33 protein-coding genes (1 of these 33 running past the window's edge) are annotated in these 44,847 nt (G+C 71.2%); 14 read left to right on the top strand and 19 right to left on the bottom strand.

The window, feature by feature from the left end:
- Positions 1–7: 7 nt before the first annotated feature.
- Complete coding sequence (locus M8I34_RS10275) at positions 8–706, bottom strand: alpha/beta fold hydrolase (protein WP_250049110.1); 699 nt, start codon at positions 704–706, stop codon at positions 8–10.
- Between the two features lie 121 nt (positions 707–827).
- Here M8I34_RS10275 and paaK point away from each other — a divergent pair, with 121 nt between their 5' ends.
- Positions 828–2,144, top strand: coding sequence for a phenylacetate--CoA ligase PaaK (paaK, locus tag M8I34_RS10270; protein ID WP_250049108.1), 1,317 nt, complete (start codon positions 828–830; stop codon positions 2,142–2,144).
- On the opposite strand, the gene M8I34_RS10265 is transcribed toward paaK, so the two are convergent.
- From M8I34_RS10265 to M8I34_RS10255, 3 genes are all read right to left on the bottom strand, one after another.
- On the bottom strand, positions 2,141–2,989 hold the full coding sequence (locus M8I34_RS10265) for an alpha/beta fold hydrolase (RefSeq protein ID WP_250049101.1): 849 nt from the start codon (positions 2,987–2,989) through the stop codon (positions 2,141–2,143). The two genes, paaK and M8I34_RS10265, sit on opposite strands and share 4 nt — an antisense overlap.
- 262 nt (positions 2,990–3,251) lie before the next feature.
- Complete coding sequence (locus M8I34_RS10260; RefSeq protein ID WP_250049094.1) at positions 3,252–4,052, bottom strand: VOC family protein; 801 nt, start codon at positions 4,050–4,052, stop codon at positions 3,252–3,254.
- 108 nt (positions 4,053–4,160) lie between these two features.
- On the bottom strand, positions 4,161–5,726 hold the full coding sequence (locus M8I34_RS10255; RefSeq protein ID WP_250049093.1) for a fatty acyl-CoA synthetase: 1,566 nt from the start codon (positions 5,724–5,726) through the stop codon (positions 4,161–4,163).
- Positions 5,727–5,975: 249 nt separating this feature from the next.
- On the opposite strand from M8I34_RS10255, the gene M8I34_RS41255 reads away from it, so the two are divergent.
- Complete coding sequence (locus M8I34_RS41255; RefSeq protein ID WP_284050146.1) at positions 5,976–6,110, top strand: hypothetical protein; 135 nt, start codon at positions 5,976–5,978, stop codon at positions 6,108–6,110.
- Between the two features lie 79 nt (positions 6,111–6,189).
- Here the strand turns inward: M8I34_RS41255 and M8I34_RS10250 are convergent, their stop codons facing one another.
- The 3 genes from M8I34_RS10250 to M8I34_RS10240 all read right to left on the bottom strand — a co-directional run bounded on the left by M8I34_RS10250 (position 6,190) and on the right by M8I34_RS10240 (position 10,574).
- Entirely contained in the window at positions 6,190–7,749 is a 1,560-nt protein-coding gene (locus tag M8I34_RS10250) for an acyl-CoA synthetase (protein WP_250049091.1), read from the bottom strand.
- A gap of 19 nt (positions 7,750–7,768) precedes the next feature.
- Complete coding sequence (locus M8I34_RS10245; protein WP_250049089.1) at positions 7,769–8,872, bottom strand: nitronate monooxygenase family protein; 1,104 nt, start codon at positions 8,870–8,872, stop codon at positions 7,769–7,771.
- A gap of 130 nt (positions 8,873–9,002) precedes the next feature.
- Positions 9,003–10,574 carry an NAD(P)/FAD-dependent oxidoreductase gene (locus M8I34_RS10240; RefSeq protein WP_250049088.1) on the bottom strand — a complete coding sequence of 524 codons (1,572 nt, stop codon included), beginning with the start codon at positions 10,572–10,574 and terminating at the stop codon, positions 9,003–9,005.
- 179 nt (positions 10,575–10,753) lie between these two features.
- Here M8I34_RS10240 and M8I34_RS10235 point away from each other — a divergent pair, with 179 nt between their 5' ends.
- Entirely contained in the window at positions 10,754–12,061 is a 1,308-nt protein-coding gene (locus tag M8I34_RS10235; protein WP_250049086.1) for a glycoside hydrolase family 27 protein, read from the top strand.
- 151 nt (positions 12,062–12,212) lie between these two features.
- On the opposite strand, the gene M8I34_RS10230 is transcribed toward M8I34_RS10235, so the two are convergent.
- The 6 genes from M8I34_RS10230 to M8I34_RS10205 form a co-directional block, all read right to left on the bottom strand.
- Positions 12,213–14,330, bottom strand: coding sequence for a serine/threonine-protein kinase (locus M8I34_RS10230; RefSeq protein WP_250049141.1), 2,118 nt, complete (start codon positions 14,328–14,330; stop codon positions 12,213–12,215).
- 34 nt (positions 14,331–14,364) lie between these two features.
- Positions 14,365–15,213, bottom strand: coding sequence for an oxygenase MpaB family protein (locus tag M8I34_RS10225; protein ID WP_250049139.1), 849 nt, complete (start codon positions 15,211–15,213; stop codon positions 14,365–14,367).
- A 127-nt stretch (positions 15,214–15,340) separates the two neighbouring features.
- Positions 15,341–16,192, bottom strand: coding sequence for a CDP-glycerol glycerophosphotransferase family protein (locus M8I34_RS10220; protein ID WP_250049085.1), 852 nt, complete (start codon positions 16,190–16,192; stop codon positions 15,341–15,343).
- A 297-nt stretch (positions 16,193–16,489) separates the two neighbouring features.
- Positions 16,490–17,413: a DUF6339 family protein gene (locus tag M8I34_RS10215; RefSeq protein WP_250049084.1), complete on the bottom strand. Its 924-nt coding sequence runs from the start codon at positions 17,411–17,413 to the stop codon at positions 16,490–16,492.
- On the bottom strand, positions 17,410–18,390 hold the full coding sequence (locus M8I34_RS10210; RefSeq protein ID WP_250049082.1) for a hypothetical protein: 981 nt from the start codon (positions 18,388–18,390) through the stop codon (positions 17,410–17,412). Before M8I34_RS10210 ends, M8I34_RS10215 begins: the two co-directional genes overlap by 4 nt.
- Complete coding sequence (locus M8I34_RS10205; RefSeq protein WP_250049137.1) at positions 18,387–20,474, bottom strand: helix-turn-helix transcriptional regulator; 2,088 nt, start codon at positions 20,472–20,474, stop codon at positions 18,387–18,389. Before M8I34_RS10205 ends, M8I34_RS10210 begins: the two co-directional genes overlap by 4 nt.
- Positions 20,475–20,782: 308 nt before the next feature.
- Here M8I34_RS10205 and M8I34_RS10200 point away from each other — a divergent pair, with 308 nt between their 5' ends.
- From M8I34_RS10200 to drmB, 5 genes are all read left to right on the top strand, one after another.
- Positions 20,783–21,151 carry a hypothetical protein gene (locus M8I34_RS10200; protein WP_250049081.1) on the top strand — a complete coding sequence of 123 codons (369 nt, stop codon included), beginning with the start codon at positions 20,783–20,785 and terminating at the stop codon, positions 21,149–21,151.
- Between the two features lie 123 nt (positions 21,152–21,274).
- On the top strand, positions 21,275–26,077 hold the full coding sequence (locus tag M8I34_RS10195; RefSeq protein WP_250049079.1) for a DEAD/DEAH box helicase: 4,803 nt from the start codon (positions 21,275–21,277) through the stop codon (positions 26,075–26,077).
- Positions 26,074–27,987 carry a UvrD-helicase domain-containing protein gene (locus M8I34_RS10190; RefSeq protein ID WP_250049078.1) on the top strand — a complete coding sequence of 638 codons (1,914 nt, stop codon included), beginning with the start codon at positions 26,074–26,076 and terminating at the stop codon, positions 27,985–27,987. The genes M8I34_RS10195 and M8I34_RS10190 overlap by 4 nt, the downstream gene beginning before the upstream one ends.
- Positions 27,984–31,235, top strand: a complete 3,252-nt coding sequence (locus M8I34_RS10185) for a helicase-related protein (protein ID WP_250049076.1) — start codon at positions 27,984–27,986, stop codon at positions 31,233–31,235. The genes M8I34_RS10190 and M8I34_RS10185 overlap by 4 nt, the downstream gene beginning before the upstream one ends.
- Before the next feature lie 3 nt (positions 31,236–31,238).
- Positions 31,239–33,095 carry a DUF1998 domain-containing protein gene (gene drmB, locus M8I34_RS10180; RefSeq protein WP_250049074.1) on the top strand — a complete coding sequence of 619 codons (1,857 nt, stop codon included), beginning with the start codon at positions 31,239–31,241 and terminating at the stop codon, positions 33,093–33,095.
- Between the two features lie 52 nt (positions 33,096–33,147).
- Here drmB and M8I34_RS10175 read toward each other — a convergent pair whose 3' ends face one another.
- From M8I34_RS10175 to M8I34_RS10150, 6 genes are all read right to left on the bottom strand, one after another.
- Positions 33,148–34,371: an acyl-CoA dehydrogenase family protein gene (locus M8I34_RS10175; RefSeq protein WP_250049072.1), complete on the bottom strand. Its 1,224-nt coding sequence runs from the start codon at positions 34,369–34,371 to the stop codon at positions 33,148–33,150.
- Positions 34,372–34,584: 213 nt separating this feature from the next.
- A complete protein-coding gene (locus M8I34_RS10170; RefSeq protein WP_250049071.1) occupies positions 34,585–35,379 on the bottom strand; it encodes an SDR family oxidoreductase in 795 nt (264 codons plus the stop codon).
- 141 nt (positions 35,380–35,520) lie between these two features.
- Positions 35,521–35,937 carry a hypothetical protein gene (locus M8I34_RS10165; RefSeq protein WP_030986507.1) on the bottom strand — a complete coding sequence of 139 codons (417 nt, stop codon included), beginning with the start codon at positions 35,935–35,937 and terminating at the stop codon, positions 35,521–35,523.
- Between the two features lie 175 nt (positions 35,938–36,112).
- The gene (locus tag M8I34_RS10160) at positions 36,113–36,877 is read right to left on the bottom strand and encodes a VOC family protein (protein ID WP_250049070.1); all 765 of its coding nucleotides are present in this window, start codon (positions 36,875–36,877) and stop codon (positions 36,113–36,115) included.
- Between the two features lie 144 nt (positions 36,878–37,021).
- A complete protein-coding gene (locus tag M8I34_RS10155) occupies positions 37,022–37,603 on the bottom strand; it encodes a TetR/AcrR family transcriptional regulator (RefSeq protein ID WP_250049068.1) in 582 nt (193 codons plus the stop codon).
- 115 nt (positions 37,604–37,718) lie between these two features.
- Positions 37,719–38,864, bottom strand: coding sequence for an NAD(P)/FAD-dependent oxidoreductase (locus M8I34_RS10150; RefSeq protein ID WP_250049066.1), 1,146 nt, complete (start codon positions 38,862–38,864; stop codon positions 37,719–37,721).
- 326 nt (positions 38,865–39,190) lie between these two features.
- Here M8I34_RS10150 and M8I34_RS10145 point away from each other — a divergent pair, with 326 nt between their 5' ends.
- The 6 genes from M8I34_RS10145 to M8I34_RS10120 form a co-directional block, all read left to right on the top strand.
- A complete protein-coding gene (locus M8I34_RS10145; RefSeq protein ID WP_250049136.1) occupies positions 39,191–40,201 on the top strand; it encodes an iron ABC transporter permease in 1,011 nt (336 codons plus the stop codon).
- Entirely contained in the window at positions 40,198–41,268 is a 1,071-nt protein-coding gene (locus M8I34_RS10140) for an iron chelate uptake ABC transporter family permease subunit (protein ID WP_250049064.1), read from the top strand. The genes M8I34_RS10145 and M8I34_RS10140 overlap by 4 nt, the downstream gene beginning before the upstream one ends.
- Positions 41,265–42,077 (top strand): ABC transporter ATP-binding protein, encoded by an 813-nt coding sequence (locus tag M8I34_RS10135; protein WP_250049063.1) that lies wholly within the window; start codon positions 41,265–41,267, stop codon positions 42,075–42,077. Before M8I34_RS10140 ends, M8I34_RS10135 begins: the two co-directional genes overlap by 4 nt.
- Positions 42,078–42,131: 54 nt before the next feature.
- Entirely contained in the window at positions 42,132–43,145 is a 1,014-nt protein-coding gene (locus tag M8I34_RS10130; RefSeq protein ID WP_250049061.1) for an ABC transporter substrate-binding protein, read from the top strand.
- 93 nt (positions 43,146–43,238) lie between these two features.
- Positions 43,239–44,429: an acetyl-CoA carboxylase biotin carboxylase subunit family protein gene (locus M8I34_RS10125; RefSeq protein WP_250049060.1), complete on the top strand. Its 1,191-nt coding sequence runs from the start codon at positions 43,239–43,241 to the stop codon at positions 44,427–44,429.
- A protein-coding gene (locus tag M8I34_RS10120; RefSeq protein WP_250049058.1) for an IucA/IucC family protein crosses the window boundary here: on the top strand, positions 44,426–44,847 show its 5' portion. 1,384 nt of this gene lie beyond the right edge of the window; 422 of the gene's 1,806 nt are visible here — the first part of the coding sequence; the start codon lies at positions 44,426–44,428; its stop codon lies off the right edge, out of view. Before M8I34_RS10125 ends, M8I34_RS10120 begins: the two co-directional genes overlap by 4 nt.

Below are 44,847 nucleotides of genomic sequence, written 5' to 3'. Positions count from 1 at the left end.
CGGCAGGCTACGGGCGCGGCGCGAGGAACGAGTTGACCGCGGCGAGGAACTCCCCGGGGCGCTCCTCGTGGACGAGATGGCCGGCACCCTCCACCGTCACCAGACAGGCGTCCGGGATCCGCTCGACCAGCTCGGCGAGGTGCGCCTGCGGGATATGGCTGGACTCGCCGCCGCCGATGACCAGGGTCGGTGCGGTGATCTTCTCCAGCGCCTCCCACCACACGGGGTCGGGCGCATTGCGCTCCGCCACCACGGCGACCTTGGCCTGCCAGTCGAACGGCTGCGGACCGGCCGGCTGCTCCGGCACCTCCTGCGGCGGATCGGCGGGCCGCGGCGGCGCCACTTCCTCCAGGATGAGCCGGTCCACCAGCTCGGGCCGGTCCGCGGCCAGCAGCAGCGCGGCCACCGCGCCCAGCGAGTGCCCGATGAGGATCACCCGCTCCAGGCCGAGTGCCTGGAGGAAGCCGATCGCATCGTCCCGCCACCGTTCGAAGCCGTACGCACCGGGCCAGTCGCTGTACCCGTGGCCCCGCTGGTCGAGGGCGTAGACACGGTGGGTACCGGCGAGCCTGCCGACCACACCGCGCCAGTCCTCGCCGTCCTCCCCGAGGCAGTGGAGCAGCACGGCCGGGGGCGCGTCCTCCTCTCCCCACACCCGATACGCCAGCTGGACCTCACCGACCTGCACTTTCCGGACGTCACTCATGCGCTGGACGCTACCCGGGAGGTGTCGGCGCCACGCCCCTTGACGTGTTCGCCGCGCGCTGATTACTTGGACCAGCATGCGGCTACCGAATGATCGGTAGGGACACGAGGCGGTGAACTCCATGCCGGAAGCGGCTACGGGCAGTGAGACGTTCGACGATGCGGAACGACTCTCCGCGGAGGCGTTGCACACCCTGCAACTGACACGGCTGCGCGCCTCGTTGCAGCACGCCTATGACCACGTTCCGTTCTACCGGGAGTCCTTCGACCGGGCCGGGGTGCATCCGCGGGACTGCCGCTCGCTCGGCGACCTCGCCCGCTTCCCGTTCACCGTCAAGGACGATCTGCGCGCCCAGTACCCCTTCGGGATGTTCGCCGTCCCCAAGGAACAGGTGCGTCGTCTGCATGCCTCCAGCGGCACCACGGGCCGCCCGACGGTCGTCGGCTACACCGAGCGCGATCTGTCGCACTGGGCGGATGTCGTCGCCCGCTCCCTCCACGCGGCCGGCGGGCGGCCCGGTCACACCGTGCATATCGCCTACGGATACGGGCTGTTCACCGGCGGGCTGGGCGCCCACTACGGCGCGGAGCGGCTCGGCTGCACGGTCGTACCGGCGTCCGGCGGGATGACCAGCCGGCAGGTGCAGATCATCCAGGACTTCCGGCCCGAGATCATCATGGTCACGCCGTCCTACATGCTCACCCTGCTGGACGAGTTCGAGCGGCAGGGCGTCGACCCCCGTACGACCTCGCTCAAGGTGGGCGTCTTCGGCGCCGAGCCCTGGACACAGGAGATGCGCCGCGAGATCGAGGAACGGTTCGCGATCGACGCCGTGGACATCTACGGCCTGTCGGAGGTCATGGGCCCGGGCGTCGCCCAGGAGTGTGTGGAGACCAAGGACGGGCTCCACATCTGGGAGGACCACTTCTATCCGGAGGTGGTCGACCCGATCACCGGCGAGGTACTGCCGGAGGGGGCGCACGGCGAGCTGGTGTTCACCTCCCTCACCAAGGAAGCGATGCCGGTCATCCGCTATCGCACCCGGGATCTGACCCGGCTGCTGCCCGGTACCGCGCGGGCCGCCTTCCGCCGGATGGAGAAGATCACCGGGCGCTGCGACGACATGATCATTCTGCGGGGGGTCAATCTCTTCCCCGCGCAGGTCGAGGAGATCGTGCTGCGGACGGCCGGGGTCGCCCCGCACTTCCAGCTGAAGCTGACCCGGGAGGGCCGGATGGACCGGCTGACCGTGCGCGCCGAGGCCCGGCCGGACGCGAGCCCCGAGGTGCGCACGGTGGCCGCCGGGCTGATCGCGCGCGGCGTCAAGGACGGGATCGGGGTCACGGTCGCGGTGGAGATCGTCGACCCGGAGACCCTGGAGCGCTCGGTCGGCAAGATCAAGCGCATTGTGGACGCCCGGCCGCGGGATTCGGCCTAGGGATCCAGCAGGCCGGTGAGGTCGGCGAAGGCCGCCCGGACGGCTTCGGGGTTCTCGATCCAGGGGAAATGGCCGGCTTCCGCGATCCGGCGGTGCAGGATGCGCGGACCGTGGAAGCCGGGCTCGTCCTGCCAGAGCCGCTGGTCGACGATGTGGTCCTGGCCGCCGCTGACGATCAGGGTCGGCAGGGTCCGTGGTGTCCAGCGGGCCCGGTAGCTGTCGTCGAAGTGGGCGTCGGCCCAGGCCACCGCGTCATGGCAGTACGGGAGGCCCGCAAGGAGCGCCTGGCCGTCGGCGGCCGCTGACGGGCTGAAGTTCCATGGCGCGGCGGCCAGCGTCAGGGCACGCAGGGTCCGGTCGTCCGGCTGCCGGGCATGGCGCTCGGCGGCGGTGTCGACTCCGGGGAGCGGGTGGTCCTGGGCGTAGCGGGCGAAGGCGGGGCGCCAGCCGGCGTGCGGGGCGCTGCTGATCAGCGCCAGGCCCGTGAGCTGTGCCGCGAGTTCCGGGACGGACAGCAGGAACATGCCGCCGGTGGAGTGACCGACCATCACCACGTCGTCCAGCGCCTGCGCGGCCTCCGTCAGGACTCCCGGCCAGTGGGCGTAGGGGTCGGCGGGAATCGCGGGACGGTCGCGGTTGGAGCCGTCGCCGGGCAGATCGACCAGCCAGGCGGCTCCGGGGACCTGGGCCGCCGTCACCAGGCCGTGCAGGGACTCGGAGCCCAGTCCTGGTCCGCCGGGCACGAAGAGCCAGTTTCCGCGGCCGCCACCGGAGGTGACCTGACGGAGCCGGACTCCGGACGCCGTCCACCGCTCCTGCCGCACCTGCCGCACCGTTCCCACCATGGCCGCGCTCTCTCCTTCCGACGGTCCTGCGTTCTCCTGCCCCGGGGACGATAGGCGCCGCGGACCGTTGCGCGCCCGGCATTTGTGCGTGCGGTGCCGGGAGCGCGTCGCCCTGCCGCGCGGCGTCCTGGTCGTACGGTCCGGCGGGCGGGTGCGGCTCCTCGCAGGCGGACGCGGCTCCTCGCAGGCAGGCGCCGTTGGCTCACGGGCGGGCGCCGGTCCCGCGCCGCGTCCGCGGGGCACCGGCCGGGCGGCGGTCGGCTCAGGCCGTCGTCGGGTCCCCGGTGATCAGGGCGAACGGGGCCCCTGCCGGGTCCCTGAGCATGGCCAGCCGGCCGACGCCCGGGGCGTCAGTGGGCGGGATCAGGACCGTGGCGCCGCGGTCGGTGGCCGTGGCGAAGGCGGCATCGCAGTCGGTGACGCCGAAATACGGGTGCCACTCGGAGGTCGAACCGGCCTGGAGGTTCTCCTTCGGCAGCTGCATGATGCCGCCGTGCCCCGAGTCGTCGTCCTTGCCGCCGCCCGGTGCGGAGACGACGGAGTAGACCGTTTCGCCGCCCATCGGCATGTCTTGATGACCCCAGGAGAAGACCGAGCGGTAGAAGTCCTTCGCGGCGGCCGCGTCGGTGGTGTACAGCTCCGTCCAGCACAGGGAGTTCGGCTCCATGACCGTCTCCAGGCCCTGGACGTCGCCCGGCTGCCACACGGCGAAGTCGCCGCCGGCCGGGTCGGTGAAGGCGGCCAGCCGGCCCGCGGTGAAGACGTCCATCGGCGGGACGCGCACCGAGCCGCCGGCCTGCTCCACCGCCTTGACCGTGGCGTCCGCGTCGGGGGTCTGGAAGTACACCGTCCAGGCGGAGCCGGCGCCCTCCTCCATGAGTGGGCCCACGGCAGCGACCGTCCTGCCGTCGAGCTGGAAGAAGCCGTACCCGCCGGCGTCCGGTCCGGCCGACTGGAAGGTCCAGCCGAACACGGCGGCGTAGAAGGAGACGGCGTCGTCGATGTCCGGGGCCCCGAGGTCGAGCCAGTTCGGGGTGCCCGGAACAAAATGGGTCGTCAGCATCGGTGGTCCTCCGTCGCACGGATGGTGTTCACGGCTGTTTCGCGCCGATTCCCAGCATCGCAGGGGGCACTGACAGTCGCCCTTCGCGCACGCCGTGCCGGGCCCGGCTCAGGGCGCGCCGAACCGTGCGCGCAGCTCCCGCTTGAGGACCTTGCCGCTGGCGTTGCGCGGCAGCGCGTCCACGAACACCACCCGTTTGGGCGCCTTGAACGGCGCAAGGCGGGCGCGGGCCGCCGCGATCAGCTCCGCCTCCCCCACTTCCTCCCCGCCGGCCTCGTCCCCGGCACCGCCCGCACCGTCCGTACGCCGTACGACCACCGCGGTCACCGCCTCGATCCAGCGCTCGTCCGGCAGCCCGATGACCGCGACCTCGGCCACCCGCGGATGCTCGTAGAGCACGTCCTCCACCTGACGGGAGGCGACCAGGACGCCGCCGGAGTTGATGACGTCCTTGACCCGGTCGACCACCGTGAAATAGCCCTCCGCGTCACGGACGGCGAGATCGCCGGAGTGGAACCAGCCGTCCCGGAACGCCTCGGCGGTCTCCTCCGGCTTGTCCCAGTAGCCGGTGCACAGTTGGGGGGAGCGGTAGACGACCTCGCCCCGGGTGCCGTCCGGTACCTCACGGCCCTCCTCGTCCACCACCCGGGCCTCGACGAACAGCACCGGGCGCCCGCAGGAGTCCATCCGGCCCTCGTGTTCGCCGGGGCCGAGCACGGTGGCCAGCGGCCCGATCTCGCTCTGCCCGAAGCAGTTGTAGAAGGCGAGTCCCGGCAGCCGGGCGCGGAGCCGCTCCAGGACCGGCACCGGCATGATCGAGGCACCGTAGTAGGCCTTGCGCAGCCCGCTCAGCTCCCGGGTGGTGAAGCCGGGGTGGTGCGACAGCGCGATCCATACGGTCGGCGGCGCGAACAGGCTGTCGGCCCGGCCCGCTTCCACCAGGTCGAAGATCTCTCCCGGGTCGGGTCCGTCCAGGATGGTGTTCTCCGCGCCCACCGCCAGGTAGGGCAGCAGGAACACATGCATCTGCGCGGAGTGGTAGAGCGGGAGCGAGTGAACCGGCCGGTCCCTCTCCTTCAGGTCGAGGGCGACGACGGCGCTGGTGTACTCGTGCACCAGGGCGCGGTGGGTCATCATCGCTCCCTTGGGCAGGGCGGTGGTGCCCGAGGTGTACAGCAGCTGGACGAGGGCGTCGTCGGGCACCTCGGCGTCCGGCCCGGCGGCATCCGGCCCGGCGGTATCCGGCGCGTCGTGGACCGCGAGCCGCTCCAGCAGTCCGTCGGGCGCCCCGTACAGGGGCATGGTGCGGACGGCGTCCGGCAGCCGGTGCGCGAGCGCGGCGTCGGTGAGCACCAGCGCACTGCCCGACTGCTCCAGGAGGTAGCGCAGATCCTCGCCGGTGAGGCTGTGGTTGACCGGCACATGCACCAGTCCGGCGCGGGCGCAGGCCAGAAATCCGATCAGATACGCATCCGAGTTGTGGCCGTAGGAGGCGACCCGGTCGCCGGGCCGCAGACCGTCCGCCCGCAGCACCCGGGCCGCGGCGGTCACCGCGTCGTCCAGCGCGCGATAGGTCCAGGCCCGGTCCGCGTACCGCACCGCCGTGCGTCCGGGCACCCGGCGGGCGCTGCGCCGCAGGACTCCGTCGACCGTATTGCTCCGCGCTTGCGTCATGGCGCGATCCTCGGCGGCCCCTCACGCCGGGTCAAGCCACCCGACCGGAGTGCGGCACGGCAGCCCCCGCGCTCATGCTGCCGCCGGCTCCCCGTCGCCCGCCTCGGGGCACTGCCAGGGTCCCGCCGCCCGCCGCATGTCACTGCCGGCCTCCGCCACCCGCCTCCTGGTGCCGCGGTTCCCCGGATGTGATGACCGACCGCTTGGTACGCTCAACCGCCTTTGCTCTCCCGTCCGTTGGGAGGAATCATGCGCAACCATCTCAGAGCTCTTCTGCTCGCCGGGGTGGCGCCGTACGCGGCCGGCCGGATGGTCCGGGAGCGGTTCCGCGCCAAGGACATCGCCGCCGCGCCCGGTCTGCGGGTGCTGCGCGTGCGCCCCTGACGGGCACGGCAGGCGATGCCGCGGCGGCCGGTCCCCGGAGGGGTGGGACCGGCCGCCGGCGGCTGTCCGGGACGCAGGGCTACACGGCGCGCTCCCGCCCCTCCCAGTACGGGTCGCGCAGCCGCCGCTTGTAGAGCTTGCCGTTGGGGTCGCGCGGCATGACGGTGATGAAGTCGACCGACTTGGGCCGTTTGTAGCCGGCCAGTTGCCGCGCGCAGTGGGCCAGGAGCTCGGCGGCCAGACCGGGCCCCGGCGCTTGTCCCTCGGCGGGCTCCACGACGGCCTTGACCTCCTCGCCCCAGTCGTCGTGCGGGATGCCGAAGGCGGCCGCGTCGGCGACGGCGGGGTGGCCGAGCAGGGCGGATTCGATCTCGGCGGGGTAGATGTTCACCCCGCCCGAGATGATCATATCGATCTTGCGGTCGCGGAGGAAGAGATACCCGTCCGCATCCAGATATCCGAGGTCGCCGACGGTGAAGAAGTCACCGATCCGGTTCTTCTTCGTCTTCCCCTCGTCCTTGTGGTAGCTGAAGCCGCCGGTGTTCATCTTCATGTAGACGGTGCCGAGTTCGCCCGCGGGCAGCCGGTTGCCGTCGTCGTCGAAGACCGCCAGTTCGCTGATCGGCCAGGCCTTGCCGACCGTCCCTGGCCGTTTGAGCCAGTCCTCTGCGGTCGCGAAGGCGCCGCCGCCCTCACTGGCGGCGTAGTACTCCTCGACACAGCCGCCCCACCAGTCGATCATCGCGCGTTTGACGTGGTCGGGGCAGGGCGCGGCGCCGTGAATGGCGTGCCGCATCGAGCTCACGTCGTACGCCGCGCGGGTCTCCTCGGGCAGTGCGAGCAGCCGGTGGAACTGGGTGGGCACCATATGCGTGTGGGTGCAGCGGTGCGTGTCGATCAGGGCCAGCATGCCCTGCGGCGTCCACTTGTCCATCAGGACGAGGCGGTGGCCGAGGTGCAGCGAGGCGCCGGCGAATTGCAGCACGGCCGTGTGGTAGAGCGGCGAGCAGACCAGATGGACATTGCCCTCGAACGGCTTGATGCCGAAGATGCCGAGGAAACCGCCGAGGTAGGCGTCCTCGGGTGCGGTACCGGGCAGCGGGCGGCGGATACCGCGCGGGCGCCCCGTGGTGCCCGAGGTGTAGTTCATGACCCAGCCCAGGGTCCGGTCGGCGGGCGCGGACTCGGGCTGCCCGTCGAGGAGTCGGTCGTACGGCCGGAAGCCGTCGATGTGACCGACGGCGTGGCGGTGCGACCCCGGCAGCTTCGCCTCGTCCGCGGCGTGCCGGGCCGCCTCCGCGAACCGCTCGTGCGCGATCAGCACCTTCGCCCCGGAGTCGGCGACGATCCAGGCGATCTCCGGGCCGACCAGGTGGTGGTTGACGGGGACGAGGTAGAAACCCGCCTGGGACGCGGCGAGGTGGGCGGTGAAGAACTCGACGCCGTTGGGGAGGACCACGGCGAACGCGTCGCCGCGCTCCAGGCCCGCCGCACGCAGCCCGTGGACCAGCCGGTTGCTCGCGGCGTGCAGCCGGCCCGCGGTCCACTCCTCGCCGTCCGGGGCGATCAGGACCGTACGGTCCGGGTCGGCGGCGGCCTGCGCCCAGAAGCCGTTGGGCGGTGGGGAGTCTTGGGTCATTCCGCTGTCCTCCTCGGGATCAGGCACGTCCGGCGATGCGGTTGATGCGGTCGATGGCCCGCTCGAAGCCACGGGTGAGGTCGTCGAAGACGGCCTGTACGCTGCGCTCGCTGTTCATCCGTCCGACGATCTGGCCGACCGGGGTGCCCAGCAGCGGTTCGACCTCGTGCCGCTGGATACGGGAGTTGGCCTCGGCGACCAGCAGGCCCTGCAACGGCATCGGCAGCGGGCCGGGACCGTCCGGATCGTCCCAGGCGTCGGTCCACTCGGTACGCAGCTGGCGGGCGGGTTTGCCGGTCAGGGCGCGGGAGCGGACGGTGTCGCCCGCGCCCGCGGCCAGCAGTTTCGCGGTCAGCCGCCGGGAGTGCAGGTCGGCCTCCTCGGTGGTCAGCCAGAGCGAGCCCAGCCAGACGCCCTGGGCGCCGAGGGCGAGTCCGGCGGCGATCTGCTCGCCGGTGCCGATGCCGCCCGCGGCGAGCACCGGCAGCGGGTCGACGGCGGCCACGACTTCCGGGGTGAGGACCATGGTGGCGATCTCGCCGGTGTGCCCGCCCGCCTCGTACCCCTGGGCGACGACGATGTCGATACCGGCGGCCTTGTGGTGCCGTGCGTGCCGCGGGCTGCCGGCCAGCGCGGCGACGAGGACACCGTGGTCGTGGGCGCGCCGGATGATGTCGGGCGGCGGTGAGCCGAGGGCGTTGGCCAGCAGCTTGATCGGATAGTCGAAGGCCACATCGAGCTGGGAGCGGGCGACCTGCTCCATCCACCCGGTGATCCGCCAGCCGGACGCCTCGCCCGCCGCGAGCTGCGGTACCTGGTGTTTGTCGAGGAGTTCGGTGACGAAGCGGCGGTGCCCCTCCGGGATCATCGCCTCGACCTCGGCCTCGGTGACCCCTTCCACCTTCTTGGCGGGCATGACCACATCGAGCCCGTAGGGCAGCCCGTCGGTGTGCTCCTGCATCCAGTCCAGGTCGCGGGCCAGTTCGTCCGGCGCGGTGTAGCGCACCGCGCCGAGCACGCCGAACCCGCCGGCCCGGGTGATCGCCGCGGCGACCGCGGGAAACGGCGTGAACCCGAAGACGGCGTGCTCGACTCCCAGCGTGTTGCTCAGCTCCGTCTGCATGGGCGAAGGATGCCGCAGCGGGCCGTACGAGGGAAGAGAGTTTCTGATGCAGCGTCAGAAACTTGGTCCCGGCCGCCGGGACGGGCGGCCCGCGGCCGTCCCGGGACGCCGGGTCGGCCGGCCCCGCCCCTCACCCCTCCTCCAATACCGCCATCGCCGCGTTGTGCCCCGGGATGCCGCTCACGCCCCCGCCGCGTACCGCGCCCGCCCCGCACAGGAGGACGTTGGGGTGGGTGGTCGCCACGCCCCAGCGGGCCGGGGCGGACCGGGCGTCGCCGAGGGCCTCGTCCGAGGGATCGGCATACGGGAAGGCCAGGTCCCGGTGGAAGATGTTGCCGCCCGGCAGGCCGAGTTCGCGGTCCAGGTCGAGGGGGGACCGGGCCTCGATGCAGGGGCGGCCGTCGGCGTCATGGGCCAGGCAGTCGGCGAGCGGTTCGGCGAGGTGGGTGTCGAGTTCGGCGAGGGTGGCCGCCAGCAGGCGGTCGCGGGTGGTGTCGTTGTCGGGGGTGAACAGGCTCGCAGGGGCGTGCAGGCCGAACAGGGTGAGCGTCTGGTAGCCCTGGCGGACCAGGTCGGCGCCGAGGATGGAGGGGTCGGTGAGGGAGTGGCAGTAGATCTCGGACGGCGGGGAGGAGGGGAGGGTACCGGACGCGGCCTGTTGGTAGGCGCTCTCCAGTTGGCGGTAGCCCTCGGCGATATGGAACGTGCCGGAGAAGGCCTCCCGTGCGTCCACACGGGTGTCCCGCAGCCGCGGCAGCCGGGTGAGCAGCATGTTGACCTTGAGCTGGGCGCCCTCGGCGGGCGGCGGCGGGGCCTCGCCCAGCAGGCGGGCCAGCTCGCGCGGGGCGGCGTTGACCAGGACCCGGCGGGCGCCGACGGTGCCCTGGTCGCAGGTCACCTCCGCGGTGCGGCCGTCCGTCGCGATCCCGGTGACCTCGCAGTCGGTGACGATCTCCGCCCCGGCCCGGCGGGCGGCGTCGGCCAGCGCGTCGGTGAGGGCCCCCATACCGCCGATGGGCACGTCCCAGTCTCCGGTGCCGCCGCCGATGACGTGGTAGAGGAAACAGCGGTTCTGACGCAGGGACGGATCATGGGCGGTGGCGAAGGTGCCGATGAGGGCGTCGGTGAGGACCACCCCGCGGACCAGGTCGTCGCTGAAGGTCTCCTCGACCACCTCCCCCAGGGGACGTTCGAACAGGGCGTGCCAGGTGGCGTCGTCGTCGACGGTGGCGCGCAGCGTGGCGCGGGTGGGGAGGGGCTCGGTCAGGGTGGGGAAGACGCGTGCGGCGAGGCGCCCGGTGGTGCCGTAGAAGCGCTGCCAGGCGGTGAACTCCCGGTCGGAGCCGGTGAGTTCGGCGAAGGCGGTACGGGTCCGGGCATCGCCGCCGCCGACGAGGAGACCGGTGGGGCGGCCGTCGCGCACGGCGGGGGTGTAGGAGGAGACGGTGCGTTTGCGGACCGCGAAGCGCAGACCGAGCTCCCGCACGATCTTCGGCGGCAGCAGGCTGACGAGGTAGGAGTAACGGGACAGCCGGGCATCGACCCCGGCGAACGCCCGGGTCGACACGGCGGCCCCACCGGTGTGGTCCAGCCGCTCCAGCACCAGCACACTGCGCCCTGCGCGCGCGAGATAGGCGGCGGCGACCAGCCCGTTGTGCCCGCCGCCGACGATGACCGCGTCATACGAAGTCCGTTCCGGCATGCCCCTTGGTAGCACGCGGTGATCTCGGTCGCCAGGTGCAGGCGGCTGAAACCTCTCCCCGGGTCGGTGCGGCTTCTTGACCGGGCAGGGGGCTGCTCCTAGCGTCCGGCCGTGCTCCGCCCCGGCACCGCCCCCGCCACCCTCTCCGCAGGCCGTCCCGCCCACCCGTGAGGTGACCCGTGTCCCACTCCTCGCTACCCCGCCTCGGCCGCACCCTCGCCGGACTGACCGCCGTCGCCGCCTGCTCCGCCGGGCTGCTCGCGGCCCCCGCGCCCGCCTCCGCCGCCGACGGTCCGGCCCGTGCGGCCGGCGCCCGGCACGCCGCCGGGGCGTATCCGAATCTGGCCCCCAGACCCCCGATGGGCTGGAACAACTGGTCGTACTACATGTGCGACATCAACGAGAAGGTCGTCCTCGACAATGCGCGGGCCCTGGTCCGTTCGGGGCTGGCGCGGCAGGGCTATCGCACCGTCACCGTCGACGACTGCTGGATGAGCCGGCAGCGCGGGCCCCAGGGGGAGCTGACGGCCGACCGGACGAAGTTCCCGCACGGCATGGCCTACCTCGGGCGGCAGCTGCACGCGCTGGGACTGAAGTTCGGGATCTATGAGGACGTCGGCACTCTCACCTGTGAGAAGTATCCGGGCAGTCTTGGCCATTTTCAGCAGGACGCGGAGCTGTTCGCCCGCTGGAAGGTCGACTACGTCAAGGCGGACGGCTGCAATGTGCCCGTCGCGCCGGGGCACTCCAAGGAGGAGACCTACCGGGACCTGTACGGGCAGATGAGCCGCGCGCTCCGGGCCACCGGCCGCCCGATCACCTTCTCGGTGTCGGCACCGGCCTACTTCCAGTTCGACGGCGACAGCGTCTGGCACCGGGTCATCGGCTGGTCGGCCGAGGTCGGCAATCTGTGGCGGGGCGGGCGCGATGTGGCGCTCCAGAAGAGCACCCCGGCCGCGAAGTGGTCCTCCATCGTCTACAACTTCCGCTACAACGCGCGGCTGGCCGGCCTCCAGCGCCCCGGCCGCTGGAACGACCCGGACTTCCTGCTGGCCGGTGACACGGGCCTGACAGCGCGGGAGATGCAGAGCCAGATGTCGCTGTGGGCGATGATGGCCGCTCCCCTGATCTCCAGCACCGACGTCGGCAATCTGTCCCCGGCGGCCCGCAAGGTGCTGGGGAACAAGGAGGTCATCGCCGTCGACCAGGATGCGCTCGGCGTCCAGGGGGACCTCGTGCAGCAGGACGACGGCTCCGCGGTGCTGGCCAAACCGCTGAAGAACGGCGACCGGGCGATCGCCCTGTTCAACTCGGGCGACGCACCGCGCACGCTCTCCGTCACGGCCGCCGCGGCCGGACTGCCGGCGGCCGGCTCCTACCGGCTGCACGACCTGGTGACCGGCCGCCGCACGCACAGCGACGACACGATCGTGGCGCGGGAGGTGCCGCCGCACAGCACGGTGCTCTACCGCGTCACACCGGACTGACCGGGGTGCTGCGGTCGCCCGGCGGGATCCGGGCGGCATTCGGGCGGCATTCGGGCGGCCGGGGCGCAGCTGTCCCCTGGCCGCGCCCGGCTGACCGCGGCCGCCCTCCCCCAGGGGGAGACCCCAGGAGGTCTCCCCCAGAGGGTCTCCCTTAGCGCCGGCGTGCCGCGCGCTCCTGGCGCAGTGCCGCGATCCGGCGGTGGAGGGCGGCCGCCTCGTCCGCGCTGCCCAGTTGCTCCAGGCACTGGGCGAGGTCGCCGTGGCTCGCCAGCGTGTCGAGGTGGGCGGCGCCCAGGGCCCGTTCGCGGGCGTCCGCGACCTCGCGGTAGAGGTCCAGCGCCTCGTCCCAGCGGCCGAGCCAGCCCAGCGCGACGGCGGCCTCCCGGCGGCTGACCAGGGTGTCGGGGTGGTCGGGGCCGAGCACCCGCCCGCGCGTCGCGGCCACTTCACGGGCCTCCACGAGCGCCTCCTGCCAGCGGTTCTGCCGGCCGAGGTTGACGCCCAGGCCGTGCCGGGCGCGCAGCGTCTCCGGGTCGTCGGCGCTCCGGGCGACGGCACAGGCCGCGGCCAGGTCCCGGTAGAGCGCCACGGCCCCGGCGCTGTCGCCGAGCCGGCCGAGGCCGATGCCGACCTCGTAACGGGCGGCGAGGGTGTCGGGGTGGCCGGGGCCGAGCGTGACGGTGCGCGCCGCCGCGACGTCCCTGTGGGTGTGCAGCGCCTCCGCATACCTGCCCAACTTGCCCAGTACGTGGGCGAGTTCGAAGAGCGTGGCGAGGGTGTCGGGGTGCTGCGGGCCGAGTACCCGGGCGCGGGCCTCGGCCACCTCATGGGTCATGGCGAGGCAGTCCTCCAGCCGTCCCAGCCGGCCGAGGTTGAGCGCGACATGGTGGCGGCAGCTCAGCGAGTCGGGGTGGTCGGGGCCCAGCGCACGTTCGCGGCCCGCCAGCACCTCTGCGTAGATCTGGTGCGCCTCGAAGCTCCGGCCGAGACGGCTCGCGGTATGGCCGCCCTCCAGGCGGCTGGTGAGGGTGTCGGGGTGGTCGGGGCCGAGGAGCCGCTCGCGTTCCGTGGCGAGCGCCCGGTGTGCCTCGCCCGCCTCCTCCCAGCGGCCCAGGCGGCCGAGGTTCAGCGCGGCGGTGTGCCGGCCGGCCAGCGCGGCGAGGGTGGCGCGGTGGTCGTCCGGCGGTGCCGGACTGGCGATGCCGGCGTCCGGGGGCGTCTCACCGCCCTGCGGGCCGCCGCCCCAGCCGGTCCAGGTATCGGTGAGGACCGTGGCGGCGTCGTCCGCGGGGTGCCCGTGCGGTCGCCGGGCGAGGCCCGCGGGGGCGCCGAGGCTCATGCCGCGGGTCCAGGAGGGCAGCCACCGGGCGGGGACCGTCAGCTCGTCCGGGCCTGCCGCGACGTCCCGCCCGGGGTGCGGATGGCGCGCATCGGCGAGGCGTTTGCCCAGCTCGTGGGCGTCCCTGGGGCGGTCGTCTGGGTCCTTGGCGAGCAGTTCGAGCACGATCCGCTCATAGGCCTCGGGCAGATCGGGCCGGAGCGTACGGGGCGGCTCCGGTGCCAGGTCGCGATGTCCGACGAGCACCGCCCAGGCGTCGCCCAGGTCGAACGGCGGCACGCCGGTGGCGATCTCGTACAGCACACAGCCGAGCGAGTAGAGATCGCTGCGGTGGTCGACGCCGTGGGCGCCGATCTGTTCGGGCGACATGTAATGCGGACTGCCCATGGCGATGCCGGTGCCGGTGAGGCGGGCGGTGAAGCCGATGTCGTGGCCGAGCCGGGCGATGCCGAAATCACAGATCTTGACCGTGCCGTCGGCGGTCCGGACGATGTTCGCCGGTTTCAGATCACGGTGCACGATGGCTTGTTCATGGGTGTAGGCAAGCGCGGCGGTGACCTGCTCGGCGATCTCCATGAGATCCGCCACGGGCAGCGGCTGACGGCGGTTGTCGTCCAGGAGCTGGCTGAGGTTACGCCCGCTGAGCAGCTCCATCACGATGAAGAGGGTGCCGTCGTCCTCGCCGAAGTCATGGACGACGGTGATGCCGCGGTGCTGGAGCGCGGCCGCGACCCGGGCCTCGCGGCGGAAGCGTTCGCGCAGCACCTGGAGGAACGACGGTTCGTGCCGCGGCCCCATGGGCTTGAGGCACTTGACCGCGACCTGCCGGCCCAGCGACTCGTCGCGGGCCCGCCACACCTCCCCCATGCCGCCGCGCCCGATGGTGCCGAGCAGCCGGTACCGCCGTTGGATCAGTCTGTTTTCCGCCACCATGTATCGCCGCCCCCGTCCCCGTTCCCCGTGGTCAGCCGCGCAGCTCCCCCTGCGGGGCCTCCTGCCCGTCCAGTATGGCGGCGGAACGGCGGAGCTTGTAGGGCGCTGGCCGGGCGCCGGGGCCGAGTCGTGCGACGGCGCGCAGGATGTGCCGGGGCGGGAGCTGCCAGCGGACCGTGGGGGGAATGGCACGAAGGAGGTGGCCGGTGGCGCGGAGCCGGCGGGTGACGGTGGCGGGCGGGGGCGCGGGGCGCCCGTAGAGCTCGTGGGCATACGCCGGGAGTGCACCGTAGGCGAGCCGGGCCACCCGGTGCCAGAGCAGGGCGCGGGCCGGCACGAGCGGGGCCGGGGTCGGCGGCCGGCGCAGAAAGTCGTCGACCTCGCGGGCTTCGGGGGTCAGCGCCAACTCGGGCCGTACCCGGGCGAAGTAGGCGGCGAGCCCGGCCCTGCTGCCGGGCACCCGGGCCGGATCGAGGCCGACGAGCCGGGCGCTTTCGCGCTGCTCGTGGACGTAGGCGTCGGCCTGGGCGTCGCTGACGGGGAAGCCGGAGCGGCGCAGTACGTCCAGGTAGGAGTCCACCTCAGCGCAGTGCACCCACAGCAGCAGATCGGGCTCATCGATCCCGTAGCGCTCGCCGGTGGCCGGATCGGTGGCGGACAGCCGGCGGTGGATGCGCCGGACCGTGGCACCGGCCTGTTCGGCGGCGTCGCTGGTGCCGTAGCTGAGGGTGCCGACGAAATGGGCGGTGCGCATCAGCCGGCCCCAGGCGTCCCTCCTGAAGTCCGAGTTCTGGAACACACCGCGCACCGCACGAGGGTGCAGCGCCTGGAGGTACAGCGCGCGCACACCCGCGATCCACATCATCGGATCACTGTGCATCTGCCAGGTCACGGACCGGGGCCCGAAGACCCCCGGGTCGCCTGCCACGCATCCCACCTCCCGCTGCCGGATACGACACCTGACGGAAGACGGTAGCCGTCCGACGGTGAAGGCCCGGCGGTAGTAGTCACCGGCATCCGCCATGCCACCGTGGCATGCCGCAGCGGATCCGGTCCTTTTCATGGCACCACGGCGGGCGCCTTCCGTCACTGCGTGAGGAGAGCACCCTCGGCGGTGCGGGCCGCTCGTGCGGGGCGGGCGCGACGGTGCGCCCGGACAGCGAAAGAAGGGCCGGGGCCAGGTCCTGATGGCCGAGGAAGACCCGCCCGACCACCCGCTCGGCGGCGTGGCCGTCGTCCCACATGCAAAAACGCGCGCGGAACGCGGCACGCAGCTCACGTGCTTCGGCGCCCTTCCAGCGCCCGCCGGGGAACGCCTCGACCAGCTCGTCCTCGTTGGTGGCGACGATGCCGGGGAGGTCTCCCGGCGTTCCCGAGAGCAAGTCGAAGGTGACGCCCCGGGAGCGGACGTACGTCTCCCGGTCATCGGCGTAGTTGATGATCGGCCGGTCGAGGTCCGCGTAATCGAACATGATCGACGAGTAGTCCGTGATCAGCGCATCCGCGGCGAGGCACAACTCCTCGACCGAAGGGTGCAGGGAGACATCGATCAGCGCCCCCTGCCTCTGGAGCTTCTGGAGTTGCGGGTCCTGACCGTAGAAGTAGTGCGTAGGGACCAGAAGGACGGTGTCCGGGCCGAGTTCCCCGGTGATCTTTCCCAGGTCCAGCTGCGGCTGGTCCCCGCTCGCCCGCTCCACTCCGGTGTTCCGGGCTGCACGGATGCCACGGTTCTCCTCGTGGCGCACGGTGATCGCCCGGGGGTCACGGGCAGCGTACTTCGCCAGGATCTCGCCACTCCCGTCCGGCGAACGGTCGTCGACCGCGAGGACGTCGAAGTCGATGAAGCCCTGCGCCGGCAACGAGTTCAGGCACGCGCGGAGACAGCCCTCACGTGGAACACAGGAACGACGATGCTGAAGCGTGGGGCGGGTCCGAGGCCCGTCTCGGCGTGGCGGGGTTGCTCCTACAAGGTGTCGGCTCCAGGCGAGGACCTGAATTTTCTGCGACCTGAGTGGGACAACCCGTGTGACGCCTCAAGGTTGCGCGCGGCCTGCGCCGACTGCTTGTTGTGGCGGAGGGTGTGGACGGAAGGGCATGTACCGGCCGACGGTTCGTCCCCTGCCTGTCTGCAATCTGAGGGCCCCAACGGGCCAGGTTCATCCACGAGGCAGCCCTCGGCCGTGCGCCGCACCGGACCGAGCCCGGTCACGCAACGGCGCCTGCGCGGCGAAACGCTCGAACATCCGCGACAGGACTTCGCACGAGGAGTGCCGGGCGATGCCGTCGTCCGGCCCTTCGGGAAGCCGATTCCACGGAACGGCCGGAGCCGATTCCACCTCGTCGATCCAGTCGGCGAGTGCGGCGTGATGGGGCTCCTCGTCCGGGGCGATCACCTCGTACATGAGCGTGCTGCCGGCCGTATTGATCGCCGTACAGAGAGCGTTGACCCGATCCCCGAGTCGCGTGGCCCCGGCGTCGGCCAGCCCTTCGAGGACCCGTACCAGGGCCAGTGCGGTGGGCTTGTGATCGATGGCGTCGAGCCGGAGTGCGGTGTTGATCATGTCCTGATGGCGACAGGCTTTCTCCGCGGGGGTGTAGTCGGGACCGTCCCGGAACATTTCGGCGGCCCACCACAGCCTGGCGAAGGCCTGGCTGTGGTGGGGACCTGCGAACCTGACGCTGTTGACCTTCCTGGGCGTCCCGTCGTCGGACTCCCCGGGCGGCAGGTGCCGCCACAGGACGAAGTCCGGTGCGACGGCCAGGGCCAGGAAGTTCCACAGAGCGGGGTTCGCCGCCTCGGCACGGGTCATCCGCAGGGTCGCGTGCAACCTGGGCGCCAGCCAGGCATCGGCGTCGGTCCGCGCCGCGTCGAACCGGTGCATCGCCTCGTCGAGGATCTCTCGCACCGGGTCGGCGCTCCACCGGACGGAACCGCCCTCGATCGGCGTGCTCGCCCGGAGGACGGCCGCCTGCGGCAGTGCGTCCCGCCCCGCGCGCATCCCTGGTGTGAGGAAGGCCGTGGCCACGCCGTCGGGGAGCAGTGCGAGTCGTTCGGGGGACTCGATGGGGTGTCGGCTCATCGACCGGTGCCTTCCTGGGAACGGCTCACGGCGCGGATGACCGCCGTCAGGCTCTTCGGCGCCTGGCCGCGCCTTCCGGCGGCGAACTGGATCCGTGCCTGGACCTCCGCCCACCTCAGACCGTCGCTTCGACGGCTGTGGGCCTCGCCCAACGCCTCGGTCGGGGACAGCCCGGGGAAGACCTCGGGAAGCATGGTGCGCAGCACCGACTCCCGCCATCCTCCCGGGAAGTGCGGAGTGCCGTCCTCGTCGACTTCGAGGTCGCTCAGCGCGGAGTGGAACATCGTCGCCCAGGCCTCTCCCGCGATCTGCGCGGCCACCAGGCCGGCGGTCGCCTTCTCCAGCGGGCCGCGAGCGCCGGACAGCAACTCGAAAAGCCCCTCGAAGGACGTGTTGAGCAGGACGGCCGGCAGGTCCCCGGTGGTGTCGATCAGCCAAGGTGCGTCCCTGAACGGGCGCAGCCACTCCCGCGGCCCGTCTCGGAAATCCTCCTCCAGGATCTCCGGATCATGTTGTCCGGTGGGAGTAGTACGGCCGAGGATGTCCACCGCCCACGGCGTATCCGTGGTGCCGAGGACACGGCCGTCGACTCCGCCGTGACTGCCGACGACGCTCACCTCGAGGACGGCGCGCGCCACGTGGCTGGAGCGGCGCACCCTGACCTCTCCTCGCCAGTGGGTGTCGTCGCGACGGCGTTCCAGACGACTCACCACGCGGGTGTGGGTGGCTCCCTCGGTGAGGACGGCGACGCAGGTGACCCCGGACCACGGGCCGTCGGCCAACTCGTCCGTCGGCAGGGTGACCTCCAGATCGAGGAGGCCCTCGATCCAGTCGTCCCGCTCGACTCGATGGAGGGCCACGACCTGATCGCGTGGGGAGATCAGCGACAGCGGCACCGGCTTCCCGTCCATGCTCACCCCTCGGACGGCGACCTCGATCTTCCCCACCAGGGTCGGATACGCGTACACGGTGTTCATGCCGAAGCCTCTCGGGCCGGGTGGACTTCCACGGTCACACCGGCCATGTCGGCGGCCACCGGATGGCTGCCGACAGCTGTGACGCCACCGAAGCGCGCCGACCGCACATCCGGGGCGATGAGCAACCTGCCCTCGACGATCTCGCAGTTCTCCTTCGCGGACAGCGCCGCCCACTCCACTGACGGACGCCCCCCTGATCGCACCTCGAACTTGGCCACCGGCAACAGGTGCCACCGGGCATCACGCCGCGGGACGGTCAGTGTCACGTCCAGGATCCAGGCCCCGCCTTCGTCCACCTTCCCGACGACGCGATCCACGAGCGGGCTTCCCTGGCCACGGCGAACGCTCCCCGCCAGGGGCGAATCGAGGCGCAGCAGTTTTCGCAGGGCCTCGGGACCGGTCGAGTCCCGGCTCGCCGTCCGCCGTCCGATCGCACCGCGCAGCGCCGCGTCCATGGCCGCGTCGAACTCGGCCAACCGGCGGGGAGCGTCGACATAGGCCGCGGTGAGTTCGGCCGTCGCCCTCCACCTGTCGTGCTCCGGCGGCTCGGCGGCTCGCAGGAACGCCTCGGCGGCGTGTGTCGCCACGTCGTCGGCGCCCGTGGCGAAACCGGCGAGCAGGACGGCCTGGAAGGGGCCGGCTCCCCGCCCCGGTTCGCGGGGACGCCGAGCCGTAACGCTCATCCGGGGACCACGCACGCAGACGATGCGGCTGTGCTCCTGGTCCTCGTCGGCGGCGGGAGCGACCAGGAGCACGGCACGGTGGTCGTGCGGTGCGGCAGTACGCCCGGCGGCTTCCAGCGGGGGGACGGCAAGACGTACCTCCGCGGCGGCGACCTGTCCGGCGGCCGTGAGCTCGTCGACCGTCTCGCCGTCGAGGTACGCCCGCATCGCGTGAACCAGGGCCGCGTGCCTGTCGACCGGGTCGACCCGCTGTTCGGGGACCACGGATTCACCATTGCGAAGAGCACGGACCGAGGCTTCCAGCATGGCCGGCGACGATCGGCCGGAGGTCATGGCGGCCCAGAAATTGTCGGCCAGCGCCCGCCCGAGAACCCCGTGCATGTCTTCCAGCGCACCGCTGTTGCAGGCCGCGTCGTGCGCACCGACGACGAGGAAGGAAGTGCCCGGGTCGTCGCTGTCCCGGTCGAGTCGCAGATCGGCGACCAGCCGCTCATCCGCCCACCACGAGCGGGCGACGCCTTCGTGCTCCTTCTCCGCGTCCGGTTCGCCGAGCCAGGCGGGACCGGCGTAGGCGACCTGGTCGACCTCTCGCCAGGGAAGGTCCAGGCGACCGACCACCCGGCGGGCGGTCCGCCCCTCGTATGCCTCGGACAGGGTGCTGTTCATCAGCACCAGACCGAGCCGGCTGGCCGCCCACAGCGTCGCCTTCCGCAAACCGTACGACCCACCGGCCCGGTCGTTGCTCTTGTGACTGTCGAGCTGTCGGCGGACCACGGCCGCATAGCGACCGTCGCCGTACTCGGGACCGGTCAGGCCCGCGGCGTTGTAGTCGTCCACCCGGAGAAGGAGAAGGGAAGCGCTCTCCCGCAGTTCCCGAAGCCCCTCGGCGAGGACCCGGCCGGCCTTCTGTCGGGACTGCGCCGCGGCCGTGTAATGCGACTCCAGTTCTTCCCACTTCAGTGCGGAGAGGAACGAATACAGGTGTTCACCGGTCAGCTCGTGCAGGGTGAAGCGCACCCGCACCGGCCGTTCCGGATCCAGCCTCTCGTCCAGGGAATTCTGCGTGACCTCCCGGGCCAGTACGGCCAGATTCGCCTCGAAGGCGACGGCGGCCGCATTGCCGTACTCCCGCCCGCCGTCGTGGTGGGCGATCCGGTGGTACCAGCCGATCGGCCGGGCCGATCCGGCGTCGGCGTCCCTGGTGACAAGGGTGGCAACGTCCGTCTCGAGGATCTCGGCGATCCTGCCCATCATCTCCGGACGCGGCCGCGCCCTGCCGGTGACCCATGCCGATATCGCCGCGCGCGTCAGGCCCAGTTGCTGCGCGAACTCCGCCTGCGACACCCCTTTGCGGCGCAGCTGGCGCCCCAGCCAGACACCGAAACCCTCGATACCCTCCATGTGCCCCCACATCCCCTCGGTTCCGAGCGGGGTCACGGTAGCACCCCATTTGACATAACCGTGCTGTCAAATCCTTCTTGACAGGTGTGCGCAACTCAAGCGCCAGCACGCCATGTTGAATGATTTCCGCTTTTCGATCACCGAGTTGGTGCTACCTTCCATTTCGGCAACCCCCCACTCGGCCAAGGTCGTTGACGGATGTGTCCACTTCAGGGGCGCAGAGCTCTGCCTTCAGGCCAGTTGCACGACATTCTTTTCATGCGTCATCCAGTTATGGGCACTTGGCGTGCCCACAGGGAGGGGAACCCATGATCGACGATGAGGCCTGGATGGCGTGGTTCGTCGAGGAGTACGACAACACGGAGGACCCCGACCTCCGCGTCGAACTTCTGCGGTGTCACGGCATCCACCCCGAGGTTCTGGCCTCGGCGCGGCGGCGGCTCGCCCGCCGCGCGCAGATCCCGCCCACGGAGCAGACCACCACCCCCTCCGTCTCCCCCGTGCCCCGTACAACGCGTGCCACCCGCCGTCCCACCACCCGTCGACGCTCCGGTGGCCCCCGTACCTATCAGGTCACCCGCACCCGGAGGATCCGTAGGACCAGGCGGACCGTGACGACCGTGACGACGACCGTCACGGTCATGACCGTGACGACGGTCACCACGATCAGCAGCTGACCTTCTCTCTCTGTTTCCTCGTCAGCTGTTCGTGCCTGCTTCACCGGGGTGCCGGCACCGTGCGTCGGCACCCCCGCATCCCCGCGCGTCCTCGACCAGTCCTCATCCGAGACAGGTGCTCTCATGCCCGACCAGCAGTCCGCCGCCTCTTCGCTCCCGCCCGTGATCGACACCGTGGTCCGGCAGTCCGCGACCGTCCTGAAGACCTACCAGGTCGACCCGGGCCTGGTGCAGGAGCATGCCAACGGCGAGCGTCGCATCACCCAGGGCGGTTACGGCGAACGTCAGTTGCTCGAACTCGTCCAGAACGCGGCGGACGAGATCGCGGCATCGGCCGGAGGCAAACTGCACGTCATCCTGACCGAAACCCACCTCTACTGCGCGAACGAAGGCACCCCGGTCACGCCGGAGGGCGCCGAGACCATCCTGCGCATGAGTGTCTCCCGCAAGCGCGGCGGGCAGATCGGCCGCTTCGGCGTCGGGGTCAAGTCCGTGCTCTCCGTGAGCGACTCGCCCCAGTTCTTCAGCGGCAGCGGCGCCTTCGGTTTCGGCTTCGACCGGGACTGGTCCGCCGCCGAGATCGCCCAGACACTCGGGCGGCAGGAAAGCGACATCGGCATGGACACCCCGGTGCTCCGCATGGCCCGGCCGCTCGATGTCGAGCAGGAGCGCGCCGACGACAACGTGCTGGACAAGCTGCTGCGTTGGGCCACCACCGTCGTCCGCCTGCCCCTGATGCCCGGTGCCGCCGAGCGTCTCGGCCGGGACATCAACGGTCACAGGAGTCGGGACGGACGGGTGACGGAAGCCTTCCCGGCGCGTTTCCAGTTGTTCTCCTCCCATGTCGGCCAGGTCCTCCTGCATGACGAGCGCACCCTGCCCCCCGTCCGTCGGGAGATCTCGATCGAGGCCGACGGCGTCCACCGCACTCTCAAGGAGGTCGCCCGCGGCGCCAAGCAGACCACCGAACAGTGGAAGGTCTTCTCCGTCACCCATTCCCCCACCGACAAGGTGGCGGACAGCGCCGGCGAGCTGCACAACCGACCGGTGCTCGAGATCTCCTGGGCGGTGCCCGAATACACCGTCCGCAACGGCCTGTACACCGCGGCCGTCGGCAGGGGCTCCTTCTGGGCGTTCTTCCCGACGAAATACGAGGTGTCGCTGACCGGCATCCTGAACGCCCCGTGGAAGACCAACGAGGACCGCCAGCACCTTCTCGACGGCAGCCCCTTCAACCGGGAACTGTTGCAGGTCGCGGCCCGACTGGTGATCGACACCCTGCCCCGGCTCGTGCCCGCCGAGGACCCCGCCGCATACCTTCCCCTGCTGCCGGGCCGCACCAAGGAGAAGCTCAACTGGGCCGACGACCATTTCCTCCGGCAGGTCTGGCAGATGGCCGCCCAGCGCCCCTCTCTGCCCGACCAGAACGGCGAACTCCAAGTCCCGCGCGATCTGTTCATCACGCCGTCGAACCTGGACAAGGAGTGGGTCCGGATCTGGTCGGAGTACGACGGCCGCCCCACCAACTGGGTGCACGCATCCGTCGACGCCTCCGACAGCAGTCTGCGCCGCGGCAAGATGATGCACATCCTGGAAGAGGCCGGGAAGACGCCCGAGAACGTCAAGGACTGGCTCGAGGCCCTCGTCGCCGACGGCTCCGCGGAAGCCTCGTGCCACGCCATCGAGATCCTTTCCCTGATGGTGCTCAAGGACCAGGCAGGCGGGCTGCGCGGAGACTCTCCGCTCACCGCCGAGGCCCGCAGGGCCAGGATCGTGCTGACCGAGGACCACGGAGTGGTCGCCCCCGTGGCCGGCGAGATCTTCCACCGGACCGCCGCCGACATGCTCCGCGACGACATGGTCTACGTCCATCCGTCGATCTCCGAGCGCCCCGAAATGTCGCGGCATCTGCACAACATCGGCATCAGGGTCGCCGATGCACAGGGACGGTTCGAGGGCGTCCTGGACCAGGGGTTCGACAACTACGGCAATGACACATGGTCGAACTTCTGGGTCCTGCTGCGCAGCGCCGGCGGCAGCGCGCAGGTCAACCGCATACGCGCCAAGGTGCCCAAGCCGCTGGAAACGCTGCATGTCCGGACCCAGGACGGTCGTTACCGACCGATGCGCGACTGCCTCCTGCCCGGCCCGGTGGTGCCCGGGGACGGGAGCCGCGACCGAGCCGTCGCCGTCGACCTGGACTTCCACGAGAGCGACAAGCCGGTCTTCCGTGACCTCGGGCTGTTCGACCGTCCCACCGGCGGACACCGGCCCCACGAGGAGGCGTGGTTCGCGGAATATCGACAGACCGTTCACGACTGGCACCTGCGCGGTCTGGCCAGCAGCGCCCCCCGCCCCAACATTTCCCGCCTGGCGGTCGAAGGCGCGGTGACGTTGGGCCCCTTGCACCTCCTGCCCGTTCTGTCCGAGGAGGGCCGCGCCGCCTTCGTCGCGGCTCTGCCGGCATCCGACATCGCGCAGCACTGGCAGATGCAGTACGGAGCCAACACCGGCACCCGCAAGGCCGTGGTGTCCCCGCTGCGCTGGATGGTCTCCAGGCACGGCCTCGTGAAGACCTCCATGGGGCTGACCCGGGTGTCCGAGGCCGTCGGTCCCCAGCTCAAGAATTTCCGTGCTGTGCTCCCCGTCGCCGACATCGCGGAGGAGACGGCCAGGAAGCTCTGCATGCCCACGACCACCGACGAGGTGCCCACCGGGCGTTGGGGCAAATTGCTGGACCTCGTGCTCGAGAGCGAGGACGACGCGTTCATCGGTCGCGCGTACGCCCTGCTGCATCGGGTCGGCTTCGAGTTCCCGGAAGGTGTGCTCACCCGTTGCCGGGTGGGATCCTCCTGGGAGGGACGCCCGGACAACGAAATCGCCGTCGCGGTCAACACGGTGGAATTCAAGGAACTCGTCCGTGAACGGCTCCCCGCGCTCCTGGTCACCGACAGGGCCGACGTGGCCACGGCGAAGGAGATGATCGAGGAATGGGGCATGCTCAAGGTCTCCGACGTCATCAGCATGGAGATCGAGCCCGTCAAGATCGGGCGTGCCGTGCTGCTGTTCGAGGAGTTCACGACGATCAAGGCGCGCCTCGGTCAGGCGGGCAGCAGCTACAAGATCCAGCGCTGCTCCGAGCTTGCGCAGGTGGTCCGCACGCCCATGGGCAGCAAACGGAAGCCGCTCGAGTCCGCGAGGAAGGGCCAGACCCTTTTCGTCCTGGACTCCATGGACCGGCTGCACGTGCTGCGGGCCGCCGATGAGCAGTTCAAGTGGGGCTTCGGCCTGGCCGGATGCAGCCAGGCTCTCGCGCTCCAGGACAGGCAGGAGCATGACCAGGCTCTGCTCGGGCGGCTGCGCGCGGTACGGGAGAGCGAGAGCGTCATCGACAAGATCGCTCTGCTGATCGGTGAGGAGGCCCTGCGCGGCGAGCTTCCCCCGGGGCTCATGGAGAGCGAGATCCAGGAGCAGGGCGCCGAACCGAGCCCCCGGCGCATCGCCGAGATGGCCTTCAACGCTCACGGCGAGGCGATCCTCCGGGTCCACTCCCGCGACCTCGCGCTGGACTTCCCCACCCGCGCCCCCAACTCCTTCACCGGGAACACGAAGGCGTTGCGCTTCGTGGCCGATCTCGGGTTCCCCGATTCCTTCGCCGGCGCCCAGGTGCCCTCCCTGGATCCTCGACTCGAGGTCGACGGTCCATCGGAGTTTCCTGCTCTGCACCCCTATCAGGAGGAACTCGCACAGGCGTTGCTCGGCCTGCTGGAGGCCCCCGTCCCCCAGCGCGGCATGCTCAGCCTGCCGACCGGATCCGGCAAGACGCGTGTCACGGCGGAGGGAGTGATCCGCTGGATCCGTGATCGCAAGGATCTTCCCGGTCCGGTCCTGTGGATCGCCCAGACCGAGGAGCTGTGCGAACAGGCCGTGCAGAGCTGGAAGTTCGTCTGGTCGAAGGTCGGCCCCGAGCTGCCTCTGGTCATCAGCCGGCTCTGGTCCTCGAACGAGGCGACCCCTGTCGACGGGCGTCCACACCTGGTCGTCGCCACCGATGCCAAGTTGGACAGCTGCCTGGAGAAGGAGGACTACGCCTGGCTGCGGAGGACCGCCGAGCTCATCATCATCGACGAGGCGCACACCGCCATGTCCCCTCGCTACACACGGCTGCTCGACCAACTGGACCTGACACACCGCAGCACGTCCCGCCATCTGATCGGTCTCACCGCCACCCCGTACCGGAACAACACGGAACTGACCCGACTGCTGGTGCAGCGGTTCGGCAACCGCCTCGACACCGGGGTCTTCGACGGCGATCTGTCCGTCGCCATCAAGGGGTTGCAGCACATCGGTGTCCTGGCCCAGGTCAAGCACCGGGAACTGCCGGGTGCCGCCATCGCGCTGACGGCCGACGAGCGCGCCCAGTCCGAGAAGTTCGCCACCCTGCCCAAGGGCGCCGAGCAGCGGCTGGCCGAGGACCACGGCCGCAGTCAGCGCATCGTCGACGAGATCGCCGCCATGCCCTCCGACTGGCCGGTGCTGGTGTTCGCCACCTCCGTGGCCCACGCCAAACTCCTCGCCGCCAAGCTCAGTGACCGCGACATCAGGGCCGGCGCGATCGACTCGACCACGCCCCCCAACGAACGCCGCAAGCGGATCGACGATTTCCGCAAGGGCAGGATCCAGGTCCTGACCAACTACGGCGTGCTCACCCAGGGCTTCGACGCCCCGGCCACCCGTGTCGTGGTCGTCGCCCGCCCGACGTACAGCCCGAACATCTACCAGCAGATGATCGGGCGCGGTCTGCGCGGCCCGAAGAACGGTGGCAAGGAGAGCTGCCTGATCCTGAACGTGCGCGACAACATCACCAATTTCGGTGAGGAACTCGCCTTCACGGAGTTCGAGTACCTGTGGGGCGAGGGCCGGTGACCGTCGTCCCCCTCGCCGAGCATCGGCTCACCGCCGCGCAGCAGGCCGTGGTCGACCAGCCCTGGGACGCCCGGGTGCTGGTCACGGCCGGGGCCGGCGCAGGAAAGACGCACACCCTCGTGCGGCGGCTAGACGTGCTGGTGGAGCGCGAGGAGCTGGAGGCCGGAGAGATTCTGGTGCTCAGCTTCTCCCGCGCGGCCGTGCGCGAACTCACCGACCGCATCGAGCGGCATGCCGCCGCCGCGCAACGGATTCGCGTGCAGACCTTCGATTCCTGGGCCGCGGCCCTGCTCAGCCGTGCGTACCCGGACACGGACTGGCAGACGTACACCTTCGACGGCCGTATCGAGGCGGCCACCGAGGCGATCGAGAGGGGGGCCGTCGAGGCCGGTCCGCAGGTGCCGGCCCATGTGGTGGTCGACGAGGTCCAGGATCTCGTGGGCGTCCGTCGGGAGATGGTCGAGGCACTGCTCGACCGCTTCCAGGAGAACAGCGGCTTCACCGTGGTCGGTGACTCGGCTCAGGCCGTGTACGGATTCCAGGTGTCCGACCCGGAGCAGCGGGCCGAGGAGACCAACCGCTTCCTGGACTGGTTGCGTGCCTCCTTCGGGGAAGACCTGGTGGAGTGCCACCTGGGCGACAACTTCCGGGCCCGCAGCGAGGCGGCCCGGATGGCCCTGCCCCATGGTGCCCGATTGCAGCGGCTGCCCCGTGATCGGGCGGAGGCCGCCGATGCGGCGGAGCGCATCCACGGTGATCTGCGGGCTCTGCTGCTCTCGGCACCGAACTTCGGCGGCCTGGAGGAGGAGTTCGTGCGGGCGGCGCTGCGCGACTACCCGGACACCACCACCATCCTGTGCCGCGACAACGGGCAGGCGTTGACGTTGTCCGGCGTGTTGGCCGACGCCGATGTCCCGCACACACTGCAACGCTCGGCCCGTGAGCGGTCGGCCCCCGTGTGGATCGCCGAGTTTCTCGCCTCGACCGGCGCATCCACCCTGGGTCGGGAGCGCTTCGAGGAACTGCTCGCCGGCCTCCGGCTCCCGCTCGGCAGCACGCCGGAGGCCCTGTGGCGTTCGGTACGCAAGGTTGCCAGGGGCAGTCGCGGCAACGTCGAGGTCGTCGCGCTGCACCGGGCGCTCGCCGAGGGCCGGCTGCCCGACGAGCTCACCGCGGCGCAGCCGTCCTCGCTCGTGATCTCGACCGTGCACCGAGCCAAGGGCCTGGAGTTCGACCGCGTCCTGATTGTCGAACCACCGGTGCTGAAGGAACCGCCCCGGGTCCGGAAGAAGAAGTACGACTACGACCCGGCGGCGGAAGCCCGACTGCTGTATGTGGCCATGACCCGCGCCCGACATGATGTGTACGTCCTGGCACCTCCACGCTCCTGGCTCGTCCGCAAGGACAAGAGGATCGACCGCTGGTATCTGGGTGGTCGCAGCACCTGGGCCCGCAACGGCATCGAGCTGATCGGCTCGGACGTGTCCCACGACCGGCCGGCGGGCGCGGAGGGGATCGGCCAGGACCCTGAACTGATGTGGCAACACCTCTTGACCGACGTCGCCCCGGGCGAGAGGGCGGAGCTCGTACTCCTGCACGGCATCCCCGTCGCGGCCGACCAGTCCCCGCCGTACGCGGTGGTCGTCGGCGGGCAACGGGTCGCGGTGGTGTCGGAACGCTTCCGCACCGACCTGCACCGCTTGCTGCGCCGTACCGCGCACTCCGCGGTCGAGCGCTGGCCCGCGAGGATCACCGGTCTGCGGGTCGACTGCGTGGAGAGCGTGGCGGGCAGCCCCGCGGCGACCGAGGCCGCCGGCCTGGGTGGGCACGGCGCGTGGATCGCACCCCGGTTGTGCGGTCTGGGGCGCTTCCAGTGGGACGCGGACGGACAGGAAGGGGACGAAGGATGAGTCGGCCGATCCACCAAGCACACTACGAGGTCTGCGACTCGCTCGTCGACGTCCTTCGGCAGGACCTCCTCGGCCCGGTGGGCGGTGCGGACGAGGTGCTCGAGGACGACGCGCCGATCACCATGTACCCGGTCGGCGTGCTCTTCCCTCGCTCGCGGCCGGCCCGGCCCGGTGCCTCGCCCGAAGCCGCCCCGGCCGAACAGGGTGAGCCGGAGTCCTTGCGGGACGGGCTCGACACGGCGCCGCTCGGCACCCATCGGGACACCGAGGAGGGTGCCGGCGATCTGGGGGTCTCGCTGGCGAACGTCCGGATGCCGTCGTCCATCGGTCTGACGTTCGCCGTGGACCCGACCGTGTCCGCACGGATTCGACTGACCGTGAGCGCCGCCGTCTACAGCCCCGAGGACGCCGACGGGAATCCGGTGTCCGCGAAGCGGACCGAGGCACGAAGCACGAAGGCCCAGCGGGAGCGCTGGCGTCGTTGCGCACTTCGCATCGAGCCGGTCGACGTGGACGTCAGGGAGCCGGGCCTGCTCGATCCGTTCGTGCTCCACCCCGGGCTGGAGCTGCGAGTGCTGGTCCGCCCTCCGGCCGAGTCCGACGGGACGGTGACCGTGACGGCCACGGTCGTCAACAGCTCGGAGGTCGGTCCGTACGACCTGCGGGACGCGCACTGCTTCTACCAACCGGTACTGACCGTGACGGCGGACGACGGCAGCAGCCCGGTGTTCGTGACGCGGTCCGCCACGTCGGACGCGGTCGACCCGGAGCATGCGCTGAGCCGGCTCCTGCACCGCCATGCGCCGAGCTTCGCCACCGGCCACGGCTGCGCGGCGCATTGGGATTGGGCGGCGCCCCCCGTAGGGGCCGCATCCGTCGATCGTCCGGCCGTCACCGCCCTGCGGACCGAATTCGTCCCCTCCCACGAGGTGTTGCTGACGGATTCCAACCCCGGGATCGACGACGAGGCACTGACGATGTACCGGCTGGGCACCGACCCCGCCCACGAGGTCGTCTCGGCACTTCGCACCCTGCTGAACGGCTATGAGCAGTGGATCGAGACCCAGGAGGAGCAGGCGCGCCTGCTGGCCGGTACGGAACACGGCAGGGCCGCGGCCGAACAGATCAAGCTCTGCGTGCGCGCGCTGCGCCGGATGCGTGAGGGCGTGGACCTGCTGGAGGACACCGAGCGGCCGGACATTCTGCGCGCGTTCCGGCTGGCGAACCTCGCAATGGCCGACCAGCGCGCACGGACCGCGTGGATCAAGGGCGGCAGATCTGGGCAGCCGGATGATCGGGCCGGGCGGTGGCGCCCCTTCCAGATCTCCTTCATGCTGCTGTGCCTGGCCGGGATCGTCGCTCCGGACCACGAGGACCGCAAGGTCTCCGACCTGCTGTGGTTCCCCACCGGTGGCGGCAAGACGGAGGCCTACCTCGGCCTGATCGCCTTCACCACCTTCCTGAGGCGCCTCCGGGACGGGGAGGCCGGGGCGGGCGTCACCGTGCTCATGCGGTACACCCTCCGGCTGCTCACCCTTCAACAGTTCGAGCGTGCCACGGCGCTGATCTGCGCAATGGAACAGCTGCGGGTCACCGATCCGGCGAGCCTGGGGCGGGAGGAGATCTCCATCGGCATGTGGGTGGGCCGTTCGGCGACGCCCAACAAGCTGGCGGTCGCCGCGAGCAAGCTGGCCGATCTCGTACGCAACGAGACGCTCCAATTGCAGACCGAGAATCCGGTGCAGCTGCGCAACTGTCCCTGGTGCGGCGAGCCCTTGCGGGCCCGGGACTACGCGGTCGACGAAAGCACTGTACGCATGACCGTCCGCTGCCCGGCCGGAACATGCGACTTCCACCGAGGGCTGCCGGTGCACCTCGTCGACGACGCCGTCTACGCCCATCGTCCGACCTTGGTCATCGCTACGGTCGACAAGTTCGCCTCGATGCCGTGGCGACCCGCTTCCGCGGCGCTCTTCAACCGGGACGTGGAGGGGGTCCGGCCGCCCGAACTCATCGTCCAGGACGAACTCCACCTGATCTCGGGGCCGCTCGGCACGCTGACAGGCCTGTACGAGGCGGCCGTGGACGCCTTGGCGGATCGCCCCAAGGTCATCGCCTCGACCGCGACCATCCGACGCGCCGGCGAGCAGGGCGCGCGGCTGTTCGCCCGTTCGGTGAAGCAGTTCCCGCCCGCCGGCCTCGATTCCCGGGATTCCTGGTTCGCCGTGGAAACTCCGCGCGAGCGCAAGGCCGCCCGGCGCTACGTCGGCCTGCTGACCTCCAGCACCAGCCAGGCCACCTTGCTCATCCGGGTGTACGCGGCGCTGCTCCATCGGGTGCACACCCATGAAGCGCCGCCCGAGGTGAAGGATGCGTACTGGACCCTGATCGGCTACTTCAACAGTCTGCGACTGCTGTCGGCGGCGGAGCTCCAGGTCCTCGACGACGTCCAGGAACGCCTGGGGCACCTCGCGGTGCGCGACGGGGTCAAGGCGCGCCGTGCGGACGCCCTCACGGAGCTGAGCAGTCGGGCGAACTCCAGCGACATCTCCCGCAGGCTCAAGGAGATGGAGCGACAGCTGCCGATGCCGGACGTGCTGGACGTGCTGCTCGCCACCAACATGATCTCCGTGGGCGTCGACGTGGACCGCCTGGGACTGATGGCCGTGATGGGTCAGCCGCAAACCACTGCCGAGTACATCCAGGCGACCAGCCGGGTCGGCCGGCAGCACCCCGGTCTCGTCGCGGTCATGCTCAACTCCACCCGCTCACGGGACCGTTCGCACTACGAAGGCTTCCAGGGCTTCCACTCCGCCCTGTATCGGGAGGTGGAGTCCACCAGCGTGACCCCCTTCTCCGCTCGGGCCCGCGACCGAGGGCTGCACGCCGTGGTCGTGGCCCTGGCCCGGTTGATGCTGCCGGCCGCACGGGACGACGACGCGGCCGCGCGCGTGGAGGACTTCGCGACCGACCTCCGCGAGAAGGTGGGCATCCTTCTGCTCGACCGTGTGGCGGCGGTGGAGCCGGCCGAGCTCGAGGCCACTGCTGCGGCCTTCGAGGAATTCGTCGAATGGTGGCGGGACGAGGCGCTGGCCCACCCGAACCTCGTGTACGAGGCTCCGCGCGGCTCCCGCACGCCCGCCCTGTTGGCCAACTACGACGACGAGTCGAACGACGCCTCGCCGTGGAAGACGCTGTGGAGTCTGCGCGACGTCGACGCCTCGTCCACCTTCTTCGAGGAGCGCTGAACCATGAGTCCCGTCCCACCCCGCACCCGTCGGCGCGGTCTCCCGTCGGCCGCGGCACGTACCGCCCGCAAGCTCGGGGAGATCCGCCGGGCCCAGCTCGTCACGACGTACGGCGTCGGAGCCATGGTCGCGGTGGAGAACGAGTCCTTCCTCGTCCGCGGCATCGACTCGTGGGACATCTCCGAGGCCCCCGTCATCTCGGAGCCCCGCCTGGCCCGGCAGTTGGGCGTCTCCGGGTTCCGTATGCCACCGGCTCCCGACCCCGATCGGGCCCGTGACGGCGTACGGGCGGTGCGCTTCCCGGAGATGTACTCATGCCCCCATTGCCATCAGCTCCAGCCCTTCCGCAAGTTCAACTCTGCGGCAGGCCGGGCCGAGTGCTCAACCTGTCAGGAGAACCTGGTCCCCTCCCGTTTCGTGATCGCGTGCGCGCACGGCCACCTGGATGATTTCCCCTACTGGAAGTGGGTCCACCGGGGTAACCGGACGGGGTCCGGGGCCTGCGGGGGGCAGCTGACGTTCCGGACCGACGGGACGACCGCATCACTGCGTGCCGTGTTGATCGGTTGCAGTTGTGGGGTGGAGGAGGTCTCCATGGAGGGGTCGTTCCGGCGGCAGGCACTCCGCGACCTCGGCATTCGGTGCTTCGGCCGACGTCCCTGGCTCAAGGGCGCGTCGGACGAGAGCTGCCAGGAACCACCGCGCACGCTCCAGCGCGGTTCCTCCTCGGTGTGGTTCCCGGTCATGTACTCGGCTCTCTCGATCCCGCCGTGGAGCCAGGGCATCGCCAAGCTCGTCGCGCCGTACTACGCCCTCTTCAAGGAGGAGGACTCCGCCTCCATCACCACGTACGTGCGCATGCAGAAACTGCTGCGCCATCACCCGGAGTTCACCGCGGACGACGTGGTGGCCGAGGTGGAGCGGAGGCGCGCGGCCGAGGCCGCGGCGGAGGCATCGGACGACGGTACCGACGTCGCCGAGCGTGCCCGCAACTACCGGCGGGAGATCTACGAGGGCGAGTACCGGAGCCTGTCCGAGCCGCACCCCGAGGTCGCGGACCAGGCACAGGAGTTCGTCTGCGAGCCGCCCACGGCCCCGATCGACGCACTGCGCTCGTCCCATGGCCTGGCGCAGGTGATGCTGGTCAAGCGGCTGCGCGAGGTGCGGGCGCTCCAGTCGTTCCGACGGGTGGAGGAACCGAGTTCGGCGGACTCCCCACTGCGCGAAGCTTCGATCTCACTGGCCGAACCGACGTGGCTGCCGGCGTTCGAAGTGAGCGGTGAGGGAGTGTTCGTCCGCCTCGACCCCGAGCTGCTGCGGGACTGGGAACAGAAGCCGGGGCAGATCGCTCGCGCCGCTCGGATTCGGGAGAACCACGAGAAGCTGCTGTCAGCACGTTCCGGCGACTCGGACAAGCCGGTTCCGCCCTCACCCGCCACGCCCCGCTTCCTCCTTCTGCATGCTCTCGCGCACCTACTGATCAACGAATGGAGTCTGGACGGCGGCTACCCCGCAGCCTCCCTGCGCGAGCGGATCTACGGCGAGGAGGACATGGCAGGAGTACTCGTCTACACGGCCACCAGCGACTCCGCAGGCAGCCTCGGCGGCGTCGTCGCCCAGGGGGAACCCGGCCGGCTCGAAGCCTCGCTCCGCGCCGCCCTGCACAGAGCGAGCTGGTGCTCGAACGATCCCCTGTGCATGGAGTCCGAGTCGAGCGGCGCGGACAGCCTGAACCTGGCCGCGTGCCATGCCTGTCTGCTGCTCCCCGAGACAAGCTGCGAGAACAACAACATCCTGCTCGACCGGGCAGCCCTCGTCGGGACACCGGACGGTCGAGTACCGGGCTTTTTCACGCACTGACGCCCTGCCGGTCCGGGGTCGACACATGCCCCGGCCGGCAATCGCACCGTTTTCAGCGCCGCACGCGGGGCATCCCCAGGCCGATCCACGAGATGATTTCGCGCTGGATCTCGTTGTTGCCGCCGCCGAAGGTGAAGATGACGGCGGAGCGGTAGCCGCGTTCCAGTTCGCCGTGCAGGACCGCGCCGGCCGAGCCCTCCTTGAGGGGGCCCGCGGAGCCGACGACCTCCATCAGCCAGGCATAGGCGTCGCGGCGGGCCTCGGAGCCGTAGACCTTGACGGCGGAGGCGTCCTGCGGGGTGAGGGTGCCCTGCTGGAGCGCGTCGACCATCTGCCAGTTCAGCAGTTTCATGGCGTCCAGCCGGGTGTGGGTGCGGGCCAGCCGTCCGCGTACCCAGCCCAGGTCGATGACCCGGCGGCCGTCGGCGAGTTTGGTGTCGGCGGCCCAGCGCTGGACGTTGTGCAGCGCGCGGATGGCCATGGTGCCGTGGGCCGCGAGGGTGACGCGTTCGTGGTTGAGCTGGTTGGTGATGATCCGCCAGCCCTTGTTCTCCTGGCCGACGCGGCGGGAGGCCGGGACGGTGATGTTCTCGTAGTAGCTGGCGGTGGTGTCGTGCGAGGCGAGGGTGTTGATCAGGGTGCAGGAGTAGCCGGGGTCGCTGGTGGGGACGAGGAGCATGGTGATGCCCTTGTGGGGCGGGGCTTCCGGGTCGGTGCGCACCGCGAGCCATACCCAGTCGGCGGTGTCGCCGTTGGTCGTCCAGATCTTCTGCCCGTTGACGACATAGTGGCCGCTCTCCTCGTCCCCCACCCGTACGGCGCGGGTCTTGAGGGCGGCCAGGTCGGTGCCGGCGTCCGGTTCGCTGTAGCCGATGGCGAAGTCGATCTCGCCGGAGAGGATCCGGGGCAGGAAGTAGGCCTTCTGTTCGTCGGTGCCGAACTGCATGATCGTCGGGCCGACGGTGTTCAGGGCCATCAGCGGCAGCGGCACCCCCGCCTGGGCCGCCTCGTCGAAGAAGATGAACTGTTCCGTCGGGGACATACCGCGCCCGCCGAACTCCTTGGGCCAGCCGACGCCGAGCCAGCCGTCCGTGCCCAGCCGGCGGACGGTCTCGCGGTAGAAGCGCTTCTGCGCCGCGGGGCCCGCGAGGGGGTCGCCGTCCGCGCCCGGGGAGTTGCGTGGACCCGTGGCCGCGCGGTCCGGCACCAGGTCGGCGAAGTAGGTGCGCAGCTCGGCGCGCAACTGCTGCTGTTCGGGGGTGTATTCGAGGTGCACGGCCCCTCCAGTTCGTCCGGTCCGGTCGTCCGGTGCGAGGGCGGCGCGGGATGCTGACGGCCCGTCGGCTGCCGGATCGAGGGGCACAGTAGAACTTGTTCCAGTAATACGGAAGGGTGCAGGAGGTGCGTTCGTCCGGGCCGGTTCCTGCCGGCACGGGGGTGAGGGGGATGGCGAGCGAGGGACGGCGAGGGGCTCCCGGCCGCCGCCCCGTCAGGGAACGATCGAGTCGATGTACCCGCCGTCGACGCGGACGGCCGCGCCGGTCGTCGCCGAGGCGTACGGCGAGCTGAGATAGACCACCATGGCGGCGATCTCCTCCGGTTCGATCATCCGCTGGATGAGCGACTGCGGACGGTACTCCCGCATGAACGCACGCTGCGCCTCGTCCCACGGCAGATCCCGGCCGACGATGTCACGGACGAAGTCCTCGACCCCGCCCGTATGGGTCGGGCCGGCGATGACCGAGTTCACGCACACCCCACTCCCGGCCGCCTCCTTCGCAAAGCCCCGCGACACCGCGAGCAGCGCCGTCTTGGACATGCCGTAATGGATCATCTCCGCCGGGATCACCACGGCGGAGTCGCTGGCGATGTTCTGGATGCGGCCCCAGCCCCGTTCGGTCATCCCGGGCAGATAGCGGCGGATCATCCGGACGGCCGTGAGCACATTGATCTCGAAATACCGCCGCCACTCGGCGTCGTCGATCTCCAGGGCGGGCCGGGAGCCGAAGATGCCGAGGTTGTTGATGAGGATGTCCGCCTGCGGTACGGCCTCGGCGACCTGGTCGAGGCCGCTGTCGGCAGCGATGTCGCCGGGCGCCGCGAGAAAAGCCGCGTCCGGTGCCTGCGTACGCATCCGCTCCAGCGCCGCCTCCACGGAGCCGGCGCTGCGGCCGTTCACCGCGACCCGGGCGCCGGCGCGGGCCAGGCCCAGCGCGATGGCCGCTCCGATGCCCTGGGTCGAGCCGGTCACCACCGCGGTCCGGCCGGTGAGATCGATCTGCACGGTTCTTCTCCGTTCCCGGTCACCCGCCCCGGAGTTTCTCGGTCACCCGCCCCCGGACTGCGCGCGGGCCCTGCCCGCCGCGCACACGAAAGCCCGGTCCGGCACCTCCGCAGCACCGGACCGGGCCTCCTCCGGGCTCCATCAGCCCACGGCGTGCTTCGCCGCGTGGTTCGGCTCGTGCCGGCTGCGCTGGACGTCCTTGCAGTACTTGACGTAGCCGCTGTTGGTCACGTATTTTGCCGAAACCCAGGAGGCCCGCTCCTGGCGGGTCAGGTACCAGACGGTGTTGCCGCCCACGCTCTGGGTGCGGACCTTGCACACCAGGCCGACCTGCGCGCGGTGGTGGAGGTGCCCCCGCACGGAGGAGTCCGTGCTGGGGTACTGACGCTGGCTCAGTCCCGTCTTGGCAGTGACCACGCCGAAGGGCTTGGTGGGTCCGGGCGCCGCCTGGGCCGGGACGGCGAGCAGCGTCGCACCGAGGGCGACGGCTGTGGCCAGTGCGCCCGCGCCGGCTGCGAGCTGTTTGCCTCGGGCCACGAGGTTTTCGGTCGTGGACATAGGGGGTCTCCTGTTCTTGACGCGCAATGCCACCCATTGGTGTCAAGCGGACATTACGCTCAAACCACCCTGCGAATGTGGTGAAACGACGAACAGGCCGCCGATCGTGTGACGGCACAAGTCCGCCCGCCGCACGGGCATTCACCGCCCCGCGCGCACCCCGGAGCGGGCGGGGTCAGCCCTCGGTACCGGCGCCGTGGATCCCGAAGGAGCCCCCTTGCGGATCCCGGATCACCGCGACCCTCGGTCCGTGGGGCACATCCGTCGGGGGCACCAGCAGCATGCCCCCCGACTCGGCGGCGCGGGCGGCCGTCTCGTCGACGTCGGCGACCGCGAAGTACGGCAGCCAGTGCGCCCTGACGTCGTCCGGATAGAACTCGTCCAGCGCGCTCAGACCGCCGAAGTCGGCGCCGTCGATACCCCATTGCGGATAGTCCTTGTGCGTGCCCACGGTCCAGCCGAAGACGCCCGTGTAGAAGTCCTTGGCGGCCTCGGCGTCCCGGGTGGCGAGCTCGGCCCAGCCGAGCGAGCCCGGCGCGCTGAGCACCGCGGCACCGGCGAAGGACCGGGCCTGCCACAGCGAGAAGACCGCGCCTTCCGGGTCGGCCAGGACGGCGAAGCGGCCCAGGTCGAACACGTCCATCGGGCCCATCAGCAGCCGCCCGCCCGCTTCGGTGACCGCCGTGGTCAGCGCGTCGACGTCCCGCGTCGCGAACGACACGGTCCAGGCGGTCGGCTGCCCGGGGGCGTAGAGCGGGGTCAGCGCGGCGACCGGGGCGCCCCCCAGGTACATGGTGGTGTAGCCGCCCGCCTCCTCCCGCGGGTCGGTCTCGGCGCGCCAGCCGAAGACCTGGCGGTAGTACACCTTGGCGGCGTCCACGTCCGACGTGCCCAGCTCCACCCAGCAGGGAGCCCCGGGCGTGGGCTCAGTGATCTTCACGGTGTGTTCCGCTCCTCCGCGCCGAGCCGTGGCCGGGCGGTGCGGCGCTCGCGCCCGCGCACTGCCGGTCGGCATCCGTACGCTGCCGATCGTGCGACGGGCGCGACGGGGCCGCAACCGGAGCGCGGGCGCCGGAGGACCGGCTCAGCCGGCCAGGTCGGCCCAGCCGTTCTTCAGCCGCGCGAAGATCTCGTCCAGTGCGGAGCCGGGGTCGTCGCAGCCGGCGGCCAGCCGGGGCGCGGCCAGTACATAGTGGGCCAGCGCACGCGCCGAGGCCCCGCCCTCATCGGCGCCGGCCTCCTCGGCGATCGCACCGGCCAGGGCGGTTTCGTGCCGGAGCCACATCCGGTGGGCGTAGTCGCTGAGCACCGGGGTGCCGTCGACCAGCTCACGGAACGCCCGGAACTCCGGCGCCTCGTGGACCATGACCAGCAGGCCGTGGAGGTAAGCGTGCAGCGCGTCCAGGACCGTGCTCCCCGGCTCACGGTCGCGGACGGCCGCGACGAGGGCCGCGCTCTGCTCGGTGTCCCGGTCGAACACCAGGGCCTCCTTGCCGGAGAAGTGCTTGAACAGGGTGGTCACCGAGACATCCGCGGCCTCGGCCACGTCCTTGACGCTCACCTGGTCATAGCCGTGCTCCAGGAAGAGCCGGAGGGCCGCATCGGCCAGGGCCTTGCGGGTCTGGGCCTTCTTGCGTTCGCGGCGGCCGGGCGTCGGCTGGGTCATGACAGCAGATCATCTCTCGTGGTCGGGCGGCTCGAAAGGGGAGCCGGTACAACGGCGGGGTGCACGGGGCGGCCGGATGCCGGTGCGGCGGCACGGGCCCCGATACGGCCGCAGGTCACTGGAAGCGGGCGCGCAGATGGCGCAGCGAGCCGTGCGGGGCCTCGGGGGAGATGGCGTTGGCCAGGCCGCCGGCGGCGAACTCGGCGGCCTCGGCGGCGCGGGGCAGCATGACCGCCTCGTAGGCGCGTACCGCCGCGTCCTGGTCGCTCTGTTCGGCGAGGGCCTGGGCGAGTTCACAGCCGTCGAGCATGGCGAGGTTGGCGCCCATGCCGGAGAACGGTGACATCAGATGTGCGGCGTCGCCGAGCAGGGTCAGGCCCGGGGTGTGGGTCCAGGTGTGCGGCACCGGCAGGGCGAACAGCGGCCGGTTGACGAACCCGCCGTCGTTGTCCCGCAGCAGCGCCAGCAGCCGGTCGTCCCACCCCGCGAACGCGTCGAGCAGCACGGCGCGGACGGCCTCGGTGTCCGCCACCTTCACCCCGGCCTCCAGCGCCCAGTCCTGGGAGCCGCGGAAGGCGATATAGACGCGGATGTGGCCGCGGCTGTTGCGCTGGGCGATCAGCGCCTTGTTGGCGGACGCCGCCCACATGCTGCCGTCGCCGACCAGACGGGCGATGTCCGGGTGGCGGTGGTCGGCGTCGTCGAATCCGGCCTCGACGAAGGTGACCCCGGTGTAGTGGGGGGTGGCGTCGGAGAGCAGCGGCCGCACCCTGGACCAGGCGCCGTCGGCGCCGATGACCAGGTCGAAGGTCTCGGTGTGGCCGTCGTCGAACTCGGCCTTGTGGCGGCCGTCGCCGAGCGGGTGCAGCGTGCGCAGATAGCTGCCCCAGTGCACCGTTTCGGGGGCGAGGGAGTCCAGCAGCAGCCGGCGCAGCTCGCCCCGGTCGATCTCGGGGCGGTCGCTGTCGCCGGAGGCGGGGGTGTGCTGGAAGAGCACGGTCGCGGTGTGGTCGAGCAGCCGCATCTCCTGGCCTTCGGGGCGGGCGAGAGCGGTGAACTCCTCGTGCAGGCCCGCTGCTCGCAGGGCCGCCTGACCGGTCGTCATATGCAGGTCCAGCGTGCCGCCTTGTGAGCGGGCACCGGCGGACGCTTCATGGTCGAAGACGGTGACGGGTACGCCGTTGCGCTGGAGGACGCGGGCACAGGTCAGCCCGCCGGGGCCGGCGCCGACGATCGCGATACGGGGAGTGGCGGAGGTCATGATGCTCCTCAAACGGTGTGGGATGGCAGGACATCCCCCTCAGAAAAGCACAACGATTAAAAAAGCGCAATCGATACACTTTCTGAGCGACTCACCCCACACCAAGGGGTCCACGACGAGGCGCCGACAGCGATTCGACGGAGTGAGCGGGTGTGCGAGTGGGTAGATCACCCCTGGTCAGGACCCCATCGGGGTCCGCCGACGAAGATTTGTCCGGCAAAAGGGACAGTTGATTATTTAACGTCGGCACGTTTGCAGGTTTAGGCATGCCTAACCTAATGTAACGACGCGTGTCGACGATCGAACCACCTGCCACCGCACCCCCCGTGCCCGATGCGCGTCCCGCCGCGAAGGTCCTGCGGCGCGTCCCGCTGTTCGTGGCCGGGCTCGGTGCGCTGGCGGTCTGTGCCGCCCTGAGCCTCGCCCTCGGCGCCCGGTCCGTACCGCTGTCCACCGCGTGGGACGCACTGACCGGCACCGCCCACGGGCGGGATGCCCTCGTGGTGACGGGACTTCGGCTGCCGCGCACGGTGGTGGCCCTCGCGGTCGGCGCCGCGCTCGGTGTCGCGGGGGCCGTCGTCCAGGGCGTCACCCGCAATCCGCTCGCCTCCCCGACGACGCTCGGCATCAACGCGGGCGCGGGCTTCGCGGTGGTCACCGCGATCTATGCACTGCATCTGACCCGGCCCGTGCAGTACATCTGGTTCGCGTTCGCGGGCGCAGCGGCGGCCGCGCTGTTCGCCCAGGCGCTGGCCCGGCGCGCCGGTGACCTCGACCCGGCGCGTCTCGCGCTGGGCGGAACCGTCCTCCAACTCGTCCTGCTGTCCTGGACCTCGACCGTCATGCTGGCCAGCAAGCGGTCGCTGGACGAGGCCCGGTTCTGGATGGCCGGTTCGCTGGCCGAGCGCCCGCTGTCGGTGCTCTACCCGGTGCTGCCGACCCTGGCCCTCGGTCTGGTTCTCGCACTGGCCCTCGCCCCCGCCCTCAACGCGCTGGCGCTGGGCGACGATTCCGCGCAGGCGCTGGGCGTACGGGTGGCACGGATCCGTCTGACCGGCGGCCTGGCCGTCGTACTGCTCGCCGCGTCGGCGGTGGCCGTGGCCGGACCGCTGGCCTTCATCGGACTGGCCGCGCCGCACCTGGTCCGCCAGCTGCTGCGCACCTCCGACCACCGGATGGTGGTGCCCGGCTGTCTGATCGCCGGCCCCCTGCTGCTGCTCACCGCCGACATCCTCGGACGGCTCGTCATCCGGCCGTCCGAACTCCAGGTCGGCATCATCAGCGCGTTCCTCGGCGCGCCGCTGCTGGCGCTGCTGGCCCGGAAGGTGGCCCGATGACCGACGTCGTACGGAGCAAGAAGCCGCTCGGCTCCCCCTCCGGGCCCGCGGCGGCCGGACGCGGGCCCGCACGGCGCCGTACCCCGCTGCTGGCCCTCGCCGGCGCCGTGCTGCTCGGCGTACTGGTGACGGTGTCCGTGGCCAACGGCGAGATACCGCTGGCGCCCCTCGACGCGCTCAAGGGCCTGCTCGGCCTCGGCGATTCCGCCACCGTGCTGGTGGTCCAGGAGTTCCGGGCCCCGCGGATGGTCGCGGCGATCGTCGCGGGGGCGGGCCTCGCGGTGGGCGGCGCCCTGCTCCAGCGGCTCTTCCGCAATCCGCTCGCCTCCCCCGATGTGATGGGGGTGACCGGCGGTGCCTCGTTCGGCGCGGTGGCGATGCTGGCAGCCGGGGCCTCGCAGGCGCTGATGCCGCTGGCCGCGCTGGGCGGCGGACTGCTCGCCGCGGCGCTGCTGGGGGTGTTCGGCTGGCGCTCCGGTGTCAGTGTGACGCGCCTGGTGCTGGTCGGTCTCGCCGTACAGGCGGGGCTGTCCGCCGCGGTGAGCTTCATGGTCGTCCGCTTCCCCACCGAACTCGCGGGCTCGGCCCTGCAATGGACGACCGGCTCGGTGTACGGGCGGACCTGGACCGAAGTGTGGTCCGCGGGCGGGGCGATGGCCGTGGGACTGCTGGCCGCCTTCGCGCTGCACCGCCGGCTCGCCGTCCTCGACCTGGGCGACGACTCGGCCGGCGCGCTGGGTCTGCGCACCCACGCCGCCCGCCTCCAGATCCTGGTCGTCGCCATCGTGCTCGCCTCGCTGGCCGCCGCGCTCACCGGCCCGGTCGCCTTCGTCGCCCTGGCCGTCCCGCACATGGTCCGGTTCCTCGCCGGGCCGCCGACCGCCGGGACGCTGGCACTGTCCGGCCTCGCCGGTGCCGTGCTGCTGCTCGCCTCCGACCTGGTGGCGCAGTACCTGCTGCCGGTCGGCGGGCTGCCGGTCGGGGTGGTCACCGCCACGCTGGGCGCGCCCTGGCTGCTGGTGCTGATGATCCGTCAGAGCAGTTCCGTCAACAGGAGTGTCCGATGACCGCCAACCAGCTCTCCACCAAGGGGCTCGACCTGCGCTACGGCGACCGGCTGATCGTCGGCGGCCTCGATCTGGTGCTGCCCGGCGGCGCCGTCACTGCCGTGGTCGGCCCCAACGCCTGTGGCAAGTCGACCCTGCTGCGCGGGCTGACCCGGCTGCTGCCGCCGGCCGCCGGCACCGTCGCGCTGGACGGGGCCGATATCCACCGGATGCCGGCCCGTGCGCTGGCCCTGCGGATGGGGCTGCTCCCCCAGCAGCCGGTCACCCCCGACGCGATCACCGTCGAGGCGCTGGTACGGCTGGGCCGCTACCCGCACCAGCGGCTGCTGAGCCCCTGGTCGGCGGCGGATCAGCGGGCGGTGGAGGAGGCGCTGCGGCGCACCGGCACCGTGGAGCTGCGCGACCAGCCCGTGGACCGGCTCTCCGGCGGCCAGCGGCAGCGCGCCTGGATCGCCCTCGCGCTGGCACAGGACACCGAGCTGCTGCTGCTCGACGAGCCCACGACGTTCCTGGACCTGCGGCACCAGCTCGATGTCCTCGACCTGGTCGCCGCGCTGCACTCCGAGGCGGGCCGCACCGTGGTGATGGTGCTGCACGACCTCGGGCAGGCGGCCCGTTACGCGGATCACCTCGTGGTCCTCAAGGACGGGAAGCTGGCCGCGGCCGGCGCCCCGGCGGACGTACTCGACGCGGAACTGGTCAAGTCCGTGTTCGACGTGGACTGCCGGGTGATCCCCGACCCCGAGACCGGCACCCCGCTGGTCGTCCCCAAGGGCAGCGCGAAACGGCACAGCGCCGTCTCCGCCTGACCCGACCGTCCCCCCACGCACCTCTTTTCCGCTCCCCCTAAGGAAGTTGCCCTCATGTTCAGCAGACCGACTCTCCGCGGCGCCGTCCGGCTGCCCGCCGCGCTCCTCGCCGTCGCCCTTGGTGCCGGCGCCCTCACCGCGTGCGGTGGCGGCACCTCCTCGGGCGGCGACGACGCGGCGAAGGCCGGTGCCGGCTTCCCGCGCACCGTCAAGAGCGCCGTGGGCGGCGAGGTGAAGATCCCCGCCAAGCCCAAGCGCGTGGTCGTCCTGGACACCGGTGAGCTCGACGACGTCACCATGCTCGGCATCAAGCCCGTCGGCGCGGTCTCCCCGCACATGAAGTCCGAGGGCGGCTTCCCCGCCTACCTCAAGGACGAGATCGGGGGCGTCAAGGACGTCGGTCCGCTGCTGGAGCCGAACCTCGAAAAGATCATCGCCCTCAAGCCCGATCTGATCCTGTCCTCCAAGGTCCGCCACGAGAAGGTCTACGACAAGCTCAAGGCGATCGCGCCGACGGTCTTCACCGAGACCACCGGCGGCCCCTGGAAGGCCAATCTGAAGGTCCACGCCAAGGCGCTGGGCATGGAGAAGCAGGCCGACCGGAGGATGAAGGAGTACGAGGCCCGCGCCAAGGCGCTGGGCGAGGCCATCAAGAAGAAGTACCACGGCAAGATGCCGACGGCGTCCGTGGTCCGCTTCGTCGCCGGTCCGACCCGCCTGTACCAGAAGTCCTCCTACAGCGGCGTGGTGCTGAACGACATCGGCCTGGCCCGGCCGAAGTCGCAGAGCTCCACCGACCCGGTCAAGACGATGCTCGACGTCAGCCCGGAGCAGATCGACAAGGCCGACGCCGACCTGGTGTTCGTGACCGTCGCCGACGACCCGGACAAGACCCAGCAGAAGGACGTCACGTCCAACCCGGTCTGGAAGGACCTGCCGGCCGTCAAGAAGCACAAGGTCTTCACCATGCCCGACGAGACCTGGATGTCCGGCATCGGCATCCAGGCCGCCGAGCACATGCTCGCCGACGTGGCGAAGTCCACCGGCGTGCCGCTGCCCAAGGGCTGACGCACCCGCAGCGGGAGTGGGCCGCCGTCCCCACGGCCCGCCCCCGCCCGCGATGTCCCCCCGCACCATCCTTGATCCTGAAGGACCCCGCCCATGCGGCTGTATCTGCTCGCGCTCAACCCCACCGACTCGGTCACCCAGGGATTCCTCCCCGCCGCCGCCCGCCTCGGTCTCGATGTCACCCTGCTGACGGACCAGCCCGAAGCACACCGGCGCAACAGTCCTCAGACCGAGGTCCTCGAGTGCGACGTCCATGATTTCCGTGCCGTCATCACCCGCATCGCCACGCACCACCCGGCCGCCGCGGTCTTCACCAACAGCGACCACCTCCAGACCCAGACGGCCCTGGCCGCGGAGTACTTCGGACTGCCCGGCAAGGACTGGCGGGCCGCGCTGCGCGCCAAGAACAAGGCCGAGATGCGCCGCCACCTCGCCGCGTCCGGCGCCGACACCGTGCGGTCCGTGGAGCTCGCCCCCGGCCAGGACCCGTCCGCGCTCACCGCCGCGGCGCTGCCCTACCCCTGTGTCGTCAAGCCCCGCGAGGGCGTGGCCAGCGAGGATGTGATGCTGGCCGCCGGTCCCGGGGAACTGGTGGCGCGCGCCGAGGAGATACAGGCGCGGCGGCCGCAGGCGGCGCTGGTCGCCGAGGAGTTCCTGGCCGGCGAGCTGTACACCCTGGAGACCCTCGGCGACGGACGGCTGCGCCATGTCCTGGGCGGTTTCCACACCACGCTCTCCGCGCCGCCCGCCTTCATCGAGGAGCGGCACGACTTCGTCGCCGTCCACCCGGAGCCGGTCGTCGAGCAGGTGCTGGCCCAACTCGACGCGCTGGGAGTGGGTTTCGGCGCCTGCCACACGGAGTTCGTGGTGCACGAGGGCCGGGCGCGGCTCATCGAGGTGAACTACCGCGTCATCGGCGACCAGTGCGATCTGCTGCTCGCCCAGGTCCTGGGCATCGAGCTGTTCGAGCACGTCCTGCGGACCCATCTCGGCGAGCCGCTGCCCGCCGATCTCGGTGCGCGGCAGGACGGCGTGGGCCGGGTGGAGTACGCCCTCGCCGACCGGGCCGGGACGCTCACCGCCGCGCCCGCCGCCACGGACCGCGAGACGGACGGCGTACGGCTGGCCTACCGGCCGCTGCGCACGGTCGGGGCCGAACACCCGCTGTACCGCACCAACCGCGACTACCTCGGCGTGCTGCGGGTCACCGGCACCGACCGGACCGCCCTGGACCGGGCCGCGGACGGCTTCTTCGCCGCCGAGCGCTGGGAGATCTCGTCATGACGGTCTCCCCCGACCTCCGCGCCGGCACGACCGGGCAGGAGACGGCCGGCGCCGCCGAGGAGTCCGAGCTGCTGCTGCGGGTGCTGAGCGCGCTGCTGCGCGAGGACGTCGTCGGCCTGCGGACCCGCAGCACGCTGCTGGAGCGGCCGGACGGCCCCTGGCTGCGGCTGGCCGCCGACCCGGCGGCCGGTGCCCTGCTGCTGCCGCTGGGCCCGGACGGCTACCAGAGCGTGCACGCGGCCCGGCTGCCGCTGCTCGTCCGCGAATCCGACGGCGCCCGCCTCACCTCGGTCGACGAGGTCCTCACCGCCCTGCGCACGCTCGCCGACCCGGTCGACCGCCCCGGCTTCGACGCCTTCGCCGAGGAGTGCCGCCAGACCCTGGCGACGATGCGGCTGCACACCCGCACCCGGGACGA

Source organism: Streptomyces sp. MCA2 (genome assembly GCF_023544705.1).
Lineage (GTDB): Bacteria > Actinomycetota > Actinomycetes > Streptomycetales > Streptomycetaceae > Streptomyces > Streptomyces decoyicus.
The sequence above is the reverse complement of the archived record's forward strand: the minus strand, read 5'-3'. Positions and strand labels throughout refer to the sequence as shown.

What these genes read in the sequence shown, in the direction of transcription:
- M8I34_RS10195 (WP_250049079.1), top strand. Translation starts at nt 21,275, where the DNA reads ATGCCCGACCAGCAGTCCGCCGCCTCTTCGCTCCCGCCCGTGATCGAC.
- M8I34_RS10240 (WP_250049088.1), bottom strand. Translation starts at nt 10,574, where the DNA reads ATGCCGGAACGGACTTCGTATGACGCGGTCATCGTCGGCGGCGGGCAC.
- M8I34_RS10225 (WP_250049139.1), bottom strand. Translation starts at nt 15,213, where the DNA reads ATGCACAGTGATCCGATGATGTGGATCGCGGGTGTGCGCGCGCTGTAC.
- drmB (WP_250049074.1), top strand. Translation starts at nt 31,239, where the DNA reads ATGAGTCCCGTCCCACCCCGCACCCGTCGGCGCGGTCTCCCGTCGGCC.
- M8I34_RS10250 (WP_250049091.1), bottom strand. Translation starts at nt 7,749, where the DNA reads ATGACCCAAGACTCCCCACCGCCCAACGGCTTCTGGGCGCAGGCCGCC.
- M8I34_RS10265 (WP_250049101.1), bottom strand. Translation starts at nt 2,989, where the DNA reads ATGGTGGGAACGGTGCGGCAGGTGCGGCAGGAGCGGTGGACGGCGTCC.
- M8I34_RS10140 (WP_250049064.1), top strand. Translation starts at nt 40,198, where the DNA reads ATGACCGACGTCGTACGGAGCAAGAAGCCGCTCGGCTCCCCCTCCGGG.
- M8I34_RS10210 (WP_250049082.1), bottom strand. Translation starts at nt 18,390, where the DNA reads ATGAACACCGTGTACGCGTATCCGACCCTGGTGGGGAAGATCGAGGTC.
- M8I34_RS10205 (WP_250049137.1), bottom strand. Translation starts at nt 20,474, where the DNA reads ATGGAGGGTATCGAGGGTTTCGGTGTCTGGCTGGGGCGCCAGCTGCGC.
- M8I34_RS10255 (WP_250049093.1), bottom strand. Translation starts at nt 5,726, where the DNA reads ATGACGCAAGCGCGGAGCAATACGGTCGACGGAGTCCTGCGGCGCAGC.
- M8I34_RS10155 (WP_250049068.1), bottom strand. Translation starts at nt 37,603, where the DNA reads ATGACCCAGCCGACGCCCGGCCGCCGCGAACGCAAGAAGGCCCAGACC.
- M8I34_RS10260 (WP_250049094.1), bottom strand. Translation starts at nt 4,052, where the DNA reads ATGCTGACGACCCATTTTGTTCCGGGCACCCCGAACTGGCTCGACCTC.
- M8I34_RS10245 (WP_250049089.1), bottom strand. Translation starts at nt 8,872, where the DNA reads ATGCAGACGGAGCTGAGCAACACGCTGGGAGTCGAGCACGCCGTCTTC.
- paaK (WP_250049108.1), top strand. Translation starts at nt 828, where the DNA reads ATGCCGGAAGCGGCTACGGGCAGTGAGACGTTCGACGATGCGGAACGA.
- M8I34_RS10200 (WP_250049081.1), top strand. Translation starts at nt 20,783, where the DNA reads ATGATCGACGATGAGGCCTGGATGGCGTGGTTCGTCGAGGAGTACGAC.
- M8I34_RS10165 (WP_030986507.1), bottom strand. Translation starts at nt 35,937, where the DNA reads ATGTCCACGACCGAAAACCTCGTGGCCCGAGGCAAACAGCTCGCAGCC.
- M8I34_RS10275 (WP_250049110.1), bottom strand. Translation starts at nt 706, where the DNA reads ATGAGTGACGTCCGGAAAGTGCAGGTCGGTGAGGTCCAGCTGGCGTAT.
- M8I34_RS10135 (WP_250049063.1), top strand. Translation starts at nt 41,265, where the DNA reads ATGACCGCCAACCAGCTCTCCACCAAGGGGCTCGACCTGCGCTACGGC.
- M8I34_RS10185 (WP_250049076.1), top strand. Translation starts at nt 27,984, where the DNA reads ATGAGTCGGCCGATCCACCAAGCACACTACGAGGTCTGCGACTCGCTC.
- M8I34_RS10130 (WP_250049061.1), top strand. Translation starts at nt 42,132, where the DNA reads ATGTTCAGCAGACCGACTCTCCGCGGCGCCGTCCGGCTGCCCGCCGCG.
- M8I34_RS10215 (WP_250049084.1), bottom strand. Translation starts at nt 17,413, where the DNA reads ATGAGCCGACACCCCATCGAGTCCCCCGAACGACTCGCACTGCTCCCC.
- M8I34_RS41255 (WP_284050146.1), top strand. Translation starts at nt 5,976, where the DNA reads ATGCGCAACCATCTCAGAGCTCTTCTGCTCGCCGGGGTGGCGCCGTAC.
- M8I34_RS10150 (WP_250049066.1), bottom strand. Translation starts at nt 38,864, where the DNA reads ATGACCTCCGCCACTCCCCGTATCGCGATCGTCGGCGCCGGCCCCGGC.
- M8I34_RS10125 (WP_250049060.1), top strand. Translation starts at nt 43,239, where the DNA reads ATGCGGCTGTATCTGCTCGCGCTCAACCCCACCGACTCGGTCACCCAG.